At 56.2% G+C, this 57,671-nt stretch carries 46 protein-coding genes (1 of these 46 running past the window's edge); 33 read left to right on the forward strand and 13 right to left on the reverse strand.

What is annotated here, in order from left to right; translation table 11 throughout:
- Window positions 1-108 precede the first annotated feature (108 nt).
- Window positions 109-1,353, forward strand: a complete 1,245-nt coding sequence (locus tag BV390_RS21085) for an aromatic amino acid transport family protein (protein ID WP_085397311.1) — start codon at window positions 109-111, stop codon at window positions 1,351-1,353.
- Between the two features lie 257 nt (window positions 1,354-1,610).
- Window positions 1,611-2,714 carry a branched chain amino acid ABC transporter substrate-binding protein LivJ gene (gene livJ / locus BV390_RS21090; RefSeq protein ID WP_094898160.1) on the forward strand — a complete coding sequence of 368 codons (1,104 nt, stop codon included), beginning with the start codon at window positions 1,611-1,613 and terminating at the stop codon, window positions 2,712-2,714.
- A 410-nt stretch (window positions 2,715-3,124) separates the two neighbouring features.
- Here livJ and panM read toward each other — a convergent pair whose 3' ends face one another.
- A complete protein-coding gene (gene panM / locus BV390_RS21095) occupies window positions 3,125-3,514 on the reverse strand; it encodes an aspartate 1-decarboxylase autocleavage activator PanM (protein ID WP_032690414.1) in 390 nt (129 codons plus the stop codon).
- 422 nt (window positions 3,515-3,936) lie between these two features.
- On the opposite strand from panM, the gene livK reads away from it, so the two are divergent.
- From livK to ugpQ, 10 genes are all read left to right on the forward strand, one after another.
- A complete protein-coding gene (gene livK, locus BV390_RS21100; protein ID WP_032696920.1) occupies window positions 3,937-5,046 on the forward strand; it encodes a high-affinity branched-chain amino acid ABC transporter substrate-binding protein LivK in 1,110 nt (369 codons plus the stop codon).
- A gap of 53 nt (window positions 5,047-5,099) precedes the next feature.
- A complete protein-coding gene (livH, locus tag BV390_RS21105) occupies window positions 5,100-6,026 on the forward strand; it encodes a high-affinity branched-chain amino acid ABC transporter permease LivH (RefSeq protein WP_004868550.1) in 927 nt (308 codons plus the stop codon).
- A complete protein-coding gene (gene livM, locus BV390_RS21110; protein ID WP_032690416.1) occupies window positions 6,023-7,300 on the forward strand; it encodes a branched chain amino acid ABC transporter permease LivM in 1,278 nt (425 codons plus the stop codon). The genes livH and livM overlap by 4 nt, the downstream gene beginning before the upstream one ends.
- Window positions 7,297-8,064, forward strand: a complete 768-nt coding sequence (gene livG / locus BV390_RS21115; protein ID WP_032690417.1) for a high-affinity branched-chain amino acid ABC transporter ATP-binding protein LivG — start codon at window positions 7,297-7,299, stop codon at window positions 8,062-8,064. The genes livM and livG overlap by 4 nt, the downstream gene beginning before the upstream one ends.
- A gap of 2 nt (window positions 8,065-8,066) precedes the next feature.
- Window positions 8,067-8,780, forward strand: a complete 714-nt coding sequence (gene livF / locus BV390_RS21120) for a high-affinity branched-chain amino acid ABC transporter ATP-binding protein LivF (RefSeq protein ID WP_094898159.1) — start codon at window positions 8,067-8,069, stop codon at window positions 8,778-8,780.
- A 285-nt stretch (window positions 8,781-9,065) separates the two neighbouring features.
- Window positions 9,066-10,382: a sn-glycerol-3-phosphate ABC transporter substrate-binding protein UgpB gene (ugpB, locus tag BV390_RS21125; RefSeq protein ID WP_032696918.1), complete on the forward strand. Its 1,317-nt coding sequence runs from the start codon at window positions 9,066-9,068 to the stop codon at window positions 10,380-10,382.
- Between the two features lie 107 nt (window positions 10,383-10,489).
- Entirely contained in the window at window positions 10,490-11,377 is an 888-nt protein-coding gene (gene ugpA, locus BV390_RS21130; RefSeq protein ID WP_032690419.1) for a sn-glycerol-3-phosphate ABC transporter permease UgpA, read from the forward strand.
- On the forward strand, window positions 11,374-12,219 hold the full coding sequence (ugpE, locus tag BV390_RS21135) for a sn-glycerol-3-phosphate ABC transporter permease UgpE (RefSeq protein WP_046853388.1): 846 nt from the start codon (window positions 11,374-11,376) through the stop codon (window positions 12,217-12,219). Before ugpA ends, ugpE begins: the two co-directional genes overlap by 4 nt.
- Before the next feature lies 1 nt (window position 12,220).
- Entirely contained in the window at window positions 12,221-13,291 is a 1,071-nt protein-coding gene (locus BV390_RS21140; RefSeq protein ID WP_032690420.1) for a sn-glycerol-3-phosphate import ATP-binding protein UgpC, read from the forward strand.
- A complete protein-coding gene (gene ugpQ / locus BV390_RS21145; protein WP_032698648.1) occupies window positions 13,288-14,028 on the forward strand; it encodes a glycerophosphodiester phosphodiesterase in 741 nt (246 codons plus the stop codon). Before BV390_RS21140 ends, ugpQ begins: the two co-directional genes overlap by 4 nt.
- Window positions 14,029-14,046: 18 nt before the next feature.
- Here ugpQ and BV390_RS21150 read toward each other — a convergent pair whose 3' ends face one another.
- On the reverse strand, window positions 14,047-14,370 hold the full coding sequence (locus tag BV390_RS21150) for a DUF2756 family protein (RefSeq protein WP_004868539.1): 324 nt from the start codon (window positions 14,368-14,370) through the stop codon (window positions 14,047-14,049).
- 119 nt (window positions 14,371-14,489) lie between these two features.
- On the opposite strand from BV390_RS21150, the gene ggt reads away from it, so the two are divergent.
- Complete coding sequence (gene ggt / locus BV390_RS21155; RefSeq protein WP_085397312.1) at window positions 14,490-16,232, forward strand: gamma-glutamyltransferase; 1,743 nt, start codon at window positions 14,490-14,492, stop codon at window positions 16,230-16,232.
- 236 nt (window positions 16,233-16,468) lie between these two features.
- On the opposite strand, the gene yhhY is transcribed toward ggt, so the two are convergent.
- Window positions 16,469-16,945, reverse strand: a complete 477-nt coding sequence (yhhY, locus tag BV390_RS21160; RefSeq protein WP_162180063.1) for an N-acetyltransferase — start codon at window positions 16,943-16,945, stop codon at window positions 16,469-16,471.
- 356 nt (window positions 16,946-17,301) lie between these two features.
- Between yhhY and BV390_RS21170 the strand changes: the two genes are divergently transcribed.
- The 11 genes from BV390_RS21170 (at window position 17,302) to glgP (ending at window position 33,536) form a co-directional block, all read left to right on the forward strand.
- Window positions 17,302-18,339 carry an oxidoreductase gene (locus tag BV390_RS21170; RefSeq protein ID WP_032690424.1) on the forward strand — a complete coding sequence of 346 codons (1,038 nt, stop codon included), beginning with the start codon at window positions 17,302-17,304 and terminating at the stop codon, window positions 18,337-18,339.
- Window positions 18,340-18,460: 121 nt separating this feature from the next.
- Window positions 18,461-19,156 carry a quercetin 2,3-dioxygenase gene (gene yhhW, locus BV390_RS21175; protein WP_032690425.1) on the forward strand — a complete coding sequence of 232 codons (696 nt, stop codon included), beginning with the start codon at window positions 18,461-18,463 and terminating at the stop codon, window positions 19,154-19,156.
- A 114-nt stretch (window positions 19,157-19,270) separates the two neighbouring features.
- Window positions 19,271-20,266, forward strand: coding sequence for a gluconate operon transcriptional repressor GntR (gene gntR, locus BV390_RS21180; RefSeq protein ID WP_004868533.1), 996 nt, complete (start codon window positions 19,271-19,273; stop codon window positions 20,264-20,266).
- A gap of 186 nt (window positions 20,267-20,452) precedes the next feature.
- On the forward strand, window positions 20,453-20,983 hold the full coding sequence (gene gntK, locus BV390_RS21185; protein ID WP_004868532.1) for a gluconokinase: 531 nt from the start codon (window positions 20,453-20,455) through the stop codon (window positions 20,981-20,983).
- Window positions 20,983-22,323: a gluconate transporter gene (gene gntU, locus BV390_RS21190; RefSeq protein WP_032690426.1), complete on the forward strand. Its 1,341-nt coding sequence runs from the start codon at window positions 20,983-20,985 to the stop codon at window positions 22,321-22,323. The genes gntK and gntU overlap by 1 nt, the downstream gene beginning before the upstream one ends.
- A gap of 426 nt (window positions 22,324-22,749) precedes the next feature.
- A complete protein-coding gene (asd, locus tag BV390_RS21200; protein WP_004868528.1) occupies window positions 22,750-23,856 on the forward strand; it encodes an aspartate-semialdehyde dehydrogenase in 1,107 nt (368 codons plus the stop codon).
- 246 nt (window positions 23,857-24,102) lie between these two features.
- Window positions 24,103-26,289, forward strand: coding sequence for a 1,4-alpha-glucan branching enzyme (gene glgB, locus BV390_RS21205; RefSeq protein WP_032696912.1), 2,187 nt, complete (start codon window positions 24,103-24,105; stop codon window positions 26,287-26,289).
- Window positions 26,286-28,262 carry a glycogen debranching protein GlgX gene (gene glgX, locus BV390_RS21210; RefSeq protein WP_032696910.1) on the forward strand — a complete coding sequence of 659 codons (1,977 nt, stop codon included), beginning with the start codon at window positions 26,286-26,288 and terminating at the stop codon, window positions 28,260-28,262. Before glgB ends, glgX begins: the two co-directional genes overlap by 4 nt.
- An 80-nt stretch (window positions 28,263-28,342) precedes the next feature.
- Window positions 28,343-29,638, forward strand: a complete 1,296-nt coding sequence (gene glgC / locus BV390_RS21215) for a glucose-1-phosphate adenylyltransferase (protein ID WP_032690430.1) — start codon at window positions 28,343-28,345, stop codon at window positions 29,636-29,638.
- A complete protein-coding gene (glgA, locus tag BV390_RS21220) occupies window positions 29,638-31,071 on the forward strand; it encodes a glycogen synthase GlgA (protein ID WP_004868519.1) in 1,434 nt (477 codons plus the stop codon). Before glgC ends, glgA begins: the two co-directional genes overlap by 1 nt.
- A gap of 17 nt (window positions 31,072-31,088) precedes the next feature.
- On the forward strand, window positions 31,089-33,536 hold the full coding sequence (gene glgP / locus BV390_RS21225) for a glycogen phosphorylase (RefSeq protein ID WP_032690431.1): 2,448 nt from the start codon (window positions 31,089-31,091) through the stop codon (window positions 33,534-33,536).
- Window positions 33,537-33,622: 86 nt separating this feature from the next.
- Here the strand turns inward: glgP and glpD are convergent, their stop codons facing one another.
- The gene (gene glpD, locus BV390_RS21230; protein ID WP_032696907.1) at window positions 33,623-35,131 is read right to left on the reverse strand and encodes a glycerol-3-phosphate dehydrogenase; all 1,509 of its coding nucleotides are present in this window, start codon (window positions 35,129-35,131) and stop codon (window positions 33,623-33,625) included.
- A 213-nt stretch (window positions 35,132-35,344) separates the two neighbouring features.
- Here glpD and glpE point away from each other — a divergent pair, with 213 nt between their 5' ends.
- From glpE to BV390_RS21245, 3 genes are all read left to right on the forward strand, one after another.
- Window positions 35,345-35,674 carry a thiosulfate sulfurtransferase GlpE gene (gene glpE / locus BV390_RS21235; protein WP_032690433.1) on the forward strand — a complete coding sequence of 110 codons (330 nt, stop codon included), beginning with the start codon at window positions 35,345-35,347 and terminating at the stop codon, window positions 35,672-35,674.
- Window positions 35,675-35,815: 141 nt separating this feature from the next.
- Window positions 35,816-36,646 (forward strand): rhomboid family intramembrane serine protease GlpG, encoded by an 831-nt coding sequence (glpG, locus tag BV390_RS21240; RefSeq protein WP_032698658.1) that lies wholly within the window; start codon window positions 35,816-35,818, stop codon window positions 36,644-36,646.
- A 68-nt stretch (window positions 36,647-36,714) separates the two neighbouring features.
- Complete coding sequence (locus BV390_RS21245) at window positions 36,715-37,473, forward strand: DeoR/GlpR family transcriptional regulator (RefSeq protein ID WP_004868507.1); 759 nt, start codon at window positions 36,715-36,717, stop codon at window positions 37,471-37,473.
- A gap of 6 nt (window positions 37,474-37,479) precedes the next feature.
- On the opposite strand, the gene malT is transcribed toward BV390_RS21245, so the two are convergent.
- Window positions 37,480-40,185, reverse strand: coding sequence for an HTH-type transcriptional regulator MalT (malT, locus tag BV390_RS21250; RefSeq protein WP_032690435.1), 2,706 nt, complete (start codon window positions 40,183-40,185; stop codon window positions 37,480-37,482).
- A gap of 622 nt (window positions 40,186-40,807) precedes the next feature.
- On the opposite strand from malT, the gene malP reads away from it, so the two are divergent.
- Complete coding sequence (gene malP / locus BV390_RS21255) at window positions 40,808-43,198, forward strand: maltodextrin phosphorylase (protein ID WP_032698660.1); 2,391 nt, start codon at window positions 40,808-40,810, stop codon at window positions 43,196-43,198.
- Window positions 43,199-43,208: 10 nt separating this feature from the next.
- Window positions 43,209-45,296, forward strand: a complete 2,088-nt coding sequence (malQ, locus tag BV390_RS21260; RefSeq protein WP_032696906.1) for a 4-alpha-glucanotransferase — start codon at window positions 43,209-43,211, stop codon at window positions 45,294-45,296.
- Window positions 45,297-45,400: 104 nt separating this feature from the next.
- Here the strand turns inward: malQ and gntT are convergent, their stop codons facing one another.
- The 3 genes from gntT to gntX all read right to left on the reverse strand — a co-directional run bounded on the left by gntT (window position 45,401) and on the right by gntX (window position 48,373).
- Complete coding sequence (gene gntT, locus BV390_RS21265) at window positions 45,401-46,717, reverse strand: gluconate transporter (protein WP_032690438.1); 1,317 nt, start codon at window positions 46,715-46,717, stop codon at window positions 45,401-45,403.
- A gap of 347 nt (window positions 46,718-47,064) precedes the next feature.
- Window positions 47,065-47,640 carry a Fe-S biogenesis protein NfuA gene (nfuA, locus tag BV390_RS21270; protein ID WP_032690439.1) on the reverse strand — a complete coding sequence of 192 codons (576 nt, stop codon included), beginning with the start codon at window positions 47,638-47,640 and terminating at the stop codon, window positions 47,065-47,067.
- A gap of 58 nt (window positions 47,641-47,698) precedes the next feature.
- Window positions 47,699-48,373, reverse strand: coding sequence for a DNA utilization protein GntX (gntX, locus tag BV390_RS21275; RefSeq protein WP_072009551.1), 675 nt, complete (start codon window positions 48,371-48,373; stop codon window positions 47,699-47,701).
- 37 nt (window positions 48,374-48,410) lie between these two features.
- Between gntX and bioH the strand changes: the two genes are divergently transcribed.
- Both bioH and BV390_RS21285 read left to right on the forward strand, forming a co-directional pair.
- A complete protein-coding gene (gene bioH, locus BV390_RS21280) occupies window positions 48,411-49,193 on the forward strand; it encodes a pimeloyl-ACP methyl ester esterase BioH (RefSeq protein WP_032696903.1) in 783 nt (260 codons plus the stop codon).
- Window positions 49,194-49,302: 109 nt separating this feature from the next.
- Window positions 49,303-49,572, forward strand: coding sequence for a YdgH/BhsA/McbA-like domain containing protein (locus tag BV390_RS21285; protein ID WP_004868491.1), 270 nt, complete (start codon window positions 49,303-49,305; stop codon window positions 49,570-49,572).
- 60 nt (window positions 49,573-49,632) lie between these two features.
- Here the strand turns inward: BV390_RS21285 and feoC are convergent, their stop codons facing one another.
- From feoC to greB, 5 genes are all read right to left on the reverse strand, one after another.
- Window positions 49,633-49,869 (reverse strand): [Fe-S]-dependent transcriptional repressor FeoC, encoded by a 237-nt coding sequence (gene feoC, locus BV390_RS21290; protein WP_032690442.1) that lies wholly within the window; start codon window positions 49,867-49,869, stop codon window positions 49,633-49,635.
- 9 nt (window positions 49,870-49,878) lie between these two features.
- Window positions 49,879-52,197, reverse strand: a complete 2,319-nt coding sequence (gene feoB, locus BV390_RS21295; protein WP_032690443.1) for a Fe(2+) transporter permease subunit FeoB — start codon at window positions 52,195-52,197, stop codon at window positions 49,879-49,881.
- Window positions 52,198-52,226: 29 nt separating this feature from the next.
- Window positions 52,227-52,454, reverse strand: coding sequence for a ferrous iron transporter A (gene feoA, locus BV390_RS21300; RefSeq protein WP_004868486.1), 228 nt, complete (start codon window positions 52,452-52,454; stop codon window positions 52,227-52,229).
- 406 nt (window positions 52,455-52,860) lie between these two features.
- Window positions 52,861-55,191 (reverse strand): Tex family protein, encoded by a 2,331-nt coding sequence (locus BV390_RS21305; RefSeq protein WP_032690444.1) that lies wholly within the window; start codon window positions 55,189-55,191, stop codon window positions 52,861-52,863.
- Window positions 55,192-55,292: 101 nt separating this feature from the next.
- Window positions 55,293-55,766 (reverse strand): transcription elongation factor GreB, encoded by a 474-nt coding sequence (gene greB, locus BV390_RS21310; protein WP_032690445.1) that lies wholly within the window; start codon window positions 55,764-55,766, stop codon window positions 55,293-55,295.
- 247 nt (window positions 55,767-56,013) lie between these two features.
- Between greB and ompR the strand changes: the two genes are divergently transcribed.
- Window positions 56,014-56,733, forward strand: coding sequence for an osmolarity response regulator transcription factor OmpR (ompR, locus tag BV390_RS21315; protein ID WP_001157751.1), 720 nt, complete (start codon window positions 56,014-56,016; stop codon window positions 56,731-56,733).
- Window positions 56,730-57,671 carry the 5' portion of a two-component system sensor histidine kinase EnvZ gene (gene envZ / locus BV390_RS21320; protein ID WP_032690446.1) on the forward strand. It continues 420 nt past the right edge of the window, so the window shows 942 of its 1,362 coding nt (coding positions 1-942); it begins with the start codon at window positions 56,730-56,732; the stop codon falls past the right edge of the window. Before ompR ends, envZ begins: the two co-directional genes overlap by 4 nt.

A 57,671-nucleotide genomic window follows, 5' to 3' on the forward strand; every position in this document is an offset into this window, starting at 1 on the left:
CCCAGATCGATACCAATAAGCGCAATGTTTTCCATGATGGTTCTCCGAATGAAAGCCTGTCCTCAGCATAGTACTGGGAAGGAGGGAGTGACCATCTCATTAAATATTATGTCTGAACATTCCACCTTTTCCTCGGTTCTGACGAGCCGGGAGCGTACCGCTGTACCTGCAAAATCCCTTAGTTTCGTCGAAGGGGTCTCAATGATCGTCGGCACCAATATCGGTGCCGGGGTTCTGTCTATCGCCTATGCGTCCAGCAAGGCCGGCTTTTTACCGCTGTTGTTCTGGCTGGTGGTGGTCGGCAGCCTGACGACGGTCACCATGCTGTATGTCGCGGAATCGACGCTGCGCACCCGTAAACATTTACAGCTGAGTGGGCTGTCGCATCGCTATGTCGGGCGCTTCGGGGCGCTGATGATGTTCCTGTCCGTTTGCGTGAACAGCATCGGCGCGTTGACGGCCTATATGACCGGAAGCGGTAAGCTGCTGCATTCGCTGTTCGGTATCTCTCCGGCGCTGGGGAGTGCGCTCTTTTTTATCCCGGCGGCAGGCGTACTTTATCTCGGGCTGAAGGCCATCGGGCGGGGTGAGAAATTCATCAGTATCGGCATGGTGGTCATGATCGCCGTGCTGGTGGCGGCGACGCTGCTCAAAGAGACGGCCCAGGTTCGCTATCTGCTCGACGGCAACTGGCTGTATATGGTGCCGGTGTTCAACGTGGTCGCATTCTGCTTCTCGGCGCAGTATATCGTTCCGGAAATGGCCCGCGGGTTTGCGGATAAGCCGGAGAAATTGCCGAAAGCGATTATGGTGGGAATGGGGCTGACTTTCTGCCTGCTGGCGCTGGTCCCGCTGTCGGTAATCGCCCTGAGCGGTCTGGATAATATTTCCGACGTGGCGACGATTTCCTGGGGCAGAGCGCTCGGTGAGTGGGCCTTTTTCTCGGCTAACCTGTTTGCCCTGTGCGCGATGCTGACCTCTTACTGGGGTCTGGGGGGAAGCTTCCTGACGAATATTTTCGATCAGTTCCGCCTGGGCAACGATGAACAACCGCTCAAGCGCCTGATCGTGCTGACTGTCGTGGCTATCCCGCCATTTATTCTGGCGTACAGCGGCATGGTGTCGTTTGTGAATGCACTCTATTTTGCCGGCGTCTTCAGCGGCGTGATTTTATCCATCATGCCGATTCTGATGCTCAAAGGTGCCCGGCAGCGCGGTGATATCACGCCAGGCTGGACCTGTCCGGCGCTGATAACCCATCCGCTGATCCAGACCTTCATTGTGTTGCTTTACCTTTGTAGCGCCGTTTACGCGATAGCTTCCGCATTGGGCTACCTGCCCGCCGGTTGGTAATCTGGCGCCTGACTCCACCGCGTCCGGTTCATCCTGACGCGGTTTTTTATTTGTCACTTATCTGTTACATAACCCGCAATTTTGTCATTTCAAATTCTCCTGAATGGCGGTATGTTTAGCATAGTGTGCTGCAAAAGCGCAGGCGGCAGACCTCAAAGTAGACGTCATATGCTTTTTTTATGACTTTAATTAGAATAATGCGCTAACAAACAACATCACAACAAATGCAAAAAACCATAATAATGGGGAGCCTCAGGATGAACATGAAGGGTAAAGCGCTGCTGGCAGGATGTATCGCCTTGATTATGAGCAATGCCGCGTTTGCGGAAGATATCAAAATTGCCGTGGTTGGCGCGATGTCTGGCCCGGTGGCCCAGTACGGTGACCAGGAGTTTACCGGTGCTGAGCAGGCGGTTGCCGATATTAACGCGAAGGGTGGGATCAAAGGTAACAAGCTGCAGATCGTTAAATATGATGATGCCTGCGACCCGAAACAGGCGGTGGCCGTCGCCAACAAAGTGATTAACGATGGCATTAAGTACGTTATCGGCCATTTGTGCTCGTCCTCTACCCAGCCGGCGTCCGATATCTATGAAGACGAAGGCGTTCTGATGATTACCCCGGCCGCGACAGCGCCGGAGCTGACCGCACGCGGCTATAAAATGATTCTGCGTACCACCGGTCTCGATTCTGACCAGGGGCCGACGGCGGCGAAATACATTATCGAGAAGGTCAAACCTCAGCGCATCGCTATCGTTCACGACAAACAGCAATATGGTGAAGGTCTGGCGCGTGCGGTGCAGGATGGTCTGAAGAAGGGCGGTGCCAACGTGGTGTTCTTTGACGGCATCACCGCCGGGGAGAAAGATTTCTCTACCCTGGTTGCGCGCCTGAAGAAAGAAAATATCGACTTCGTCTATTACGGCGGCTACCACCCGGAAATGGGGCAGATTCTGCGTCAGTCCCGCGCGGCAGGTCTGAAAACGCAGTTTATGGGACCGGAGGGCGTCGCCAACGTCTCCCTGTCTAACATTGCCGGTCAGTCTGCGGAAGGCATGCTGGTCACGAAACCGAAGAACTACGACCAGGTCCCGGCGAACAAACCGATTGTGGACGCGATTAAGGCGAAGAAACAGGATCCGAGCGGCGCCTTCGTCTGGACAACCTACGCGGCAATTCAGTCGCTGCAGGCTGGCCTGAATCAGTCCGAAGACCCGGCGGCGATCGCGAAATACCTGAAGGCCAACTCTGTAGATACCGTTATGGGGCCGCTCTCCTGGGATCAGAAAGGCGACCTGAAAGGCTTCGAGTTCGGCGTGTTTACCTGGCATGCTGATGGTACGGCAACCGACGCCAAATAATTTAACCTTCGCCTCTCGCGCCGCAGGTTCGTTGGCGGCGTTCTTCAACCCCGGTCAGTTACTGATGTCAGCTCCCGGGGATTTCCCCGGTGGCGCTCCGCTTACCGGGGCTACGGTTAGAGGTCGTCGGGGAAGGCGTTGATGTCGTAACCCGGGGATTTCCCCGGTGGCGCTCCGCTTACCGGGGCTACGGTTAGAGGTCGCCGGGGGAGGCGTTGATGTCGTAACCCGGTGATTTCCCCGGTGGCGCTCCGCTTACCGGGGCTACGGTTAGAGGTCGCCGGGGGAGGCGTTTACGCCGCAACCCGGAATTTCCCCGGTGGCGCACCGCTTACCGGGGAAACGGTTAGAGGTAGCCCGGATAAGGCGTTTACGCCGTAATCCGGGATTTTCCTCTGGCGATGCGGCGTTTACCGGAGCGCTCTTTCCCAACCACTCTGCTGCGCACTAAAACCCAGCGCCTGCATAAAGGCGGACATCACCGCGTTATCTTCCACCCCCGCATTACTGACCCGCCAGCGCTCGATCTGCGGATTGTCCTGCAGCACCTCTTCGACTAAATATTGCCCGACGCCGCGCCGACGGGTGACTTCGCGTACGCACAGCGCGCTGAGCTCGCCTTCATTGCCGCGTAGCGTGACGCGCACGGCGCCCAGCAGACGTTCGTTAAAGCGGGCGGCGTAAATTCGGTGACGATCGTCCAGAGGGATATCGTCGGGATCCTGCGACGGCCAGATTTTCCCTAAGTCGATGCGATCCTGATCGCTGAAAAGCGGTAATCGAATAATGGTCAGTTTCATGCGCGACAAGTCCAGTCAAAACGGATGGGGCAGTGTACCCAAATTTGCTGTCGGAAGGGGCGCTGTTTTTTATCCATTCATTAGGGGATTCGTTCTTTTGATGAGCGCAGAGTAGAGCAATCCGTCATGGATCGAAAAATAAGCAGAATTTTAACCTAATGTGCAGCGTTTTATTCCGCCTTATGTATCGTTATTTTATGCTGTGAAGAGGACTTTTTTTTGTTTATCTTCGCTTTAATACAGAATATTATCTTTGCTTAATCGCCTGAAAAATAGAGATTTTAATCTCAATTCAGGCAAAAAACATCGCTAAACCATTAAAGATAATGGTAAAAGTAGCGTTGTTTAATAAAAGCACAGAATGCTTTTTAACCATAAAAATACAAAATATTTACACCACATCACGAACGGGGTTCTGAAGCATGAAAAGGAACGCAAAAACCATTATTGCGGGATTCGTTGCACTGACGATGTCTCACGCGGTCATGGCTAAGGATATTAAAGTCGCCGTCGTCGGCGCGATGTCCGGTCCGGTAGCTCAGTGGGGCGACATGGAGTTCAACGGCGCGCGGCAGGCCATTAAAGACATTAACGCGCAGGGCGGAATTAAAGGCGATAAGCTGGTTGGCGTTGAGTTCGACGATGCCTGCGACCCGAAACAGGCCGTTGCGGTAGCGAACAAAATTGTTAATGAAGGCATCAAGTACGTCATCGGCCATCTGTGCTCCTCTTCTACCCAGCCTGCCTCCGATATCTATGAAGATGAAGGCATTCTGATGATCTCTCCGGGCGCGACGAACCCGGAACTGACCCAGCGCGGCTATCAGTACATCATGCGTACGGCTGGCCTGGACTCCGCACAGGGGCCGACCGCCGCCAAATACATCCTGGAAAAAGTGAAACCGCAGCGTATCGCCATCATCCATGACAAACAGCAGTACGGCGAAGGTCTGGCGAGATCCGTCCAGGAGAGCCTGAAGAAAGGCAACGCCAATATCGTCTTCTTTGATGGCATCACCGCGGGGGAGAAAGATTTCTCCGCGCTGCTGGCACGCCTGAAAAAAGAAAATATCGACTTCGTTTATTATGGCGGCTACTACCCTGAAATGGGGCAGATGCTGCGTCAGGCTCGCTCCGTGGGGCTGAAAACTGTCTTTATGGGACCTGAGGGTGTTGGCAACGCGTCGCTGTCAAATATTGCCGGCGCAGCAGCGGAAGGCATGCTGGTAACAATGCCGAAACGCTATGACCAGGATCCGGCGAACAGCGCTATCGTTGAGGCGCTGAAAACAGAGAAGAAAGATCCGAGCGGTCCGTATGTCTGGATCACCTACGCCGCCGTGCAGTCATTGGCGCAGGCGATGGACAGAAGCAGCAGCCAGGAGCCGCTGGACTTAATCAAAGATCTGAAAGCTCACGGAGCGAAAACCGTGATTGGGCCGCTGAATTGGGACGAAAAAGGCGATTTGAAGGGATTTGAGTTTGGTGTCTTCCAGTGGCATGCGGATGGATCATCCTCTGTCGCAAAATAAGATGCGTTATCCCACCGCCCGCGTGAAGCGGGCGGCATGAAAAAGGTTACCTTATGTCCGAGCAGTTTCTCTACTTTCTGCAGCAGATGTTTAACGGCGTCACGCTGGGCAGTACCTATGCGCTGATCGCCATCGGCTATACGATGGTGTACGGCATTATCGGCATGATTAACTTCGCCCATGGCGAGGTATACATGATTGGCAGCTACGTCTCCTTCATGATCATCGCCGCCCTCATGATGATGGGGATTGATACCAGCTGGCTGCTGGTGGCCGCCGGGTTTATCGGGGCGATTATTATCGCCAGCGCCTACGGCTGGAGCATTGAACGCGTGGCCTACCGGCCGGTGCGCAGCTCCAAGCGTCTGATTGCGCTGATTTCCGCCATCGGGATGTCCATTTTCCTGCAAAACTACGTCAGCCTGACGGAAGGTTCGCGCGATATCGCGCTGCCGAGTCTGTTTAACGGCCAGTGGATTATCGGCAGCAGCGAAAACTTCGCCGCGACCGTCACCACGATGCAGCTGGTGATTTGGGTCGTGACTTTTGTGGCGATGCTGGCACTGACGCTGTTTATCCGCTATTCACGCATGGGCCGCGCCTGCCGCGCCTGCGCAGAAGACCTCAAAATGGCGAGCCTGCTCGGTATCAATACCGACCGGGTGATTGCCCTGACGTTTGTTATCGGCGCGGCAATGGCGGCGGTAGCAGGTGTACTGCTGGGCCAGTTCTACGGCGTTATTAACCCGTATATCGGCTTTATGGCCGGGATGAAAGCCTTTACCGCTGCGGTACTGGGTGGGATCGGCAGTATCCCGGGGGCGATGATCGGCGGTCTGATCCTCGGTATTGCCGAAGCGCTTTCGTCTGCCTATCTCAGCACGGAATATAAAGACGTCGTCTCCTTTGCCCTGTTGATTCTGGTGCTGTTGGTGATGCCTACCGGCATTCTGGGTCGCCCGGAGGTCGAGAAAGTATGAAACCGATGCATATTGCTATGTCGCTGCTGTCTGCGGCGATGTTCTTTGTCCTGGCTGGCGTGTTTATGGGCGTACAGCTGGAGCTGGATGGCACCAAACTGGTTGTGGATACCGCCGCCGATATCCGCTGGCAGTGGATCTTCATCGGCACCGCGGTGGTCTTCTTCTTCCAGTTGATGCGTCCGCTGTTCCAGAAAACCCTGAAAAACGTCTCCGGGCCGAAGTTTGTTATGCCGGCTATCGACGGTTCGACGGTCAAGCAGAAGCTGTTCCTGATAGCGCTGCTGGTTATCGCCGTGGCGTGGCCGTTTATGGTGTCGCGCGGGACGGTGGACATCGCCACCCTGACCATGATCTATATCATTCTCGGTCTTGGGCTGAACGTGGTGGTGGGGCTGTCCGGTCTGCTGGTGCTGGGCTATGGCGGCTTCTACGCCATCGGCGCTTACACCTTTGCGCTGCTGAACCACTATTACGGTCTTGGCTTCTGGACCTGTCTGCCGTTGGCAGGGCTGGTGTCCGCCGCCGCGGGCTTCCTGCTGGGGTTCCCGGTGCTGCGTCTGCGCGGCGACTATCTGGCGATCGTCACGCTTGGCTTCGGCGAAATCGTGCGTATTTTGCTGCTTAATAACACCGAAATCACCGGTGGTCCCAACGGCATCAGCCAGATTCCAAAACCGACGCTGTTTGGCCTTGAGTTTAGCCGCAGCGCCCGTGAAGGCGGCTGGGATACTTTCAGTAACTTCTTCGGCCTGAAGTACGACCCGGGCGATCGGGTGATTTTCCTTTATCTGGTGGCGCTGCTGCTGGTGGTGCTGTCGCTGTTTGTGATTAACCGCCTGCTGCGTATGCCGCTGGGCCGCGCGTGGGAAGCGCTGCGTGAAGACGAAATTGCCTGCCGCTCGTTGGGCCTTAGCCCGACGCGCATCAAGCTGACCGCCTTTACCATCAGCGCCGCGTTTGCCGGTTTTGCCGGTACGCTGTTCGCCGCGCGCCAGGGCTTTGTCAGCCCGGAATCCTTCACCTTTGCCGAGTCGGCTTTCGTGCTGGCGATTGTGGTTCTGGGTGGGATGGGCTCGCAGTTTGCGGTCATTCTCGCCGCGGTGCTGCTGGTGGTATCGCGCGAGCTGATGCGTGATTTCAACGAATACAGCATGCTGATGCTGGGTGGTTTGATGGTGCTGATGATGATCTGGCGTCCGCAGGGTCTGCTGCCGATGACGCGTCCGCAGCTGAAGCTGAAAAAAGGTCAGGCGAAAGGAGAGCAGGCATGAGTCAGCCATTATTATCCGTCAGCGGCCTGATGATGCGCTTTGGCGGCCTGCTGGCGGTCAACAACGTGTCGCTGGAGCTGCGCCCGCAGGAGATCGTGTCGCTGATTGGCCCTAACGGCGCCGGGAAAACCACGGTCTTCAACTGCCTGACCGGTTTTTATAAGCCGACCGGCGGGACCATCATGCTGCGCGATCAGCACCTGGAAGGGCTGCCGGGACAGCAGATCGCCCGGATGGGCGTGGTCCGTACCTTCCAGCACGTGCGTCTGTTCCGCGAAATGACGGTGATTGAAAACCTGCTGGTGGCGCAACATCAGCAGCTGAAAACCGGGGTCTTCTCCGGCTTGCTGAAAACCCCGTCCTTCCGCCGCGCGCAGAGCGAAGCGCTGGATCGCGCCGCGACCTGGCTGGAGCGTATTGGCCTGCTGGAGCATGCTAACCGCCAGGCCAGTAACCTGGCCTATGGCGACCAACGGCGTCTGGAGATTGCCCGCTGTATGGTGACCCAGCCGGAAATCCTGATGCTGGATGAACCCGCTGCGGGTCTGAACCCGAAAGAGACCAAAGAGCTGGACGAGCTGATCGCCGAGCTGCGCAGTCATCACAACACCACCATCCTGCTGATTGAGCACGATATGAAGCTGGTGATGGGCATTTCCGATCGTATTTATGTGGTCAATCAGGGTACGCCGCTGGCTAACGGTACGCCGGAAGAGATCCGCAATAACCCGGACGTGATCCGCGCATACCTTGGTGAGGCATAAGTATGGAAAAAGTGATGTTATCTTTTGACAACGTAAGCGCCCACTACGGCAAGATTCAGGCGCTACATAACGTCAGTCTGCATATTAATCAGGGGGAAATCGTGACCCTGATCGGTGCCAACGGCGCGGGGAAAACCACGCTGCTGGGTACCCTGTGCGGCGATCCGCGGGCTTCCAGCGGAAAAGTGGTCTTTGATGGGAAAGATATTACCGACTGGCAGACCGCAAAAATCATGCGTGAAGCGGTGGCGATTGTCCCGGAAGGGCGGCGCGTCTTTTCGCGTATGACCGTTGAAGAAAACCTGGCGATGGGCGGTTTTTTTGCCGATCGAGACCAGTTCCAGAGCCGTATTAAGTGGGTTTACGAACTGTTCCCGCGTCTGCTTGAACGCCGTATTCAACGTGCGGGCACCATGTCCGGCGGCGAGCAGCAGATGCTGGCGATTGGTCGGGCGCTGATGAGCCAGCCGCGCCTGCTGCTGCTTGACGAACCCTCGCTGGGACTGGCGCCGATCATCATCCAGCAGATTTTCAACACCATCGAACAGCTGCGCGAACAGGGGATGACTATCTTCCTTGTCGAGCAGAACGCCAACCAGGCGCTGAAGCTGGCTGACCGCGGCTATGTGCTGGAAAACGGTCACGTCGTGCTGGAAGACACCGGCGAGCGGCTTCTGGCTAACGAGGCGGTGCGTAGCGCCTATCTGGGCGGCTAATTCGTTATTTTCCCCGGCGGCGCCTGGTCTGGCCGGGCGACAAACTGCACTCATCACCCGGGCGAGGCGCCTGCGCCGACCCCGGGAACCGTTCCACCCCCTATACGTGCCTCAGCTCCCACTTTCCTGTCTCCAATCCTTCATCGTCTTGCCATCTCTCTGACGCGTTACTATCTTTTTTTTGTAATAAAAAAGTTATTTTTCTGTAATTCGAGCATGTCATGTTACCCCCGCGAACATAAAACGCGTGAAATCGCGCATCTGGAACAACAAGAGAGATAACCGATGATATCGTTACGACATACAGCTTTAGGACTGGCGCTCAGCCTGGCATGTGCCGGTCAGGCGTTGGCAGTGACCAATATTCCGTTCTGGCATTCCATGGAAGGGGAGTTGGGTAAAGAAGTTGATTCTCTGGCGCAACGTTTCAACGCGGCCAATCCGGATTATAAAATTACGCCGGTGTACAAAGGTAACTATGAACAGAGCCTGAGTGCCGGCATTGCGGCATTCCGTACCGGCAATGCGCCGGCGATCCTTCAGGTTTATGAAGTGGGTACCGCGACAATGATGGCTTCGAAAGCCATTAAGCCGGTGTATCAGGTGTTCAGCGATGCGGGTATCAAGTTTGATGAATCGCAGTTCGTCCCGACGGTTTCCGGTTACTACACCGATTCCAAAAGTGGTCATCTGCTCTCCCAGCCGTTTAACAGCTCCACGCCGGTGCTGTACTACAACAAAGATGCCTTCAAAAAAGCCGGTTTAGACCCGGATCAGCCGCCGAAAACCTGGCAAGAGCTGGCGGCCTATACCGATAAGCTGAAAGCTGCCGGGATGAAGTGCGGTTATGCCAGCGGCTGGCAGGGCTGGATTCAGATTGAAAACTTCAGCGCCTGGCATGGCCTGCCGGTGGCGACCAAAAACAACGGCTTCGACGGGACTGATGCGGTTCTGGAGTTCAACAAGCCGGAGCAGGTCAAGCATATCGCCATGCTGGAAGCGATGAACAAGAAGGGTGATTTCAGCTACTTCGGGCGTAAAGATGAGTCTACCGAGAAGTTCTATAACGGGGACTGCGCGATAACCACCGCCTCTTCCGGTTCGCTGGCCGATATCCGCCAGTACGCGAAGTTCAACTACGGCGTGGGGATGATGCCGTACGACGCCGACGTGAAGGGTGCGCCGCAGAACGCCATTATCGGCGGGGCCAGCCTGTGGGTGATGCAGGGTAAAGATAAAGAGACTTACACCGGGGTGGCGAAATTCCTGGAATTCCTCGCTAAACCGGAAATCGCAGCGGAATGGCATCAGAAAACCGGCTACCTGCCGATTACCACCGCCGCTTATGACCTGACCCGCCAGCAGGGCTTCTATGATAAGAATCCCGGCGCCGATATTGCCACTCGTCAGATGTTGAACAAGCCGCCGTTGCCGTTCACCAAAGGGCTGCGTCTGGGCAACATGCCGCAGATCCGCACCATTGTGGATGAGGAGCTGGAAAGCGTGTGGACCGGGAAGAAGACGCCACAACAGGCGCTGGATTCAGCGGTAGAACGTGGTAACCAACTGCTGCGCCGCTTCGAGCAATCAACTAAATCGTAATAGTTGAAATGCCCGGTGGCGCTATGTTCACCGGGCCGACGACGTGCCATGTGTAGGCCGGGTAAGGCGAAGCTGCCACCCGGCGATTTCTGGAAAAGAGTCCATCTATGTCATCATCCCGTCCGGTATTCCGCTCGCGCTGGCTGCCTTATGTGCTGGTCGCGCCGCAGCTGATTATCACCATTATTTTCTTTATCTGGCCCGCGGGCGAAGCGCTGTGGTACTCACTACAGAGCGTCGATCCGTTTGGTCTTTCCAGCCAGTTCGTTGGCCTGGACAACTTCGTGACCCTGTTCCACGACCCGTACTATCTGGACTCGTTCTGGACCACCATCAAGTTCAGTAGCCTGGTGACTTTCAGCGGGCTGATGATTTCTCTGTTCTTTGCTGCGCTGGTGGATTATGTCGTGCGCGGCAGTCGCTTTTATCAAACCCTGATGCTGCTGCCCTATGCCGTAGCACCAGCGGTGGCGGCGGTACTGTGGATTTTCCTCTTTAACCCCGGTCGTGGGCTGATAACCCATTTCCTTGGCGAGATGGGCTACGACTGGAACCATGCGCAGAACAGCGGCCAGGCGATGTTCCTGGTGGTCTTTGCCTCGGTGTGGAAGCAGATCAGCTATAACTTTTTGTTTTTCTTCGCTGCGTTGCAGTCGATCCCGCGCTCGCTGGTTGAGGCTGCCGCCATTGACGGCGCCGGGCCGATTCGCCGCTTCTTTAAACTGGCGCTGCCGTTGATTGCGCCGGTCAGCTTTTTCCTGCTGGTGGTCAACCTGGTCTACGCCTTCTTCGATACCTTCCCGGTGATCGATGCCGCCACCGCCGGCGGCCCGGTACAGGCAACCACTACGTTGATTTATAAGATCTATCGCGAAGGTTTCGCCGGGCTCGACCTGTCGGCGTCCGCCGCCCAGTCGGTGGTTCTGATGTTGCTGGTGATTGTGCTGACGGTCGTTCAGTTCCGCTACGTTGAAAGTAAGGTGCGCTACCAATGATTGAGAACCGTCGCGGGCTGACGCTTTTCAGCCACACCATGCTGATTGCGGGGATCGCCGTGATCCTGTTCCCGCTGTATGTCGCGTTTGTTGCCGCGACGCTGGATAACAAAGCCGTTTTTGAGACGCCGATGACGCTGATTCCCGGCGGACATCTGCTGGAAAATATGGCGACCATCTGGACCCAGGGCGTTGGCGTGAACAGCGCGCCATTCTGGCTGATGATGCTCAACAGTTTCATCATGGCCTTTGGCATCACGGTGGGCAAAATCGTGGTGTCGATGCTCTCCGCATTCGCCATCGTCTGGTTCCGCTTTCCGCTGCGTAACCTCTTCTTCTGGATGATTTTTATTACCCTGATGCTACCGGTTGAGGTACGTATCTTTCCCACCGTGGAAGTGATCGCCAATCTGAAGATGCTCGACAGCTATGCCGGATTGACGCTACCGCTGATGGCCTCGGCGACCGCCACCTTCCTGTTCCGCCAGTTCTTTATGACCCTGCCGGACGAGCTGATTGAAGCGGCGCGTATCGATGGCGCCTCACCGATGCGCTTTTTCCGCGACATCGTGCTGCCGCTGTCGAAAACCAATCTCGCGGCCCTGTTTGTTATCACCTTTATCTACGGCTGGAACCAATATCTGTGGCCGCTGTTGATTATTCAGGATGTCAATCTTGGCACCGCAGTGGCGGGTATCAAAGGCATGATCGCCACCGGAGAAGGCACCACGCAGTGGAATCAGGTGATGGCCGCGATGCTGCTGACGCTGATTCCCCCGGTCGTTATCGTTTTAGCCATGCAGCGGGCGTTTGTGCGTGGTTTAGTGGACAGTGAGAAATAAAATGGCAGGTTTAAAACTACAGGCTGTAACCAAAAGCTGGGATGGCAAAACCCAGGTGATTCAACCGCTGACGCTGGACGTCGCGGATGGGGAATTTATCGTCATGGTCGGACCGTCCGGCTGCGGGAAATCAACGCTGCTGCGCATGGTCGCCGGGCTTGAACGCGTGACCAGCGGCGATATCTGGATTAACCGCCAGCGTGTGACCGAGATGGAACCGAAGGATCGCGGGATCGCGATGGTGTTTCAGAACTACGCGCTTTACCCGCACATGAGCGTGGAAGAGAACATGGCCTGGGGGCTAAAAATACGCGGTATGGGCAAAGGCCTGATCGCCGAACGGGTGCAGGAAGCGGCGCGCATTCTGGAGCTGGACGGGCTACTCAAGCGCCGCCCGCGCGAGCTCTCCGGCGGTCAGCGCCAGCGTGTGGCGATGGGCCGCGCCATCGTGCGCGACCCGGCGGTATTTCTGTTTGATGAACCGCTATCGAACCTCGATGCCAAGCTGCGCGTCCAGATGCGTCTTGAACTTCAGCAGCTGCATCGTCGTCTGAAAACCACCTCGTTGTACGTCACGCATGACCAGGTGGAAGCGATGACGCTTGCCCAGCGGGTGATGGTCATGAATAAAGGTATTGCCGAACAAATTGGCACCCCCGTCGAGGTGTACGAGAAACCGGCCAGCCGCTTTGTGGCGAGCTTTATTGGCAGTCCGGCGATGAACCTGCTGGACGGGCGCATCAGCGAAGATGGTCGTCGTTTTGAACTGGAAGGCGGCCTGCGTTTACCGATGAATGGCGAGCATCGCCGCCATGCCGGGCGTAAGATGACGTTAGGTATCCGCCCGGAGCATTTTGCATTAAGCTCCCAGGCGGAAGGTGGCGTACCGCTGGTGATGGATACGCTGGAAATTTTAGGTGCCGATAACCTTGCCCACGGTCGCTGGGGCGAGCAGAAACTGGTGGTCAGGCTGCCGCATCAGCAGCGTCCGTCAGCAGGCAGCACGCTGTGGCTGCATCTGCCCGAGGATCATCTGCACCTCTTTGATGGTGAAACAGGACAACGCGCATGAGTCACTGGCCTTATCCTCACATCGTCGCCCATCGTGGCGGCGGGAAACTGGCTCCGGAAAACACCCTGGCGGCCATCGACGTCGGCGCCCGTTTCGGGCATACGATGATCGAGTTTGACGCCAAGCTATCGAAAGACGGACAGATTTTTTTGCTGCACGATGACCATCTCGAGCGCACCAGCAACGGCTGGGGCGTCGCCGGCGAGCTGGCCTGGAGCGAACTGCTGAAAGCCGATGCCGGAAGCTGGTATAGCCATGAATTCAAAGGCGAGCCGCTGCCGCTGCTGGCCGAGGTTGCCGAACGCTGTCGTCAGCACGGCATGATGGCGAATATCGAGATTAAACCAACGACCGGCACCGGGCCGCTCACCGGGAAAGCGGTGGCGCTGGCGGCCCGTGAGCTGTGGCAGGGGATGACGCCGCCGCTGCTCTCATCGTTTGAAATTGACGCGCTGGAGGCGGCGCAGCAGGCGGTGCCTGAGCTGCCGCGCGGGCTGCTGCTGGATGAGTGGCGCGAGGACTGGCGCGAGCTGACCACGCGCCTGGAGTGCGTTTCGATCCACCTTAACCATAAACTGCTGGATGAGTCGCGAGTGGCAAGCCTGAAGGCCGCGGGTCTGCACATCCTCGTCTATACCGTCAACAAGCCCCAGCGGGCGGCTGAGCTGTTGCGCTGGGGCGTGGACTGCATTTGTACCGATGCCATTGATGTCATCGGTCCTGACTTCCAGGCCTGATCCACCGGCAGACGGCCGTTATGGCGTCGTCTGCCGTTGCAACATCCCTCCGTTGTTATTCGGCAACATCTGCTGCGACGAATTCAAATTACCGCTCTGAATGACCCGCTGCTGGTTGTTGTTGAGCTGCGTCTGGAGATGCTGTTGCTGGGCGCGTGTCTGGCTCTGCATATCCTGCTTCAGCATGCTTTGGTGCTGCTGCTGTTGCACCTGCATCTGATTTTGCATCCGCTGCTGGCTGGGGATGACGTACCCCGGCTGGTTGGGATTATTGGTGGTGTTGAGTGGCTGTGCCAGGACGCTTAGTGGCAGCAGCGCCGCCAGAAATAATAGTGCTTTCATGGTTCTCTCCTCCCGTGCGTGGGATCACTTAAGTGTACCTCCTTTTCGGCATAACAATGATTTTTTAGGACTTATCAACCAGGCTTAAGCGGGGAAAAAAACACTTCAGGAGTAAGACAATGATAAACACGCGTTCCTGGCGTCAGGTGGTCATCGCTGCTTTGCTGGCCGGCGGAAGTTTTACCGTCGCCGCAAATCCCACCCCGCCGCCCGTTTCTTATGGTGTAGAAGAAGATGTCTTTCACCCGGTTCGTGCCCGGGAGGGGATGGTTGCCTCGGTGGATGCGATGGCAACCCGCGTCGGGGTGGATATTCTGCGTCAGGGCGGTAACGCCGTCGATGCCGCGGTGGCGGTGGGCTATGCGCTGGCGGTCACGCATCCACAGGCCGGTAATATTGGCGGCGGCGGATTTATGATGCTGCGGACCAAAGACGGTAAAACGACGGCGATTGATTTTCGCGAAATGGCGCCTGAGCAGGCCACCCGGGATATATTCCTTGACGATCAGGGCAACCCGGATAGCAAAAAATCGCTCACTTCGCATCTGGCTTCCGGTACGCCGGGTACCGTGGCGGGCTTCTCATTAGCGTTGGAAAAATACGGCACCATGCCGCTGAACAAGGTGATCCGCCCGGCGATTAAGTTGGCGGAAGAGGGCTTCACGGTGAACGATGCGTTGGCCGACGATCTGAAGACCTACGGGAGTGAAGTCATCCCCAGTCACCCGAACAGTAAAGCCATCTTCTGGAAAAACGGTGAGCCGCTGAAGAAAGGTGACAAGCTGGTGCAAAAACAGCTGGGCAAAAGCCTTGAGCTGATCGCGGAGCATGGCCCGGATGCCTTTTATAAAGGGACGATTGCCGATCAGATTGCCGACGAAATGCACAAAAACGGCGGCCTGATCACCAAAGCCGACCTTGCCGGCTACAAGGCGGTCGAGCGTACGCCGATAAGCGGCGAGTATCGCGGTTATCAGGTGTTTTCGATGCCACCGCCTTCATCCGGGGGGATCCACATCGTACAGATCCTCAATATCCTCGAAAACTTCGACATGCATAAATATGGCTTCGGCAGTGCAGACGCCATGCAGGTCATGGCGGAAGCTGAAAAGCATGCCTATGCCGACCGCTCGGAGTATCTCGGCGATCCGGACTTTGTCAAAGTACCGTGGCAAGCGCTCACCAACAAAGCCTACGCCAAATCGATTGCTGAACAGATTGATATCAACAAAGCCAAACCTTCGAGCCAGATTCGTCCGGGCAAACTGGCGCCGTATGAAAGTAACCAGACCACCCATTTCTCGGTGGTGGATAAAGAGGGTAACGCGGTGGCGGTCACCTATACGCTCAATACCACCTTCGGGACCGGTATTGTGGCGGGTAGCTCCGGGATACTGATGAACAACCAGATGGATGACTTCTCGGCGAAACCTGGCGTGCCGAATGTCTACGGGCTGGTGGGCGGCGATGCCAACGCCGTCGGGCCGAAAAAACGTCCGCTGTCGTCGATGTCGCCGACTATCGTGGTGAAAGAGGGGAAAACCTGGCTGGTGACCGGTAGTCCGGGCGGCAGTCGCATTATTACCACCGTACTGCAGATGGTGGTCAACACCATTGATTTCGGTATGAACGTGGCGGAAGCCACCAATGCGCCGCGCTTCCATCATCAGTGGCTGCCGGATGAGCTGCGGGTGGAGAAGGGGTTTAGCCCGGATACGCTGAAGCTGCTGGAGCAGAAAGGGCAGAAAGTGGCGCTGAAAGAGGCGATGGGCAGTACCCAGAGCATTATGGTGGGCCCGGACGGGACGCTGTATGGCGCGTCCGATCCGCGCTCGCCCGGTGATTTGACGGCGGGCTACTGATTGATTTGCCAGGGGCAAGCCACAGGCCCGGTAAGCCTTGCGCCGCCGGGCAAATCCCCGATTGTCCATAATGGGGGGATTTACCGTCTCCCAGGTTCATCGCCTGGCCGGTAGCGCGGAGATTTTGGGGAACTGCGGATAACACGCCGGGCGACGGCTGACGCCTTACCCGGCCTACAGAATGATGCACAATCACGGGCCCGGTAGGCATAGCGCCGCCGGGCAATGCTGAGTGGTTACTTGAGGCGCGCCATGAAATGCGCATCCACATACTTGCCGTTGCGCAGGGCAAATTTCCTGCCGGTTCCTTCAATTTCAAAACCGAACTTCCGGTATAGCGCCAGCGCGGATGAATTATCGGCAAATACCGTTAGCTCGATACGTTCGATGCGCAGCCAGTTATCACACAGGTTGATCATCTCGCGCATCAGCGCGCTGCCCACTCCACGTCCGTGGAACGCTGCGTCAACGCTCATTCCGAAGGTGGCAACGTGGCTCCGGCGAGGCCGCGGTTCGACGCTGAGCATCAGGTGACCGACGACGCTATGATCAAGAGTGGCGACCAGATGGTGGCTGTGAGGCCTGGGCTGTAGACGTTCTTGCCACATTTCCATCGAGGGGTGAGGAAGCTGTAGTGTGTCGTGATAGACCTCCGGGTGGGCCGTCAGCTGGCGTAAAGGTTCTGCATCGCGCGGTTCGGCGTGGCGTATCACTATGTCACTCATTCCTCTTCTCCTGTGCCGCGGCATCGCGGTCTTCATCCACTTTATTGGCCTTTTAAACATCCCTGAGTTTAAAAAATGCGTCAACGCCTAATTTTTGCAAAAAGAGGTAGACAAGTGCGAATGAGAATGATTATTATTGTCCTGCATTCAGGGAGACCCTTGCGGAAAGCCTGAAAGCACGACATTGCTCACATTGCTTCCAGTATTACTTTAGCCAGCCAGGTGCTGGCTTTTTTTTTGGCTTTTTTGCCGGTCATTTCCACCATCTTGAATGGGTTAAGAGTTAAGTTCGTCGCCGGGGTGCGCTATGGTGAGCAGCAGAAACCTCAACAAAGGACGGCTGTATGACTCTGCACTGCGCATTTATTGGGTTTGGCAAAAGCACGACCCGCTACCATCTTCCTTATGTTCTGCACCGCAAAGACCGCTGGCGCGTCGCGCATATCTATCGTCGCAGCGCGAAGCCGCAGGAGCAGGCGCCGCAGTATTCTCATATTCATTTCACCAGCGACCTCGACGAAGTGCTCAACGACCCGCAGGTAAAACTGGTGATCGTCTGTACCCATGCGGACAGCCATTTCGAATATGCAAAGCGGGCGCTGGAAGCAGGTAAAAATGTGCTGGTAGAAAAACCGTTTACCTCCACGCTAGCAGAGGCAAAGGCGCTCTTTGCACTGGCGAAGAGTCGGGGACTGACGGTGACGCCATACCAGAACCGCCGCTTTGATTCCTGTTTCCTGACGATGAAAAAGGTGATTGAGAGCGGCAAACTGGGTGAGATCGTGGAAGTTGAGAGCCATTTTGACCTCTATCGCCCGGTCGCAGAAACCCAGCCCGGAGTCCCGCAGGATGGCACATTTTACGGTCTTGGCGTGCATACGCTGGATCAGCTCATCTCGCTGTTTGGCCGCCCGGACCACGTGGCTTATGACATCCGCAGCCTGCGCAACAAAGCCAACCCGGATGACACGTTTGAAGCCCAGCTGTTCTACGGCGACCTGAAGGCCATTGTTAAAACCAGCCACCTGGTGAAGCTGGCGTACCCGAGGTTTATCGTTCACGGCCATCAAGGTTCGTTTATCAAATATGGTATCGATCGGCAGGAAACCAGCCTGAAAGCCAATATTATGCCGGGTGAGCCAGGATTCGGCGCGGACGATACGTTTGGCCTGCTGGAGTACGTCAATGAAGCGGGTGAAACCGTGCGGGAAGAGATCCCGATTGAAACCGGCGACTATGGGCGGGTCTATGATGCGCTGTATGAAACCCTCGTTAACGGTCAGCCAAATTACGTCAAGGAATCTGACGTTCTCACGAATATGGAGATCCTCGGACGCGGGTTTGAACAGCCCTCTCCGGCCACGATAACCTTAGATAAATAAGCCTTCCTGGCTCCTCTGTAATTATTCATATTTTTTGAACAGAGGAGTCAATTTTCACCCTCTATGATCGTGAACAGATTGAGTCCACACTGACTCCATCGAAAACATACGGGGGTGCAACATGATCTACTTACGCAAAGCTAACGAACGCGGCCACGCTAACCACGGCTGGCTGGATTCCTGGCATACTTTCTCTTTCGCTAACTATTATGACCCGAATTTCATGGGCTTCTCGGCACTGCGGGTTATCAATGATGACGTGATTGATGCCGGCCAGGGCTTCGGTACCCATCCGCACAAAGATATGGAAATCCTGACCTACGTGCTGGAAGGGGCGGTTGAGCATCAGGACAGCATGGGTAACAAAGAGCAGGTTCCGGCGGGCGAGTTCCAGATCATGAGCGCAGGTACCGGGATCCGTCACTCCGAGTACAACCCAAGCGAGACAGAAAAACTGCATCTGTACCAGATCTGGATTATGCCAGAAGAAAACGGCATCACTCCGCGCTACGAACAGCGTCGCTTTGATGCTCTGCAGGGCAAACAGCTGGTTCTGTCGCCTGATGCTCGTGACGGTTCACTGAAAGTGCACCAGGATATGGAACTGTACCGCTGGGCGCTGCTGAAAGATGAACAGTCGGTACATCAGATTGCCGCGGAACGCCGCGTGTGGATCCAGGTGGTGAAAGGCGAAGTGACGATTAACGGTACCAAAGCGACCACCAGCGATGGCCTGGCGATTTGGGACGAGCAGGCGATTTCCGTACACGCCGACAGTGATAGCGAGATCCTGCTGTTCGATCTGCCGCCGGTCTGATTCCGTTGTGCAGATGGGTAAATAAATTGCGCAGCCTTCCCGGATGTTTGGGAAGGTTGCGCTTTGTCCGTGATAAACTGGGAAAATGTCTCCCCCGTTATCACAGTCAGGACGATGAAAAAGAAAAGACCCGTACTGCAGGATGTAGCCGATCTTGTCGGCGTGACCAAAATGACGGTCAGTCGCTTTTTACGTAACCCGGAACAGGTTTCCGAGGCCCTGCGTGGCAAGATTGCCGCTGCACTCGATGAACTGGGTTACATTCCCAATCGTGCGCCTGATATCCTCTCTAATGCCACCAGTCGCGCCATTGGTGTGCTGCTGCCCTCGTTGACCAACCAGGTCTTCTCGGAAGTGCTGCGTGGAATTGAAAGCGTCACCGATGCCTTCGGCTACCAGACGATGCTCGCGCACTACGGCTATAAGCCGGAAATGGAAGAAAAGCGTCTCGAATCCATGCTCTCATGGAACATTGATGGCCTGATTCTCACCGAACGTACCCATACCCCTCGCACGCTGAAAATGATCGAAGTTGCCGGTATCCCGGTGGTTGAACTGATGGACAGCCAGTCGCCGTGCCTCGATATCGCCGTCGGTTTTGATAACTTTGATGCCGCACGCCAGATGACCGCAGCGATTATTGCCCGCGGCCATCGCCACGTGGCGTATCTGGGGGCGCGTCTTGATGAACGTACTATCATCAAGCAAAAGGGATATGAACAGGCGATGCGCGATGCCGGCATGACGCCGTATAGCGTGATGGTTGAACAATCTTCGTCCTATTCGTCAGGGATCGAGCTGATGCGCCAGGCGCGTCGCGAATATCCGCAGCTCGATGGGATCTTCTGTACCAACGATGACCTTGCGGTCGGTGCCGCTTTTGAGTGTCAGCGCCTGGGATTGAAAATTCCGGACGATATGGCGATCGCCGGTTTCCACGGCCATGATATTGGGCAGGTGATGGAACCGCGGCTGGCCAGCGTGCTGACCCCGCGCGAGCGAATGGGACGCATTGGAGCCGAACGGCTGCTGGCCCGCATTCGGGGTGAAGTCGTGACGCCGAAGATGTTAGATTTAGGTTTCACATTGTCACCGGGCGGATCAATTTAGACTGACAAGTTTGAAGTAGATCACACATATTCATTTCTGGCACGAATGGTGATTGCTTATCCCTGAGTCCGGCATGACAATGTTACCGATAACAGTTACCCGTAACAATCAATCTGTATACGAGTCTTTCACGCTGTATTCTTGCAGCCAGTAAGGCTTGGTATATGTGTCCAGTGGGAGGAAGCTTTGAGCACGACTAACCATGATCACCACGTCTATGTCCTGATGGGCGTTTCCGGCAGTGGTAAATCCGCTGTCGCCAGCGAAGTGGCGCATCAGCTGCATGCCGCGTTTCTCGATGGTGACTTTCTGCACCCGCGTAGCAACATCAACAAGATGGCCTCCGGCGAACCGTTAAACGACGATGATCGTACACCGTGGCTGCAGGCGCTGAACGACGCCGCTTTTGCCATGCAGCGTACAAATAAAGTCTCGCTGATCGTCTGTTCCGCTCTGAAAAAGAGCTATCGCGATATTCTTCGTAAGGGCAACCCGAATCTCTCTTTCGTCTACCTGAAAGGTGATTTCGACCTGATTGAAAGCCGTCTGAAAGCGCGTAAAGGCCATTTCTTTAAAACCCAGATGCTGGTGACCCAGTTTGAAACGCTGCAGGAACCTGGCGCAGACGAAGGCGATGTTTTAATCGTCGATATTGATCAATCGCTGGAAGGCGTGGTCGCGAGCACCATTGAGGTGATCAACAAAGGCAGTAACTAGTGAGTACATTAACGCTTGTTTTAACAGCAGTGGGCTCCGTTTTGCTGCTGCTGTTTTTAGTCATGAAGGCGCGTATGCATGCTTTCGTGGCTTTGATGGTGGTTTCTATTGGTGCCGGTCTCTTTTCCGGAATGCCGCTGGATAAAATTGCGGCGACGATGGAAAAAGGGATGGGCGGGACGCTGGGCTTCCTGGCGATCGTCGTGGCACTCGGGGCGATGTTTGGCAAGATTCTTCATGAAACCGGCGCTGTCGATCAGATTGCCGTCAAGATGTTGAAATCTTTCGGCCACAGCCGCGCTCATTACGCGATTGGCCTCGCCGGTCTTATCTGCGCGCTGCCGCTGTTTTTTGAAGTGGCGATCGTGCTGCTGATCAGCGTGGCCTTCTCCATGGCGCGCCATACCGGTACCAACCTGGTGAAACTGGTTATCCCGCTGTTTGCGGGCGTGGCGGCCGCGGCGGCGTTCCTGCTGCCCGGGCCGGCGCCGATGCTGCTGGCATCGCAAATGCATGCTGACTTTGGCTGGATGATCCTGATTGGTCTGTGTGCGGCGATTCCGGGAATGATTATCGCCGGGCCGCTGTGGGGCAACTTCATCAGCCGCTACGTTGAGCTGCATATTCCTGACGATATTAGCGAACCAAGCCTGGGTGAAGGCAAGATGCCGTCTTTTGCCTTTAGCCTGTCGCTGATTCTCCTGCCGCTGGTGCTGGTGGGGCTGAAAACCATCGCCGCGCGCTTTGTGCCGGTTGGCTCCAGCGCTTACGAATGGTTTGAGTTTATCGGCCATCCGTTCACCGCGATTCTGGTCGCATGTCTGGTGGCTATCTATGGTCTGGCGATACGTCAGGGGATGGCGAAAGATCGGGTGATGGAGATCTGCGGTCATGCGCTGCAGCCTGCGGGGATTATCCTGCTGGTTATCGGCGCCGGCGGCGTCTTCAAACAGGTGCTGGTTGACTCCGGCGTAGGACCGGCGCTCGGTGAAGCGCTGACGGGCATGGGATTACCTATCGCCATTACCTGCTTCGTGCTGGCGGCGGCGGTGCGTATTATCCAGGGTTCTGCGACCGTTGCCTGCTTAACGGCCGTGGGGCTGGTCATGCCGGTCATCGAGCAGCTGAACTACAGCGGTGCGCAGATGGCGGCGCTCTCCATCTGTATCGCGGGCGGTTCCATCGTAGTGAGCCACGTGAACGACGCCGGTTTCTGGCTGTTCGGGAAATTTACCGGCGCCACCGAAGCGCAGACGCTGAAAACCTGGACGATGATGGAAACTATCCTCGGCACCACCGGTGCCATCGTCGGTATGATCGCGTTTACGTTGTTAAGCTAAACGCCGCTGAGATTGTCCGGCCGAGCGACGCGAGGCCGGGCAAATCGCCCCTCCAATAGCGTAAAAAAAACGTCTCTGCTGAGCGATGAGACGAAAGGATTAATCCTCATAAGGCCGTATCAGGCCTGGTTTTCTCCGCTTTCTCCACCGGCGCGATATCGCTAAATTTCTGCGCAGATCCATAATCCAGATCAATAAAAAAGCGGCGGAAAATATTCCCTTCCCACGACCATTTCCCCGATAATCTTTGCGGTTTTTCTGGGTACCGATGTCGGCAGAAACTGCGTTCAATAAGTTGCTTTTCTGATTGCCGCGCAATCATTGATTAATTTCACTTGCGACTTTAGCAGCATTTTGTAATGTGAGGGATGATCCAGCAGGAAACTGGCTAGGCACAAACAGCACACATCTCCCAGGAAATACGTTATGAAAAATGTTGGTTTTATCGGCTGGCGCGGAATGGTCGGCTCTGTACTCATGCAACGCATGGTTGAAGAGCGCGACTTCGACGCCATTCGCCCTGTTTTTTTCTCCACCTCTCAGCTGGGGCAGCCGGCTCCCTCTTTTGGTGGCAGCACCGGCGGTACGCTGCAGGACGCGTTTGATCTGGACGCGCTGAAGGCACTGGACATTATTGTGACCTGCCAGGGCGGGGATTATACCAACGACGTGTATCCGAAGCTGCGTGAAAGCGGCTGGCAGGGTTACTGGATTGACGCCGCCTCTTCGCTGCGCATGAAAGACGACGCCATCATTATTCTTGATCCGGTAAACCAGGATGTGATTACCGCCGGTCTGAATAATGGCGTGAAAACGTTTGTTGGCGGCAACTGTACCGTCAGCCTGATGCTGATGTCCCTCGGCGGCCTGTTTGCCCAGGATCTCGTGGAGTGGGTGAGCGTGGCCACTTACCAGGCGGCATCCGGCGGCGGGGCGCGCCACATGCGTGAGCTGCTGACCCAGATGGGCCAGCTGCATAGCCACGTGGCGACAGAGCTGGCGAACCCGGCGTCCGCCATTCTGGATATCGAACGCAAAGTGACGGCGCTGACCCGCAGCGGCGACCTGGCGGTGGATAACTTTGGCGTGCCGCTGGCAGGCAGTCTGATCCCATGGATCGACAAGCAGCTGGATAACGGCCAGAGCCGCGAAGAGTGGAAAGGTCAGGCTGAGACAAACAAAATTCTCGCCACCTCGTCAGTCATTCCGGTCGATGGCCTGTGTGTACGCGTTGGCGCGCTGCGCTGCCACAGCCAGGCGTTTACTATCAAACTGAAAAAAGATGTCTCTATCCCGACCGTGGAAGAACTGCTGGCCGCACACAACCCGTGGGCCAAAGTCGTACCGAACGATCGTGATATTACGATGCGTGAGCTGACCCCGGCCGCCGTCACCGGCACCCTGACCACGCCAGTGGGTCGTCTGCGTAAGCTGAATATGGGGCCGGAATACCTGTCGGCTTTCACCGTTGGTGACCAGCTCTTGTGGGGCGCCGCCGAGCCACTGCGACGCATGTTGCGCCAGCTGGCTTGATAACTGGATGAACAAAAAGGGGGTGTTTTACACCTCCTTTTTTTTGCGTAATACAAGGAGTACACGCGGATGTCAGATTTTTCCAACGGAGGTAAGACAGCCTTGGCTATGCTTTAAGTAAGGAACGACAACGTTGCCTTACCTGAAGGTGGGACGGAGCAGGAGGATGCACAGTGTGCTGCACCGTTCAGGTCAAAAAAAGTCGCCAGATACAGGAAAGGGCGACACTTACAACAGGATGAAACCATGTCTAATCGTATCGATAGAGACGTGATTAATGCGCTTATTTCCGGCCATTTTGCGGATCCCTTTTCCGTACTTGGCATGCATCAAACCGATGCCGGGCTGGAAGTACGCGCATTATTACCCGATGCCACCGATGTATGGGTTATTGAACCGAAAACCGGGCGCAAAGTCGGCAAGCTCGAATGCCTCGACTCACGCGGATTCTTTAGCGGCGTTCTGCCGCGGCGAAAAAATCCTTTTCGTTACCAGCTGGCGGTCACCTGGCATGGCCAGCAAAATCTGATTGACGACCCTTATCGCTTTGGTCCGCTGCTGCAGGATCTTGATGTCTGGCTGCTGTCAGAAGGGACCCATCTGCGGCCTTATGAAACATTGGGGGCGCACGCCGACACGATGGACGGCGTCACCGGCACGCGCTTTTCCGTCTGGGCGCCGAACGCCCGTCGGGTTTCCGTTGTCGGGCAGTTCAACTACTGGGATGGCCGCCGCCATCCGATGCGCCTGCGCAAAGAGTCCGGCATCTGGGAGCTGTTTGTGCCCGGGGCGCATAATGGCCAGCTGTATAAATTTGAACTGATTGACGCCCACGGCCATCTGCGCGTGAAGTCTGACCCTTATGCTTTTGAAGCGCAGATGCGCCCGGAAAGCGCCTCGCTTATCTGCGGTCTGCCGGAAAAGATCGAACAGCCGCAGTCCCGCAAACAGGCCAATCAGTTTGATGCACCGATTTCGATTTATGAAGTCCATCTGGGATCCTGGCGTCGCCATACCGATAACAACTTCTGGCTGAGCTACCGCGAACTGGCCGATCAACTGGTGCCCTACGCGAAGTGGATGGGCTTCACCCATCTGGAGCTGCTGCCGGTAAACGAACATCCGTTCGACGGCAGCTGGGGCTATCAGCCGACCGGGCTGTACGCGCCGACCCGCCGCTTTGGCACCCGTGAAGACTTCCGCTACTTCCTGAATGCCGCCCATGCCGCGGGTCTGAACGTCATTCTCGACTGGGTGCCGGGCCACTTCCCGTCGGATGACTTTGCGCTGGCATCGTTCGATGGTACCGCGCTGTATGAACACAGCGACCCGCGTGAAGGTTATCACCAGGACTGGAATACGCTGATCTACAACTACGGTCGCCGGGAAGTCAGCAACTTCCTGGTCGGTAACGCGCTGTACTGGATTGAACGCTTCGGGATCGATGCCCTGCGCGTGGATGCGGTAGCGTCAATGATCTACCGCGACTACAGCCGCAAAGAGGGTGAGTGGGTGCCCAACGAGTACGGCGGCCGGGAAAACCTCGAAGCGATTGAGTTCCTGCGCAATACCAACCGCGTGCTCGGCGAACAGACGCCGGGAGCGGTCACGATGGCGGAGGAGTCCACCGACTTCGCCGGGGTTTCACGACCGTCTTCGACGGGCGGTCTTGGCTTCTGGTTCAAATGGAACCTCGGCTGGATGCATGACACCCTCGACTACATGAAGCTCGATCCCATCTATCGTCGTCATCATCACGACAAGATGACCTTCGGGATGCTCTACAACTACACCGAAAACTTCGTCCTGCCGCTGTCACACGATGAAGTGGTTCACGGCAAAAAATCGATTCTTGACCGGATGCCCGGCGATGCCTGGCAGAAGTTTGCCAACCTGCGCGCCTACTACGGCTGGATGTTTGCTTTCCCGGGGAAAAAACTGCTGTTTATGGGCAATGAATTTGCCCAGGGGCGGGAATGGAACCACGACGGTAGCCTGGACTGGCATCTGCTGGAAGGCGGCGATAACTGGCATCACGGCGTCCAGCGCCTGGTACGCGATCTGAACCATACCTATCGTCACCATAAAGCGCTGCACGAGCTGGATTTTGATCCCTATGGCTTTGAATGGCTGGTGGTGGACGATCATGAGCGCTCGGTATTTGTCTTCGTCCGTCGCGATAAGGCCGGCAATGAGATTATCGTTGCCAGCAACTTCACGCCGGTGCCGCGTCACGGCTATCGGTTCGGGATTAACCAGCCAGGGCGCTGGCGTGAAGAGCTGAACACCGACTCGATGCATTACCACGGTAGCAACACCGGTAACGGCGGCATCGTGGAAAGTGAGGCCATCGCCAGTCACGGGCGTGAGCATTCTCTCTCGATTACGCTACCGCCGCTGGCGACCGTCTGGCTGGTACGGGAGGCAGAATGACGACACTGGCGGCCGGAAAACCCTCGCCGTTGGGGGCAAGCTATGACGGAAAGGGGGTGAATTTCACGCTCTTTTCCGCCCATGCCGAGCGAGTGGAGCTCTGCGTGTTTGATGCACAAGGCAATGAGCAGCGGTTCGATTTACCCGCGCGCACGGGCAATATCTGGCACGGCTGGCTTCCTGCCGCCGGGCCGGGTCTGCTCTACGGCTACCGTGTGCATGGGCCGTGGGATCCGGCGCAGGGGCACCGCTTTAATCCGGCCAAACTGCTGCTCGACCCGTGCTGTCACCGGGTTGAGGGCGTACTGCCCGATGATGAGCGTCTCCACGGAGGCGATCTTTTTCCCGATCATCGTGACAGCGCGGCGATTGCGCCAAAGTCGCAGGTTGTGGATCTGCGTTACAACTGGCAGAACGATGCGCCGCCGGGGACCCCCTGGGGCCAGACGGTTATCTATGAGGCCCATGTTAAAGGGCTGACCTGGCTGCATCCCGGGCTGCCGGAGTCGATTCGCGGCACCTATAAAGCGCTGGGTCACCCGGTGATGATCGATTACTTCAGGACCCTTGGTATTACGGCGCTGGAGCTGATGCCGGTGGCGCAGTTTGCCAGCGAACCGCGCCTGCAGAGAATGGGGTTAAGCAACTACTGGGGCTATAACCCAATGGCGATGTACGCGCTCGATCCGCGCTATGCCAGCGAGCCTGCGCGTGCGCTGGATGAGTTTCGCGATGCGGTAAAGGCGCTGCACGCGGCGGGTATTGAAGTGATCCTCGACGTAGTGCTGAACCACAGTGCTGAAATTGATCTTGAAGGGCCGACCTTCTCTTTGCGCGGAATCGATAACCGTAACTATTATTGGATCAGAGAAGACGGGGATTACTACAACTGGACCGGCTGCGGAAATACGCTCAATCTCAGCCAGCCGGACGTGGTGGAGTATGCCCGCCAGTGTCTGCGGTTTTGGGTCGATGAGTGCCACGTCGATGGTTTTCGCTTTGATTTGGCCTCGGTGATGGGACGCACGCCGGAATTTCGCCAGGATGCGCCGCTGTTTGAAGCGATCCGTAACGATCCGCAGCTGGCGGCCGTGAAGCTGATTGCCGAACCCTGGGATATTGGCGCCGGTGGCTATCAGGTGGGGAACTTCCCACCGCTGTTTGCCGAATGGAATGACCATTTTCGCGATGTCGCCAGGCGCTTCTGGTTACAACAAAGCGTCTCATTGGGCGAGTTTGCCCGGCGTTTTGCTGCGTCCAGCGATCTCTTTTCGCGTAACGGTCGCCAGCCCGCTGCGGCGGTGAACCTGATCACCGCCCACGATGGCTTCACCCTGCGCGACTGCGTTTGTTTCAATCAGAAACATAATGAGGCGAATGGTGAAGAGAATCGCGATGGGACTAACAATAACTACAGCAGCAATCATGGTATAGAGGGAACAGGGGGGAGTCTTGATGTGCTTGAGCGGCGTCGGGACAGCGTTCATGCCCTGCTCTCGACGCTGCTGCTGGCGCAGGGCACGCCGATGCTGCTGGCGGGTGACGAGCATGGTCATAGCCAGCACGGCAACAATAACGCCTATTGTCAGGACAACGCATTGACCTGGCTTGACTGGAACCAGGCAAATAGCGGGCTGACGGCATTTACCGCCGCGCTCATTCATCTGCGTCGATGCATACCGGCATTAACCAGTAACCACTGGTGGCAGGAAGGGGACGGCAACGTTGTTTGGCTAAACCAGTATGCGCAACCGTTAACTGCCGATGAATGGCAGCACGGCACCGCGCGTCTGCAAATTTTGCTGTCTGGCCGTTGGTTAATGACGGTGAATGCCACCCCAGAGGTGGCTCATATGGAATTACCTGAGGGGGAGTGGCACGCCGTTCCTCCTTTCGCCGGAGAGGATAATCCGGTCGTCATGGCTGTCTGGCATGGGCCCGCGCACGGAGTGTGCGTATTTCAAAGGTCGTAAGCCCTGAAGCTTCCGGTTGCACTCGCGGCCGCTGCGCGGTGAGAGGGACAGGAAGGCTGGGATGTCAAAAGGAGTTAATCATGGTTAGGCTAGAAAAGAACGATCCGTTGATGCTGGCGCGTCAGCTCCCCATCAAAACCGTTGCGTTGATTCTTGCGGGTGGACGCGGTACCCGGCTTAAGGACTTAACTATTAAGCGTGCAAAACCGGCTGTCCATTTCGGCGGTAAGTTTCGCATAATTGATTTCGCATTATCTAACTGCATTAACTCAGGTATTCGCCGCATCGGCGTCATCACCCAGTATCAATCGCACACTCTGGTGCAACATATCCAACGCGGCTGGTCGTTTTTCAGCGAAGAAATGAACGAGTTCGTCGATTTACTGCCAGCGCAACAGCGGGTGCATGGCGAAAACTGGTATCGCGGCACGGCGGATGCGGTGACGCAGAACCTCGATATCATTCGTCGCTACAAAGCGGAATATGTGGTGATCCTCGCCGGCGATCATATTTACAAGCAAGACTACTCGCGCATGTTGATCGATCACGTCGAAAAAGGGGCTCGCTGCACCGTGGCCTGTATGCCGGTGCCCATCGAAGAGGCATCCGCCTTTGGCGTTATGGCGGTGGATGAAAGCGATAAAATTATCGAATTCGTCGAAAAACCGGCGACGCCGCCGGCGATGCCGAGCGATGAGACCAAATCGCTGGCCAGCATGGGGATCTATGTCTTTGATGCGGATTATCTTTATGAACTGCTGACTGAAGATGATAACGACGAAAACTCCAGCCACGATTTCGGCAAAGATATTATTCCGAAGATAACCGAAGCTGGCATGGCTTATGCACATCCATTCCCGCTCTCCTGCGTGCAGTCTGACCCGGATGCGGAACCGTACTGGCGCGATGTGGGTACGCTTGAAGCCTACTGGAAAGCGAACCTGGACCTGGCTTCGGTGACGCCGGAGCTGGACATGTATGATCAGAACTGGCCGATTCGCACCCATATGGAGTCTCTGCCGCCCGCGAAGTTCGTTCAGGACCGCTCGGGGAGTCACGGTATGACGTTGAACTCGCTGGTTTCCGGCGGCTGTATTATCTCCGGCTCCGTGGTGGTGCAATCGGTGCTGTTCCCGCGCGTGCGCGTGAATTCATTCTGTAATATTGATTCGGCAGTCTTATTGCCAGAAGTGTGGGTGGGGCGCTCATGCCGCCTGCGCCGCTGCGTAATCGATCGTGCCTGCGTGATTCCTGAGGGCATGGTGATCGGCGAACACGCGGAAGAGGATGCGCGTCGGTTCTACCGTTCAGAGGAAGGCATCGTGCTGGTTACGCGTGATATGTTGCGGAAGTTGGGGCATAAACAGGAGCGATAATGCAGGTCTTACATGTATGTTCAGAGATGTTCCCGCTGTTAAAAACCGGCGGTCTGGCGGATGTGATCGGCGCGCTACCTGCGGCGCAAATCGCTGAAGGTATTGATACGCGCGTGCTGCTGCCGGCGTTCCCGGACATTCGCCGTGGCGTCACCGATGCGCAGGTGGTGACGCGGCGGGATACTTTTGCCGGACGCATGACGCTGCTGTTTGGTCACTATAACGGCGTGGGGATCTATTTGATTGATGCCCCGCATCTCTACGACCGCCCAGGGAGCCCTTACCACGATACCAACCAACATGCTTACACCGACAACGTGCTGCGTTTTGCGCTGCTGGGTTGGGTAGGTAGCGAGATGGCCTGCGGGCTGGATCCTTTCTGGCGTCCTGATGTCGTGCATGCTCACGACTGGCATGCGGGTCTGACTCCAGCCTATCTGGCCGCGCGTGGACGACCGGCGAAATCGGTCTTTACGGTACACAATCTGGCCTATCAGGGGATGTTCTACTCCTGGCACATGAATGAGATCGAACTGCCGTGGTCGTTCTATAACATGCATGGCCTGGAGTTCAACGGCCAGATCTCGTTCCTCAAGTCCGGGCTCTATTACGCCGATCATATTACGGCGGTCAGTCCGACCTACGCGCGGGAAATAACCGAACCGCAATTTGCCTACGGCATGGAAGGGCTGCTGCGTCAGCGCCAGCACGAGGGGCGGCTATCGGGGATCCTGAACGGCGTGGATGCGGGCATCTGGAACCCGGAGAGTGACCTGCTGTTGGCATCGCGTTATGACCGCGATCGCCTTGAGGACAAAGCGGAGAACAAGCGCCAGCTGCAAATCGCGATGGGGCTGAAAGTAGACGACAAAGCCCCGCTGTTCGCCGTGGTCAGCCGTTTGACCAGCCAGAAAGGGCTGGATTTAGTTCTCGAAGCGCTGCCGGGCCTGCTTGAGCAGGGGGGGCAACTGGCGCTGCTTGGCGCAGGGGACCCGGTACTCCAGGAAGGTTTCCTCGCTGCGGCCGCCGAGCATCCGGGCAAGGTTGGCGTGCAGATTGGTTATCACGAGGCCTTCTCACACCGCATCATGGGGGGCGCCGACGTGATTCTGGTTCCCAGCCGTTTTGAGCCCTGTGGCTTAACACAGCTGTATGGCCTGAAGTATGGCACGCTGCCGCTGGTGCGGCGTACCGGTGGTCTGGCGGATACCGTGACCGACAGTTCGCTGGAAAATCTGGCCGATGGCGTGGCCAGCGGTTTTGTCTTTGAGGACAGCAATGCACTATCGCTGCTGCGGGCAATTCGGCGCGCGTTCGTGCTGTGGTCGCGCCCGTCGCTCTGGCGTTACGTTCAGCGTCAGGCGATGAATATGGATTTTAGCTGGCAGGTCGCGGCGCACTCTTATCGCGAACTTTATCAACGCTTGCTGTAACCACAGGAGTCATTGCGATGAATGTACCCTTTAGCTATGCATCACCCACGCTGAGCGTTGAGGCGTTAAAGCACTCTATTGCCTATAAGCTGATGTTTATCATTGGTAAAGATCCGGCCATCGCCAATAAGCATGAGTGGCTCAACGCCACGCTGTTTGCCGTCCGCGACCGTATGGTGGAGCGCTGGCTGCGCTCGAATCGCGCTCAGCTTTCTCAGGAAGTACGCCAGGTTTATTACCTGTCGATGGAATTTCTGATTGGCCGTACGCTTTCGAACGCCTTGCTGTCGTTGGGCATCTACGAAGATGTGAACAGCGCGCTGGAAGAGATGGGGCTGAACCTTGAAGAGCTGATTGACGAAGAGAATGACCCGGGGCTGGGCAATGGCGGTCTTGGGCGCCTGGCCGCCTGTTTCCTCGACTCGTTGGCGGCGCTGGGCCTGCCTGGCCGTGGTTACGGTATCCGCTATGACTACGGGATGTTTAAGCAAAACATCGTTGACGGGCGGCAGAAAGAGTCCCCGGATTACTGGCTCGAATACGGCAACCCGTGGGAATTTGAACGGCATAATACGCGTTACAAAGTGCGCTTTGGCGGACGCATTCAGCAGGAAGGTAAACAGGCGCGCTGGGTTGAAACCGAAGAGATCCTGGCGGAAGCCTACGATCAGATTATCCCGGGCTTTGATACCGACGCGACCAACACGCTGCGTCTGTGGAGCGCCCAGGCCAGCAGCGAGATTAACCTCGGTAAATTTAATCAGGGTGATTACTTCGCGGCGGTAGAAGATAAAAACCATTCCGAAAACGTCTCCCGGGTACTGTATCCGGACGACTCGACCTACTCCGGGCGCGAGCTGCGTCTGCGGCAGGAATATTTCCTCGTCTCCGCGACGGTGCAGGATATTCTCAACCGCCATTATCAGCTGCATAAAACCTTTGCTAACCTGGCAGACAAAATTGCGATTCACCTCAACGACACCCATCCGGTGCTGTCGATTCCGGAGCTGATGCGCCTGCTGATTGACGAGCATAAGTTCGGCTGGGATGAGGCGTTTGAAGTCACCTGCCAGGTCTTCTCCTACACCAACCATACGTTGATGAGTGAAGCGCTCGAGACCTGGCCTGTCGATATGCTGGGGAAAATTCTGCCGCGCCATTTGCAGATTATTTTCGAGATCAATGACTACTTCCTGAAGACGCTGCAGGAGCAGTATCCCAATGATACCGCGCTGCTGAGTCGCACGTCGATTATCGACGAATCCAACGGCCGTCGCGTGCGCATGGCATGGCTGGCGGTGGTGATTAGTCATAAGGTGAACGGCGTTTCCGAACTGCACTCCAGGCTGATGGTGGAGTCGTTGTTTGCCGACTTCGCGACGATTTTCCCGATGCGCTTTATTAACGTCACTAACGGCGTGACGCCGCGCCGCTGGCTGGCGCTGGCGAATCCGCCGTTGTCGAAGGTGCTGGACGAGAACATCGGACGTACCTGGCGTACCGATCTGAGCCAGCTCAAGGAGCTGGAGCAGCATATTGACTATCCGACGGTGAATCAGGCCGTACGTCAGGCGAAGCTGGAGAACAAGCAGCGGCTGGCAAACGTGATTGCCCATCAGCTGAATGTGGTGGTGAACCCGAAAGCGCTGTTTGACGTGCAAATCAAACGTATCCACGAATACAAACGTCAGCTGATGAACGTCCTGCACGTCATTACCCGCTACAACCGTATTAAGGCCGATCCTGACGCCGAATGGGTGCCGCGCGTGAATATCTTTGCGGGTAAAGCCGCCTCCGCTTATTACATGGCCAAGCACATTATTCACCTCATTAACGATGTGGCGGCGGTGGTGAACAACGATCCGCAGATTGGCGATAAGCTAAAAGTGGTGTTTGTCCCGAACTACAGCGTTAGCCTTGCGCAGCTGATTATCCCGGCGGCGGATCTTTCAGAGCAGATCTCGCTGGCGGGTACGGAAGCTTCCGGAACCAGTAATATGAAATTTGCGCTTAACGGCGCCTTGACCATCGGTACCCTGGACGGCGCGAACGTCGAGATGCTGGAGCACGTGGGCGAGGATAATATTTTTATCTTCGGCAATACCGCGGAACAGGTGGAGGCGTTGCGTCGTAACGGCTACAAGCCGCGGGAATTTTACGAACAGGATCCGGAACTGCATCAGGCGCTGACGCAAATCGGTACCGGACTATTCAGCCCGTCGGAGCCGGGTCGCTATCGCGATCTGCTGGATTCGCTGATCAACTTCGGTGACCATTATCAGGTGCTGGCTGATTACCGTAGCTATGTGGATTGCCAGGATAAGGTGGATGAGCTGTATCGTCATCCGGAAGAGTGGGCGATGAAAGCGATGCATAATATCGCCAACATGGGCTATTTCTCTTCTGACCGTACGATTCAGGAATACGCCGACCATATCTGGCATATCGACCCGGTAAGGCTGTAGCCGGTTACGCAGTGAAAACGGGGCCACTGGCCCCGTTTTTTATGCATTCTATGCGTAAACTCCCCGCAGGCGCAGGTTGTGGTGGCTTACGACGCCAGCGAAAGCTCAGACTTTCCCGCGTGCTGCGCCAGCCATTCGCCGATCCGCGCCTGCTGCTGGTCATTCAGCCACATGCCCTGTTTCGTCCGGCGCCAGATGGCATCCTCAAGAGTGCGTACCCACTCATGCTCCACCAGGTATTTCAGCTCGGCTTCATAGAACTCATGGCCAAAATCTTCACCCAAATCCGCTATCGATGCCGCCTCTGCGAGGATCAGCTCGCTGTTGCTGCCGTAGGTGCGGGCATAGTGACGCGCCATCGATTCGCTGATAAATGAGAACCGGCGGCGCAGTTTGGCCGCGTAATCGTCGCGGTCACCGTCGATATCCCCGCCGGGCAGCACCGCGGTTTTGGTCCAGGCCGGACCGATGCCTTTGTAGTAGGGCGTCAGTTTTTCCAGCGCGTGCTCGGCCAGCTTGCGATAAGTCGTCAGCTTGCCGCCAAATACCGACAGCAGCGGCGCCTGGCCCTGTTCGTCATGGATATCCAGGGTGTAATCGCGGGTAATCGCCTGCGGCGAATCCGATTCATCGTCGCACAGCGGACGGACGCCGGAGTAGGTCCAGACGATATCGTCACGGGACAGCGTCTTTTTGAAGTGTGCGTTATAGGCGTTCAGCAGATAGTTGATCTCGTTGTCATCGATCGCCACTTTCTGCGGATCGCCGTTGTACTCAACGTCGGTGGTGCCGATTATCGAGAACTCATCCATCCATGGGATCACGAACACAATGCGTTTGTCTTCGTTTTGCAGAATGTAGGCCTGTTTCTGGGTGTGCACGCGCGGCACCACAATATGGCTGCCCTTAATCAAGCGAATGCCGTACGGTGAGCGCAGGTGCATCCCTTCGTCAAAGAAGTGTTTGACCCACGGGCCGGTCGCATTGACCAGGCCACGGGCCTGCCAGGTGAATTTCTCGCCGGTATCGATATCCTCCGCCTCGACAATCCACAGGCCGTTTTCACGTTTCGCCGAAATTGCCCGGGTACGGGTCCGGACCTCGCCACCTTTGCGTACCACCATCTGCGCGTTAGCCAGTACCAGACGCGCATCGTCGACCCAGCAGTCGGAATATTCGAAACCGCGCACGATTTCAGGTTTTAATACCGATTCTGCGCCAAATCGCAAGCCGGTTGAGCCGGGTAAGCTGGTACGTTTCCCCAGGTGATCGTACATAAACAGACCAATACGGATCATCCATGCCGGACGCAGGTGCGGGCGATGCGGCAGACGAAAGCGCATCGGAAAGGCGAGATGCGGCGCCATTTTTAACAGCACTTCACGTTCGGCCAGCGCTTCGCTGACGAGGCGGAATTCGTAGTGTTCGAGGTAGCGCAGCCCGCCGTGAATCAGCTTCGAACTGGCGCTGGAAGTGGCGCAGGCGAGATCGCGTGCTTCCAGCATCAGTACGGATAAACCACGCCCGGCGGCGTCTGCCGCGATACCGGCACCGTTGATGCCTCCCCCTATCACAATCAGATCTTTGGTTTCCACGTTCGCTACCTCTGGCACTTTCGTTTAAGTTCACAAATGTTCGTTATCGCTCAATATAGCAAACAAACGCGCCATTGGTAACATCAAAAAAACATTTCAGAGTGATGCGTGTAACATATTGGCGTTTATTTCCCGTCTGACGGTAAACTAGGCAGTAGAATCATGGCCGGTAACGGGTCAGCAATATCATTCCGCTATATAGAGAAAGAGCACATGGACCACTTTGAATGTATCAATGTTGAAGAAGCGCACCAGAAACTGCATCAGGCAATGGCGGTGCTGGTGGATATCCGCGATCCGCAGAGTTTTGCGATGGGACATACGCCGGGTGCGTTTCATCTGACCAACGATACGCTGGGCGCGTTCATGCGCGATAACGACGTTGACACCGCGGTGATGGTGATGTGTTACCACGGCAATAGCAGTAAAGGCGCCGCGCAGTATCTGCTACAGCAGGGCTATGACAAGGTTTACAGCGTGGATGGCGGGTTCGATGCGTGGCATCGTCATTTCCCGGCGGAAGTGGAACATGGCGCGCTTTAAACGTTAGCACGTCATACCGTTATTCCCGTCTTGTTTCAGATGGCATGGCTGCGGATGTGTTGTTCAAGGACGTCCCGGGCGCGCCACTCCTGCAAACTCGTATATACTAGCCCCCTTTGTGTGGAATAAGCGATCCGCTGTATGTTAATGATTACCTCTTTTGCTAACCCGCGTGTGGCCCAGGCGTTTGTCGACTACATGGCGACACAGGGCGTTATCCTGACCATTCAGCAGCATGATCAGAGTGATGTCTGGCTGGCCGATGAGAGTCAGGCCGGGCGGGTGCAGGCTGAACTGGCTCGCTTCCTGGAAAACCCTGCCGATCCGCGTTATCTGGCGGCCAGCTGGCAATCCGGGCACACCAATAGCGGGCTGCGCTACCAGCGCTTTCCCTTTTTTGCCACCCTGCGCCACAACGCCGGGCCGTTTACATGGGCGATTCTGCTCGTCTGCATTGCGGTCTTTGCGTTGCAAAATATCCTCGGCGACCAGCCGGTAATGTTGCTGCTGGCCTGGCCGTATGACCCGTCGCTGAAATTTGAAGTCTGGCGCTACTTTAGCCATGCTTTCATGCACTTCTCGCTGATGCATATCCTGTTTAACCTGCTATGGTGGTGGTACCTTGGCGGGGCGGTGGAGAAACGCATCGGCAGCGGCAAGCTGGTGGTCATTACCGTCATTAGCGCCTTGTTAAGCGGGTTTATTCAGCACCAGTTTAGCGGCCCCTGGTTTGGTGGGTTATCCGGCGTCGTGTATGCGCTGATGGGCTATGTCTGGCTGCGTGGAGAACGGGATCCGCAAAGCGGCGTCTATTTGCAGCGTGGCTTGATACTCTTCTCTTTAGTGTGGTTAATTGCTGGATGGTTTGATGTTTTTGGCATGTCGATTGCGAACGGTGCGCATGTGGCGGGTCTCCTGACCGGGCTGGCGATGGCGTTTGTCGATACGCAACATGTGCGAAAGCGAACATAGGGCCGTCTTACCCGGCTCTCTGCAACGACAGCGCCTTTATGCGAGTCTTATAATCCCAGGGATATTTCATGAAACAAACACAACGTCATGACGCCATTATCGAGCTGGTAAAAAAACAGGGATATGTCAGTACGGAAGAGCTGGTTGAGCAGTTTGCCGTCAGCCCACAGACCATTCGTCGTGACCTGAATGACCTCGCCGAACAGAAGATGATCCTGCGCCACCACGGCGGAGCCGCGCTGCCTTCCAGTTCGGTAAATACCTCCTGGCACGACAGGAAGGCCACCCAGACGCAGGAAAAAGAGCGTATTGCCCGCAAGGTGGCCAGCCAGATCCCCGATGGCGCGACACTGTTTATCGATATCGGCACCACGCCGGAAGCGGTTGCACATGCGCTGCTGGAGCATAACGATCTGCGTATCGTCACCAACAACCTGAACGTGGCCACCACGCTGATGGTGAAAGAGGATTTCCGCATTATTCTGGCGGGCGGCGAGCTGCGCAGTCGGGATGGCGGCATTATCGGCGAGGCGACGCTGGACTTTATCTCCCAGTTTCGCCTTGATTTCGGCATTCTCGGTATCAGCGGCGTAGACAGCGACGGTTCGCTGCTGGAGTTTGATTACCACGAAGTTCGCACCAAACGCGCGATTATTGAAAACTCGCGCCACGTGATGCTGGTAGTGGATCACTCGAAATTTGGCCGCAATGCGATGGTGAATATGGGCAGCATCAGCATGGTCGATGCGGTCTACACCGATGTGATGCCGCCGGCAGGCGTACTGAAGGTGATTACGGACAACAACCTTCAGCTGGAACTGTGCTAAACGGCGTTAAACGCCGTATCCCATCATTTTAAGCAGCCGCTGGGCGTGCTGTACCGCATCCTGGCGGTGGGCGACTCCCAGCTTCTGATACAGATTACGAATGTGGGTTTTAATGGTCGTGGCCGCCACGTCCAGCTCACCGGCAATCTGTTCGTTGCTGTAGCCGGAATAGATCAGCCCCAGTACCTGCCATTCACGCTGGGTCAGCGGGCTGGTGCGAATCAGTTCCGGGACTTCCGGATGACTCAGTAGCCGTTCGACAAAGCCCTCATCAAAGTGGGCAAACTTGTGGCGATGGTGCTGGTTGATATCGCGCAGGATGCGCTGGGCGCGATGCTGTTCCAGCTCCGGCAGCGTATTAAGCTGAATCAGCTGGCGCAGCTGCTGCGCCATGGCTTCGCCTTCAATCACAAAGTGGTTGATAAACCCGGTGCGGTTGGCGAGTGCAAGCGCCTCCAGCAGGACTTTTTGCGCTTCGCTTTTCCGTCCCGCCTGCCAGTAAAGCTGGTTGAGCAGCAGCAGGTTGCGGTTAATATCGCTCATCAAACGCAAAGAGCGGGCATTGTCGTTCAACTCTTCCAGCACCATTTCCGCCGAGTCAAAATCACCCAGCAGAATTTGCGCCCGGGCAATGTTGCGCCACTGACTTTGCAGGAAGTGGTTATTGGCGAATTCCGGTTTCGGCGTCTGGCGCAGCCAGTTGGCGGCCGCGGCTTTATCACCGACCATCTGCCAGTAGATCACCCGGACTTTATCGGCGTTTGATACCCAGTCGCTATGATAGTGACCATTGCCGAGCAGGTTCTCCAGGCGGTTGAGGTGGCTGCGGGCGTTATCCAAATCGCCGCGGGCCAGCGAGCACTGCACCATCAGGGCCAGACACTGCAGCTGCTGCTGCGGCTGATAGCTTGACAGGACATCCATGCCATTACGTGCGGACGCTTCCGCTTCATCCAGCCGCGCCCAGGCCCACAGCAGCTGTGAGCGAATACGTAGCAGGAATTCATGCATCGGCAGCTGCTCGAGATGCTGTTCGCGGATAAGCTGGAAAGCTTTCTCCTGCACTTCCCAGGCGGCCTGCAGGAAGCCCTGGGCAAAGAGAATCTCGCTTTGCTGGATCATGCTCCACAGCGCGTAGTGCCAGATATCGTGGCGGCGGGCCATCTGTTCCGTCTGTTGCATGACCGCCAGAGATTTACTTAACTGGCCTTTACAATGCAGCACTTCACCGTGGACCGATGTCGCAACAATTCGGCTGTAGTAGCTGGCCAACGGCAGCTCTTCTAACGCGACCATGGCCAGACGCTCGGCCTCTTCCTGATCGCCCGCATTAATGGCCACCTGTGCACGCAGGGCGTTGAAATCGCCATGCATCGCGGTATCCATTTTCATGTCCATCTCCTGCTCGGCGCGCGCCAGCAGGGTGTTGACTTCGCTGTAACGGTGCTGGCTTTGCATCAGCCAGGCCTGCAGCAGGAGCAGACGCGGATTTTCCAGCAGGTTTGACCACGGCAGCGCCGCCAGCGATTGTTCGAGCAGTCCCAGTTCGCTGTGGTTAAACATGCCCCAGGCATGATTCAGTAAAATATCGCGCAGCATTTTCGCATCGCCGGCCGCCAGCGCATGATGAATGGCTTCACTCGGGAAGCCCAGCGCCATCCAGCCTTCGGCGGCAGAGCGGTGAATTTCAGGTAATTCGGTTGCCAGCTCCCACTGGCAGCGCTGGCGCAGGAAATTGCCAAACAGGGGGTGATAGCGGAACCATTCACCGGAATCGTCCATCCGCTGCATGAACAGGCCCTGACGTTCAATCTCTTCCAGCTGCATTTGCCCGTTTTCTTCCCCGGTCACGCGAACGATGAGCGCATCGTTCATTGAACGCAGCAGCGAGCTTTTCAGCAAGACGTTACGCGTCCGCGCGTCGACATTATCCAGGACCTCATCCACCAGATAATCGGAGAGATGGCTGGCATTAATACCGGCAAGACGACGGGCTGAGTGGTGGGCGGAGGAGTTATTCTGACGGGCGGACAGAGCAATAAGCTGAAGCGCCGTGGCCCAGCCGGCGACGTCGTCACACAGCCTGCTGCTGTCTTCAGCTTCAATCGGCGAAGCCAGACGACAGTCGAAAAAGAGTTTTGCTTCCTGATGGGTAAATGCCAGCTGCTGGCTGCCGATTTCCAGCAGCTGATCGCGCACGCGCAGGTTGGCAATGCCGAGCTGCGGCAGGTTACGCGAGAGCACCACCAGGGTCATATTCTCCGGTTGATGACGGAGGAAGAAGCGCATCGCATCGTGAATCACCGGATTGTTGATCAGATGATAATCATCAATCACCAGATACAGCGGGCGCTGCCAGTCGGCAAGCTCAATAAACAGCTGCGCGAAAAGCGAGGGCAGGCTGGCATACTGGCGTTTCTGCACCATGGTTTCGCTGGCCACGCAGTGGCCGCCGGTAGCCTGCTGAACAGAGGCGATCAGATAACTGGCAAAACGCTCCTGTTGGTTATCGCCTTCATCCAGCGAAAACCAGCCAAGTTCATTTTTCCCCGCCGCCCACTGAGAGATGAGCGTTGTCTTGCCGTACCCAGCGGGGCTGGTGACCAACACGAGACGGTAATTGTTCGCGCCGGAAAGTTTAGCCAGCAATCGCTCGCGAACCACGGTGTGTTCAAGGCGGACTGGGCGACTTAATTTAGACGGAATCAACATAGTTAATCATTTCGCTGTGCAAGAGAGGATTTGCGATTTTTTTTTGCGCTTCGTAATTAATGACTATTAAGGTCGGCGATAATGAAAATTATTGCAAGTTATGTCCGAATTTTATGCTCTTGAATTTGCACCAGGTCACAAATTCCCAATTAAAGTCCTTTCGTTGTAAAACCGGTACCAGCGTGCGTGGTTACTGGGTTTTCCCCGCGCCCGGCACAAGTAAAATGGCATTCACTCCATTTTTTCGTAGTTGTATGTTTTTATTAAGTTAATTTAAGGGAAATCTTATAAATAATCGTTTTGGCGTATTTGTGTCATCAGGCAGGATTATTTTTACACAATGCTTATTTTTATTTCGTGATAATTGCGGAATGGTGTTTTATCCAACGCTTTGTCTCGGCCTGTAACAAATATTCTTCTGATGGTGAAGAGCAACATAGTGTTTCTGTGTGGTGAATTTTTCAGCATGTTTCTGACGGAGAGCTACCGTTATAGTGGCCACGATCACACTTTTCGCTCATCCCTGCTGCTCCTCCCTGCCTAATCCCCATCGGGATGAGGACGTTGCTTCAGGAGGTCGGCACACTAACGCCAACGTTTTAGTAAAGGACCCGGATTTCTTATGTCACAGACTTCTTTTAATAAAGATCAGTTTCAGGCTGCACTGACCCGTCAGTGGCAGCATTTTGGCTTACAGTCCGCTTCTGAGATGACTCAGCGTCAGTGGTGGCACGCCGTAAGCGGCGCGCTTGCCGAGCTGTTGGCCGCTCAACCGGTGGCGAAACCGGCCAAAGGGCAGCGTCACGTCAACTACATCTCTATGGAGTTTTTGATCGGTCGCCTGACCGGCAACAACCTGTTGAACCTGGGTTGGTATCAAGGGGTGAGCGATGAGCTGAAGGCTCATGACATTCACCTGACCGATCTGCTGGAAGAAGAGATCGATCCGGGCCTCGGCAACGGTGGTCTGGGCCGTCTGGCAGCATGTTTCCTCGACTCCATGGCGACCGTTGGCCAGTCGGCAACCGGCTATGGCCTGAATTATCAGTATGGTCTGTTCCGCCAGTCTTTCGAAGATGGCCAGCAGGTTGAAGCGCCGGATGACTGGGGGCGTAGCCGCTACCCGTGGTTCCGTCATAACGAACAGCTGGATGTGCAGGTTGGGATCGGCGGTAAGGTCAGCAAAAGCGGCGCCTGGGAACCGGCGTTCGTGATTACCGGCCAGGCCTGGGATCTGCCGGTGCTGGGGTACCGCAATAACGTGGCGCAGCCGCTGCGTCTGTGGCAGGCGACCCATGCGCATCCATTTAACCTGACCAAATTTAACGATGGCGATTTCCTGCGCGCAGAGCAGCAGGGTATCGACGCGGAAAAACTGACTAAAGTGCTTTACCCGAACGATAACCATCAGGCAGGGAAAAAGCTGCGCTTAATGCAGCAATACTTCCAGTGCGCCTGTTCGGTTGCCGATATTTTGCGTCGCCACCATCTTGCGGGTCGTAAGCTGGCAGAGCTGGCGGATTACGAAGTAATCCAGCTCAACGATACCCACCCGACCATCGCCATTCCTGAACTGCTGCGCGTGCTGATCGATGAGCACCAGCTGAGCTGGGATGATGCCTGGGCCATCACCAGCAAAACTTTCGCCTATACCAACCACACGCTGATGCCTGAAGCGCTGGAGTGCTGGGACGAGAAGCTGGTAAAAGCCCTGCTGCCGCGTCATATGCAGATCATTAAAGAGATTAATGACAGATTTAAGAAGCTGGTCGAGAAAACCTGGCCTGGCGATAAGCAGGTGTGGGCGAAACTGGCGGTGGTGCATGACAAGCAGGTTCGCATGGCGAACATGTGCGTGGTCAGCGGATTTGCGGTCAACGGCGTTGCCGCGCTGCACTCCGACCTGGTGGTGAAAGATCTGTTCCCGGAATATCACCAGCTGTGGCCGAATAAGTTCCACAACGTGACCAACGGCATTACGCCGCGCCGCTGGATTAAACAGTGCAACCCGGAACTGGCCGCGCTGCTGGATAAGACGCTGAAGAAAGAGTGGGCTAACGACCTCGATCAGCTGATCCATCTGGAGAAATATGCTGACGATGCTGCGTTCCGCCAGACCTACCGTGAGATTAAGCTGGCTAACAAAGTTCGCCTGGCTGAGTTTGTTAAGACGCGTACCGGCATCGAGATCAACCCGCAGGCGATTTTCGATATCCAGATTAAGCGTCTGCACGAGTACAAGCGTCAGCATCTCAATCTGCTGAACATTCTGGCGCAGTACAAAGAGATTCGTGAAAACCCGCAGGCGGACCGCGTGCCACGCGTGTTCCTGTTCGGGGCAAAAGCCGCACCGGGCTACTACCTGGCGAAAAATATTATTTTTGCTATCAACAAGGTGGCGCAGGCGGTGAATAACGATCCGCTGGTGGGCGACAAGCTGAAAGTGGTCTTCCTGCCGGATTACTGCGTCTCTGCGGCGGAAATGCTGATTCCAGCGGCGGATGTCTCAGAACAGATCTCCACGGCGGGGAAAGAAGCCTCCGGTACCGGCAACATGAAGCTGGCGCTGAACGGCGCGCTGACCGTCGGGACTCTTGATGGTGCGAACGTTGAAATCGCCGAACAGGTCGGCGAAGAGAATATCTTTATCTTTGGTAACACCGTTGAAGAAGTTAAGGCGCTGAAAGCGAAAGGTTATGACCCGCTGAAATGGCGTAAAAAGGACAAGCTGCTGGATGCGGTCCTGAAAGAGCTGGAAAGCGGCAAGTATAGCGATGGCGACAAGCATGCTTTCGACCAGATGCTGCACAGCCTGCTGAAAGGCGGCGACCCGTACCTGGTGCTGGCGGACTTCGAAGCGTATGTTGCCGCGCAGAAACAGGTGGATGAGTTATACCGTGACCAGGAAGCCTGGACTCGCGCGACGATTCTGAATACCGCGCGCTGCGGCATGTTCAGCTCCGACCGCTCAATTCGCGACTATCAACAACGTATCTGGCAGGCAAAACGCTAAGGACAGGCCTATGGAGACTAAACGCCTTGATAACGCCGCGCTGGCGGCGGGAATAAGTCCTGACTACATCAATGCGCACGGTAAGCCGCAGTCAATTGCTGCGGCGACTAAACAACGTCTGCTGGATGCGATGCATCGTACAACAACCGCCACGAAAGTGGCGGTTGACCCGCTGCCGCCGGTGCAGGTTTTCACACACGGCAAGAAAATGTCGCTGCCGGTCGCCGGTCGTGGGGAATTCCAGTGGATCCTCACCACCGAAGAGGGGAAACAGTATCAAGGCAAAGTGCGTGGAGGGGAGACCCTCCCGCTGCCGGCCAAACTGCCGGAAGGCTATCATTCGCTGACCCTGACTCAGGATGGCGAACGCTGGCATTGTCGGGCGATTGTGACGCCGGTGCGTTGCTATGAACCACAGGCCCTGAAAGAGGGGCAAAAACTGTGGGGCGCCTGCGTACAGCTTTATACGCTGCGCTCGGAGAAAAACTGGGGAATCGGCGATTTTGGCGATTTACGCACGATGCTGCCGGAGATTTCCCGGCGCGGCGGCGCGTTTATCGGCCTTAACCCGATTCATGCGCTCTACCCGGCCAACCCGGAGAGCGCCAGTCCCTACAGCCCATCCTCACGCCGCTGGCTGAACGTTATCTATATTGACGTTAACGCGGTCGATGATTTTCGCCTGAGCAAAGAGGCGCAGGCCTGGTGGCAATCGCCGGAGACGCAGCGGGCATTACAGGCCGCGCGTCAAACCGATGATGTGGATTATACCGCCGTGACCGCGTTGAAAATGACCGCGCTGCGCATGGCCTGGAAGCGATTTTCCGCCCGTCACGATGAGGCGATGACGGAGTTCCGCCAGTTCGTGCTTCGTGAAGGCGAAAGCCTGTACTGGCAGGCGGCGTATGACGCCCTGCACGCCTGGCAGGTACAGCAAGATCCGCTGCGCTGGGGCTGGCCTGCCTGGCCAAAAGCGTATCAGGATATCAACAGCCCGGAAGTGAAAGCGTTCTGCACCGAGCAGGCCGACGAGGTGAGTTTCTACCTCTGGCTGCAGTGGCTGGCGTATTGCCAGTTCGCCGAATGCTGGCACACCAGCCAGCACGACGCGATGCCGATTGGCCTGTACCGCGATCTGGCGGTGGGCGTGGCGGAAGGCGGTTCGGAAACCTGGTGCGACCGCGAACTGTATTGTCTGAAAGCCTCCGTCGGGGCGCCGCCGGACATTCTTGGCCCGCTGGGACAAAACTGGGGTCTGCCGCCGATGGATCCGCATATCATCGTCGCCCGTGCCTATGAGCCGTTTATTGAGCTGCTGCGCGCCAACATGCAAAACTGCGGTGCCTTGCGCATCGACCACGTGATGTCGGTTCTGCGTCTGTGGTGGATTCCGTATGGTGAAACCGCTGACCACGGTGCCTATGTGCAGTATCCGGTCGATGATCTGTTGTCGATTATGGCGCTGGAAAGTCAGCGTCATCGCTGTATGGTGATTGGCGAAGATCTGGGTACCGTACCGGTGGAGATTGTCGGCAAGCTGCGTAAGAGCGGCGTCTATTCCTACAAAGTGCTCTATTTCGAAAATGACCATGAGAAGACGTTCCGCGCGCCGCAGACGTATCCGGAACAATCAATGGCGGTGGCGACAACGCATGACCTGCCAACGCTGCGCGGTTACTGGGAAAGCGGAGACCTGACGCTGGGTAAATCGTTAGGTCTGTATCCGGATGAAGGGGTTCTGCGTGGCCTGTATCAGGATCGTGAACTGGCGAAGCAGGGGCTGCTGGATGCGCTGCATCAATATGGCTGCCTGCCTAAACGCGCCGGGCATAATGCCTCGCTGATGGCGATGACCTCGACCCTCAATCGCGGTATGCAGCGTTACATTGCGGACAGCAACAGCGCATTGTTGGGGCTACAGCCGGAAGACTGGCTGGAAATGGCCACCCCGGTCAATATCCCGGGAACCAGCAGCGAATATCCGAACTGGCGGCGTAAGCTCTCCACGACCCTTGAGCAGATGTTTGCCGATGAGCGGGTGAATAAGCTGATTAAGGATCTGGATAAGCGGCGCAAAGCGGTCGCTAAGAAGAAATAGTGCCGCCGTTTCTCCGGTGACACCGGGGAAACGGTGTGAGAAAGGGCCAACAAAAAGGCCGGGTCGCGTATGCGGACCCGGCCTTTTTTATGCTGACGTCTGGCTTACACCACCATCCCCAGCAGCAGACAGCCAACCAGGCCGCAGACTGAGATAATGGTTTCCAGCACCGACCACGACCGGATGGTTTCGCCGATGGTCAGGTTGAAGTATTCCTTAAACAGCCAGAAGCCCGGATCGTTCACGTGAGAGAAGATAACGCTGCCGGAACCAACCGCAATAACCATCAGTTCCGGGCTGACGCCGGTGGTGGCAATCAGCGGTGCGGCAATCCCGCCGGCGGTGATGGCGGCAACGGTCGCAGAACCGAGCGCAATACGCAGTACCGCCGCGATAGACCAGGCCATAAACAGCGGTGACATGTTGGATTCATGCATGATAGAGGCGATGTATTTATCCATGCCGCTATCCACCAGCACCTGTTTGAAGGCGCCGCCGCCGCCGATGATCAACAGCATCATGGCGATAATTTTGATCGAAGAGGTCAGCGTGTCGTTGATCTGCTCCATGGAACGCCCACGGTTCAGGCCGAAGGTGAACAGGGCGATGAGAACCGCAATCAGGGTCGCCATTACCGGGTCGCCGAAGAACTCGGCAACCGGCAGGAAGGCGTGGCCTTTCGGCAGGATCATCTCGGCAACGGCACGCATCGCCATCAGGATCACCGGTACCAGTGAAGTCCAGACGCTGACGCCAAAGCCCGGCATCTCTTCTTCGCTGAAGGTTTTCGGGTTGTGCAGCCCTTCCGGAATCGGCTTATCAATGCCTTTCAGGAAGCGAGCGAAAACCGGACCGGCAAGGATAACCGTCGGGATAGCCAGAATCGTACCGTACAGCAGGGTCTTACCCATATCAGCGTGGAAGATAGTGGCAATCGCCGTTGGGCCCGGGTGCGGAGGCAGGAAACCGTGAGTCACGGAGAGCGCGGCCGCCATTGGAACGCCGACGTACAGCAGCGGAATGCGGGCAGACGCGGCAATGGTGAACACCAGCGGCAGCATCAGCACAAAGCCCACTTCGTAGAACAGCGCGAAGCCGACGGTAAAACCGGTCAGCACGACTGCCCACTGGATGTGCTTTTTCCCGAACTTAGCGATTAAGGTTGTGGCAATTCGCTGAGCGCCGCCGCAATCCGCCAGCAGCTTACCGAGCATAGCGCCAAAGCCCATGATCAGCGCGAGACTGCCGAGGGTTCCCCCAACGCCGTTTTTAATGGATACGATGACTTTATCCAGAGGCATACCTTGCATAAGTCCGACGGCGAGTGCCACCAGAACCAGAGCGATGAAGCCGTTCATCTTGAAACGGATCATCAGCAGCAACAGCAGGGCAACCCCGATAGCAACGATGACTAATGGCATAATTTACCTGGCCTTACATTTGTTATGGGTAACGTCAAATTTCAATCTTTTTCGTTTGCTCTGCCTGAGCCGGCAAACGGTGTGGCGCCATAAAATCGACTATCACTCCTGTAGGAAAGGATAGCTGGCTATTTTTATAGCAGCGGTGCCTGAAAGAGATGATACGGGTAACATATGCAGGTTGAGAATCACCCGTCGGGGTAAAATTTTAAATATGAGACTTAAGTCATACTCTTTCCCGGGTTTTTGCCGGGTGGTTCAGGGGGAAATGTTGTGCGGTAACATCGGCAGGGGCGGCCCGGCTGGGCAAATGCCGCCGGGCTTAACATCGGGAAGAGGGGGGGGACTTAGTAGTAAGAGTGCTCGCCGCGCTGGTGTTCGGTCAGATCGCGCACGCCTTTCAGCTCAGGGAATTCGTTGAGCAGCTGTTTCTCGATCCCTTCTTTCAGGGTCACATCGACCATTGAACAGCCGTTACAACCGCCGCCGAACTGCAGGATGGCCAGACCGTCTTCGGTGATTTCCATCAGCGTAACGCGTCCGCCGTGGCCGGCCAGCTGCGGGTTAATCTGTGATTGCAGCAGGTATTCAACGCGTTCCATCAGCGGAGCATCGTCGGAAACTTTGCGCATCTTGGCGTTCGGTGCTTTCAGCGTCAGCTGAGAGCCAAGCTGATCGGTAACGAAGTCAATTTCAGCGTCTTCCAGATACGGCGCGCTGAGTTCGTCGACATACGCAGTCAGTTGCTCAAACTTCAGCGCCGTGTCGGTGTCTTCCACCGCATCCGGTGGGCAATAGGATACGCCGCACTCAGCGTTTGGGGTGCCGGGATTAATCACAAATACGCGAATTTGTGTCCCTTCTTCCTGATTTACCAGCAATTTGGCAAAGTGCGCTTGTGCAGCATCGGAAATACGGATCATAGCGTTGGCCTAATAGTTGACTATTTTACTTGGTTATAATACGCCCATCAGCAGGGGTCTACAAGGTACGGCATATACACCATACCTGAACCGTCGCGGCGCCGTTTCGCAAAAGCAGGCGGGATATTTCAGCGACGGTGCTTCCGGTTGTGACGACATCATCCACAATGGCGATATGGAGGCCGCGCACCGATATTTCAAGCTGAAAGGCATTTTTCAGGTTCTGTTTACGCAAGCGTGCAGAGAGGTGGTGCTGGGTCGCAGTGCGTCGCTGGCGACGTACAGCGTCATGGTGCCAGGCGCACTGCAGCCAGTAAGCCAACGGTCGGCATAGCAGGTCGCTTTGATTGAAGCCTCGTCGCCATTGACGTCGCTGCCATAGCGGGACGCTGACGAGCCGGTCTGGTCGAGGGAATCCTTCCCTCTGGCGAACGCGTAATAGCAGCAGTCGTGCCAGCGCTGACGCCAGTTCCGGGCGACGGGAAAACTTAAGCTGATGGATCAAACCGCTCAGCGGTGGCCGGTAATCATTGACCGTCACCAGCCGTTGCCACGGCGGCGGATTCCGCAGGCAGCGGCCGCAGGGGACTCTGCTGACCGCTGCAGGCAGGCCGCACCGTGGGCAAAGCGAATGGGTAAGCGCCAGCGAGGTCGCGCAGCAGGAGCAGATTCCCCAGCTGGCGATCGCCACCGGCATTTGGCATAGCCAGCATAAGCTGTGTGCTGTTAGCATATTTCACCTCGTAATGGTGGAAAGAGAACAGTAACTGATGAACGACATCTGGTGGCAAACCGTGGGGGAAGGAAATTGTCATCTTGTGCTCCTGCACGGATGGGGGCTGAATGCCAGGGTATGGGATTGCGTGACGCCGGAACTGGCCTCGCACTTTACGCTGCATCTGGTTGACCTGCCGGGATATGGTCGTAGCAGCGGCTTTGGCGCTCTGTCGCTGGAAGAGATGGCACAGCAGGTACTGAGCCAGGCCCCGGAGCAGGCTATCTGGCTGGGCTGGAGCCTCGGCGGGTTGGTGGCCAGTCAGATTGCCTTGCAACACCCCGGACGCGTACAGGCGCTGGTCACCGTGGCGTCCTCACCCTGTTTTGGCGCCGATGGCGACTGGCCCGGGATCAAAGCGGAGGTGCTAAGTGGCTTTCAGCAGCAGTTGAGCGAAGATTTCCAGCGTACCGTGGAGCGGTTTCTGGCGCTGCAAACGCTGGGGACGGAAAGCGCTCGCCAGGATGCCCGGGCGTTGAAAAGTACCGTGTTGTCGTTGCCGATGCCGTCCGCAGAAGTGTTGAACGGCGGACTGGAGATCCTTAAAACGGCCGATTTACGCCAGCCGCTGGCCGCAATCACCCTGCCATTCCTGCGGCTGTATGGCCGACTGGATGGCCTGGTACCGCGCAAAATTGTGCCGGTTCTGGATGCATTATGGCCGCAGAGTGAATCTATGGTCTTTGAAAAAGCGGCCCATGCGCCGTTCATCTCGCACCCGCAGGCGTTCTGTGAGCCGCTGGTGGCGTTGAAAAATCGCCTGCGCAATTATTTTTAGCCGGCTGTGGCAAAAATCCCGACCATAGCAATACTTAGGTTGTCACGGGGAGCATGCGTTTCTGTCGCCGCCGTGGCCTATAAAAACAACCTTATGGAGAGTTCAGGCTATGAAACTTATTACGGGTATTGTCGCATCTCTGGTGATTGGGTCCCTGTCTTTTGGCGCGTTTGCAGCGAAAGAGATTCAAAAAGATGAAGTGGCGTCAATGAAGCTGACGAAAATCGGCAGCATTACGACCTCAAAAACAACGTCACCGATGGATGCAAAGCGCGATCTGTCGAAGAAGGCGGATGAGCTGGGCGGCAAGTACTTTGTGGTGATTGCCGGTTCGAAAAACGAGAAAACCGTTCACGCTAACGCCGACGTCTACAAATAAGCAAAAGCGGGTCTCAGGACCCGCTTTGGTTTTATTGCTCAGAGGCTTATTGCTCAACGATCAGCGTAGCGCCCACCACTCTTGCAAGCAGGCTTTTCCCTCAGGGCAACTTTTGCAGCTGCCGGACAAACAGCCGTCCGCGTCTTCCGTTATACGCACGGCTTTCCCCATGGCTTCCAGACGACTCAGCATGGCCTCGACCAGCGGCTGCGGAGCATGCAGGTGAGCGCTGAGTTGTGTCGCCTGCATACGCCCCTGCAGGGCCAGCATATCGCGTACTTCAATCAACGACGCCATGATGACTCCTTAGTGACAATCGCCTGCCGGACTCTGACAGCAGGATGACGGCGTTTTACGCGTGGCCAGCAGAGAGATATCAACCCGGCTGCGTGCCCGGCGTAACAGAGCAAAGACCAGGATGTTAAACAGCACCACCGCCAGGATACACACCAGGCTGTAGCGCGGATGCTGGCTGAAACTCACGGTCTGGTAGTACAGCGTCGAGAGCGAGTAGGCGATGTTCAGTCCCCACAGGATGGAGAATGACATCCAGCCACGGCTGGATTCGCGAGCGATAGCCCCCATCACCGAGATGCACGGAATATAGAGCAGAACGAAAATCAGGTAGCTGTAGGCGGCGGCCGCACTGCCGAATTTGCTGCCCATGACGCCCATGGCGCCGGTTTCCATTTCACCATCGCCTTTGCTGGCTTCGATAGGGTTAGCCAGGACGCTCAGGCTGAAGGTATCTTTCAGGCTCTGCCAGGTTTCGTCCAGCGCGGCCAGCAGTTCGTCGCCGAGGTGGAATTCCTGCGGATTAAACGCTTCGTTCTGAATGTCTTCGGCGGTGTAGAGCGTGTTCAGCGTGCCGACGACCACTTCTTTCGCCATTGCGCCGGTAAACAGCCCGACGGTAGCCTGCCAGTTGTCTTCATGCACGCCGATCGGTTTAAAAATCGGCGTGATAATACGACTGACGGAGGCCAGCGCCGAATCGTTAATGTTATCCACCAGCTTTCCGTTGAGCGAGAAGCTGTTCAGGGCGCTAAGGAAGATACTGACGATGACGATAACTTTACCCGCGCGCAGCACAAAGCCTTTCAGCCGCTGCCAGGTCTGGATGACCAGGCTTTTGACATGCGGGACGTGGTAGACCGGCAGCTCCATCACAAACGGCGATGCTTCGCCGCGCATAATGGTGTGTTTGAGCATCAGACCGGTCAGGATAGCCATCACGATGCCGAGCAGATACAGCGAGAAGACCGCCAGCGCGCCATTCTGACCAAAGAACGCGGCGGCGAACACGGCGAAGATCGCCAGGCGCGCGCCGCAGGACATAAACGGCGCCATCATGATGGTCATCAGGCGTTCGCGAGGCGCATCCAGCGTGCGCGCGCCCATGACCGACGGCACGTTGCAGCCGAAGCCGACAATCAGCGGAACGAAGGATTTCCCCGGTAGCCCCAGCGCCTGCATCAAGCGGTCCATGACGAATGCCGCTCGCGCCATATAGCCGGAATCTTCAAGGAAGGAGAGGAACAGATACATCATGCCGATTTGCGGGACCAGCGGCAGCACGGTATTGATACCGCCACCCAGCCCCTGGGCAAGGAAAACGGTTAGCCAGTCCGGTAAATGCAGGGTATAGCCCAGCCACTGAATACCGTGAATAAAGATAGCCACGGACCCGGCGTCAAAGATGGGCTGTAATGCGCCGCCGATGTTGATCGCCAGCAGGAACATCAGGTACATGACAAATAAGAAGATGGGCAGCCCCAGCACGCGGCTGAGGATGATTTTGTCCATCGCGGTGGTGAAGCGGCTTGGCTCAGCGGTGAGCGTGTTGCTGACGGCATCGCATATGGCGGCAATGCTCTGATAGCGGGCATCCGCGATATGCAGCGCCGGATCGTCAATTTCCGCGCTCAGATTTGCCAGGGCATCGTCGAGCTTATGCGCAGCGTTTCCGGCGTACTCGCGGCTGTAAATATCGCCCTCCAGCATCTGCAGACCCAGCCAGCAACGCTGACGCTGCGGGATCTCCCGCGCCATCTCCTGAGCCAGCTTTTCGGCTTCACGCAGCAGCGGCTGCGGGTAGTGCACCAGTTCAAGCGACGTATTTTGCTGGTGGCGGTCGACGGCCATTTTTAAGGCTTCGATACCGCGCCCGCGCGTCGAGACCAGCGGAATCACCGGGCAACCCAGGCGGGCGGCCAGCGCGTCAACGTCGATGCGGATTTTTTGCTTCTCGGCAATATCCAGCATATTCAACGCAACGATACAGGGGATGCCCAGCTCCAGTAGCTGCAGCGTCAGATAGAGGTTGCGTTCCAGATTTGAGGCGTCAACCACGTTAATCAGCATGTCGGCATCGCCGCTGAGGATATAGTGACAGGCGATCTGCTCATCTAAAGAGGTCTGTGAAGAGATCGTCGTCAGCGAATAGGTGCCGGGCAGGTCCACCAGCGTGACCTGGTGGTCAGTGGTGGTAAAGGCTCCTTCTTTGCGCTCGACGGTGACCCCGGCCCAGTTGCCGACGCGCTGACGGGCGCCGGTAAGCTGATTAAATAATGTTGTCTTGCCGGAGTTCGGATTACCAATTAAACCAAGAGTTAACTTTTTCATATTTCAGACTCTGCGTACCGGGTCAGGTGTTATTGTGCAACCGCTTCCAGTTCTATTAAATCGAGATCTTTTTTGCGTAATACCAGGCTTACACGCCGGGTTTCGATATGCACGGGATCGCCGAGCGGCGCGACGCGGACCACATTAAAAGAGGATCCTGGCAGCATTCCAAGGGACAACAGTTTCTGACGATAAGCCGGACTAATATCGCGAGAGAAACCCGTGATTTTCCACGCACTATCAGGAGTGAATTGCATAGGGCCTACCTGTAATCGCTAACTGAACGAGAGTTTACCGTGTGCGGTCATCGCGCAGCACCGGGGAGCATAGTCAACGGAGAAGAAGATATATTTACTATGAATGATGATAATGATAATGGTTTTTATCATCAATACATAAATGGTTTAATAATCGACATTTGCCGGAAATATACTGTTTTTTTGATATGACGCAAGGTCTGCACTGTAGCGATAAATAAGGGTAATATTTATTTTGTCATTTAATGTGTAATTAAGGTTTCATTGGTTAACAAAATGAAATCTTAATAAATAACTTATTTACTCGCCTGTATTAACCGGAGCTAATCGGTTTCCGGAGTATACCAACACGGGGTCAGAGAATAAGGGCGGGAAATGGCCCCTGCAATGAGGGGCCGGGAAAAGATTAGCGTTTTTTACCCATGGCCGCTGCCAGCGCGTCCATCATGGCGCTGTTGCCAGCTGACTGCGCCTCACGGCCGCGCGGTTTAGCCGTCTTCGCCGCCGGGCGGTTGCCCTGCGCACGATCGCTCCCGCCGCCGCGCCGGGCGTTACTCTCGCCTGGCTGCTCGTCCAGACGCATGGTCAGTGCGATGCGTTTACGCTGCAGGTCGACCTCCATCACTTTAACCTGCACGATGTCGCCAGCTTTGACGACGGTATGCGGATCGTCGACGAATTTATTCGACAGCGACGAAATATGCACCAGACCATCCTGGTGTACGCCGATATCGACAAAGGCGCCAAAGTTAGTGACGTTGGTGACCGCACCTTCAAGTACCATGCCCGGCAGCAGGTCGTTCATGGTTTCCACACCATCGGCGAACTTCGCGGTTTTAAACTCCGGACGCGGGTCGCGACCAGGTTTTTCCAGCTCTTTGATGATGTCGGTGACGGTTGGCACACCGAATTTGTCATCGGTGAAGTCGGCCGCTTTCAGATTGCGTAACTCGCTGCTGTTGCCCATCAGATCGTTTAACGCCTGCCGGGTGGCGGCCAGAATGCGCTCGACGATAGGGTATGCTTCCGGGTGAACGGTGGAGGCGTCCAGCGGGTTGTCGCCGTGGTTGATGCGCAGGAACCCGGCGCACTGCTCGAAGGCTTTGGGACCCAGTCGGCTGACTTTCAGCAGCTGCTGACGGTTCTGGAACTGGCCGTTTTCATCACGCCAGGCGACGATGTTCTGCGCCATCATCCGCGTCAGGCCCGCTACGCGGGTGAGCAGTGGCACGGATGCGGTATTCAGATCCACGCCGACGGCGTTAACACAGTCTTCGACCACCGCATCCAGCTTGCGCGCCAGCTGTGACTGGCTGACGTCGTGCTGGTACTGGCCCACGCCGATGGACTTCGGATCGATTTTAACCAGCTCGGCCAGCGGATCTTGCAGACGGCGGGCGATTGAAACAGCGCCGCGCAGAGAAACATCGAGGTCCGGGAACTCCAGGGCCGCCAGCTCGGAAGCCGAGTAGACGGAGGCCCCGGCTTCGCTGACGATCACTTTCTGCGCGGTGACTTTCGGGAACTGTTGCTGCACATCGAGGAAGAAGCGCTCGGTTTCGCGGGAGGCGGTGCCGTTGCCGATAGCAACCAGCTCAACGTTGTGTTTTTCACACAGCGCTGCGACGACAACCGCCGCTTTGGCAGCCTGTCCGGTGTGCGGATAGATGGTGTCTGTGGCAACCAGTTTACCGGTGCCATCTACCACGGCGACTTTCACGCCGGTACGCAGACCCGGGTCGAGGCCCATCGTGGCGCGCAACCCGGCGGGGGCGGCCATCAGCAGATCGTGCAGGTTACGGGCAAACACGTTGATGGCTTCATCTTCCGCGCGTTCACGCACGGTGCCCATCAGCTCGGTCTCCAGGTGCATCAGTACCTTGATGCGCCATGTCCAGCTGACAACCCCTTTGCGCCAGCTGTCGGCTGCGGCGTGGTTCAACCGTAAACCGAGATGGTCGATAATAATCTGTTCGCAGTGGCTCTCTTTCGGCGGCTCGTCAAACTGCGGGTCGGCATTCAGGGCCAGCTGCAGGATGCCTTCGTTACGGCCGCGGAACATGGCCAGCGCGCGGTGCGAAGGGACGGTAGCGATAGGCTCGTGGTGATCGAAGTAGTCGCGGAATTTTGCCCCTTCCTCTTCTTTGCCGCTCACCACCGTGGCTACCAGGTGCGCATTCTTCCACAGGTAGTCACGCACCTTCGCCAGCAGCGCGGCATCTTCAGCAAAACGCTCCATCAGGATATAACGCGCGCCATCCAGCGCGGCTTTGGTATCGGCGACGCCTTTATCGGCATCGACAAACTTCGCGGCTTCTGTTTCCGGATCGTGGGACGGTTCGTTCCATAGCAGGTCCGCCAGCGGCTCCAGTCCGGCTTCAATGGCGATTTGCCCGCGGGTACGGCGTTTCGGTTTATAGGGCAGGTAAAGGTCTTCGAGCTCGGTTTTGCTCAGCGTGGTGGTAATCGCCTTTTCCAGCGCATCGGTCAGCTTGCCCTGTTCGCCGATCGATTTGAGGATGGATTGACGACGGTCTTCCAGTTCACGCAGATAACCAAGGCGGGTTTCCAGATTACGCAGCTGCGTGTCATCCAGACCGCCGGTGACTTCTTTACGATAGCGTGCGATAAACGGCACGGTGTTCCCTTCATCAAGCAGGCGAACGGCAGCTTCTACCTGTTCAGACCTGGCCTGAAGTTCACCCGCAATAATGCGGCAGAGCGAATCATTCATCATGTCTATTTCATCTTGTGGATCGAAAATCAGGGGATAGTTATACGGACTGGCACGGCAAAATGCCAGTCGTGACACGAGGCTCTCAGATTGTTCCGGACGCGCTATTTCACATATTCGATATTGTTGACGTACCAGCTGGCTTCGCCGGCGGGCGTGTTGACAACCGCCAGGTCGCCGACCTCTTTTTTCAGCAGCGCGCGGGCCATCGGCGAGTCGATAGAGATGTAGTCTTTACGTCCGAAAATTTCATCGTAACCGACGATGCGAAAGCGTCTGGTGTCGCCATCATCGTTTTCGATTTCAACCCACGCGCCGAAAAACACTTTGCCCTCCTGCTGCGGGGAGTAATCGACGATTTTCAGATTTTCCAGACATTTGGTGAGATAGCGTACCCGGCGGTCGATTTCACGCAGACGTTTTTTGTTGTACTGGTAATCAGCATTTTCGCTACGGTCGCCAAGGCTGGCCGCCCAGGTCACTTTTTTGGTGACCTCGGGACGCTCTTCACGCCACAAATAATCCATTTCTTTTTTAAGGTTTTCATACCCTTCACGGGTGATCAGCGGCGTTTTCATTTATCGTTCTACCTTCTGATTGTCGGACACGGTACGCGGCGATGTGCGGTTGCGCACAATTCGTAGTGCGTAATAATACCGACAGGATAAATAATGTGTCTTATGATTAAATGTATACTTAAGCTGCTGTTAAATATGCTTTGTAACAATTTAGCCTGGAATATATACCAGATTTAGCTGGTCGGCGACCCGGGCTTTTTTGAGAATACGCACTGACAATTGCAGTGAACCTTTGGGAGTATAAACAATGCAAGAGAATTATAAGATTCTGGTTGTCGACGACGACATGCGCCTGCGTGCGCTGCTCGAACGTTATCTGACCGAGCAAGGCTTCCAGGTTCGAAGCGTCGCCAACGCTGAACAAATGGATCGTCTGTTGACTCGTGAGTCCTTCCACCTGATGGTACTGGATTTGATGCTGCCGGGCGAAGATGGCCTCTCCATTTGTCGTCGTCTGCGTAGCCAAAGCAACCCGATGCCGATCATTATGGTCACGGCGAAAGGGGAAGAGGTTGACCGTATTGTGGGCCTCGAAATCGGTGCGGATGACTATATTCCAAAACCGTTCAACCCGCGTGAACTGCTGGCCCGTATCCGCGCCGTGCTGCGTCGCCAGGCCAATGAGCTGCCGGGTGCGCCGTCGCAGGAAGAGGCGGTCATCGCCTTTGGTAAATTCAAGCTGAATCTCGGCACCCGCGAGATGTTCCGCGAAGATGAACCGATGCCGCTCACCAGCGGTGAATTTGCGGTACTGAAAGCGCTGGTGAGCCATCCGCGCGAGCCGCTTTCCCGCGATAAACTGATGAACCTCGCTCGCGGTCGTGAATATTCCGCAATGGAGCGTTCCATCGATGTACAAATCTCCCGCCTGCGCCGCATGGTCGAAGAGGACCCGGCACATCCGCGTTACATCCAGACCGTGTGGGGGCTAGGCTACGTCTTCGTACCGGACGGCTCTAAGGCATGAAACGCGTGCGCTTTTCGCCGCGAAGCTCGTTTGCTCGCACCCTGTTATTGATTGTCACCTTGCTGTTTGTCAGCCTGGTGACGACCTATCTGGTGGTGCTGAATTTTGCGATTCTACCGAGCCTCCAGCAGTTTAATAAGGTGCTGGCATACGAAGTGCGTATGCTGATGACCGATAAACTGCAGCTGGAGGATGGTACCCAGCTGGTGGTGCCGCCGGCGTTTCGCCGCGAAATTTATCGCGAGCTGGGCATTTCGCTCTATTCCAATGAAGCGGCGGAAGACGCAGGCCTGCGCTGGGCGCAGCATTATGAGTTTTTAAGTCAGCAGATGGCGCACCAGCTCGGTGGGCCAACCGAAGTGCGGGTCGAGGTTAACAAAAGCTCCCCCGTGGTGTGGTTGAAAACCTGGCTGTCGCCCAATATTTGGGTACGCGTACCGCTGACGGAAATCCACCAGGGCGACTTCTCGCCGCTGTTCCGCTATACCCTGGCGATTATGCTGCTGGCGATCGGCGGCGCCTGGCTGTTTATCCGTATTCAGAACCGGCCGCTGGTCGATCTTGAACATGCGGCGTTGCAGGTCGGGCGAGGCATCATTCCGCCGCCGCTGCGGGAGTACGGTGCATCCGAAGTGCGTTCGGTCACCCGGGCCTTTAACCACATGGCCGCAGGCGTAAAACAGCTGGCAGACGATCGTACGCTGTTAATGGCCGGCGTCAGCCACGATCTGCGTACGCCGCTGACGCGTATTCGTCTGGCGACGGAGATGATGGGGGAAGAGGACGGTTACCTTGCCGAGTCGATCAATAAAGATATCGAAGAGTGTAACGCCATCATCGAGCAGTTTATTGATTACCTGCGCACGGGCCAGGAGATGCCGATGGAGCTGGCGGACCTTAACTCCGTGCTGGGTGAGGTTATCGCGGCAGAAAGCGGT

This window comes from Klebsiella sp. YJ, from assembly GCF_002108615.1.
GTDB lineage: Bacteria > Pseudomonadota > Gammaproteobacteria > Enterobacterales > Enterobacteriaceae > Klebsiella > Klebsiella planticola.

Coding starts and splice junctions, on each gene's coding strand:
- ugpQ (WP_032698648.1), top strand. CDS start 13,288: ATGAGTCACTGGCCTTATCCTCACATCGTCGCCCATCGTGGCGGCGGG.
- glpG (WP_032698658.1), top strand. CDS start 35,816: ATGTTAATGATTACCTCTTTTGCTAACCCGCGTGTGGCCCAGGCGTTT.
- gntR (WP_004868533.1), top strand. CDS start 19,271: ATGAAAAAGAAAAGACCCGTACTGCAGGATGTAGCCGATCTTGTCGGC.
- feoA (WP_004868486.1), bottom strand. CDS start 52,454: ATGCAATTCACTCCTGATAGTGCGTGGAAAATCACGGGTTTCTCTCGC.
- BV390_RS21085 (WP_085397311.1), top strand. CDS start 109: ATGTCTGAACATTCCACCTTTTCCTCGGTTCTGACGAGCCGGGAGCGT.
- glpE (WP_032690433.1), top strand. CDS start 35,345: ATGGACCACTTTGAATGTATCAATGTTGAAGAAGCGCACCAGAAACTG.
- greB (WP_032690445.1), bottom strand. CDS start 55,766: ATGAAAACGCCGCTGATCACCCGTGAAGGGTATGAAAACCTTAAAAAA.
- feoC (WP_032690442.1), bottom strand. CDS start 49,869: ATGGCGTCGTTGATTGAAGTACGCGATATGCTGGCCCTGCAGGGGCGT.
- livJ (WP_094898160.1), top strand. CDS start 1,611: ATGAACATGAAGGGTAAAGCGCTGCTGGCAGGATGTATCGCCTTGATT.
- BV390_RS21170 (WP_032690424.1), top strand. CDS start 17,302: ATGACTCTGCACTGCGCATTTATTGGGTTTGGCAAAAGCACGACCCGC.
- asd (WP_004868528.1), top strand. CDS start 22,750: ATGAAAAATGTTGGTTTTATCGGCTGGCGCGGAATGGTCGGCTCTGTA.
- gntX (WP_072009551.1), bottom strand. CDS start 48,373: ATGCTAACAGCACACAGCTTATGCTGGCTATGCCAAATGCCGGTGGCG.
- gntT (WP_032690438.1), bottom strand. CDS start 46,717: ATGCCATTAGTCATCGTTGCTATCGGGGTTGCCCTGCTGTTGCTGCTG.
- malT (WP_032690435.1), bottom strand. CDS start 40,185: ATGTTGATTCCGTCTAAATTAAGTCGCCCAGTCCGCCTTGAACACACC.
- livK (WP_032696920.1), top strand. CDS start 3,937: ATGAAAAGGAACGCAAAAACCATTATTGCGGGATTCGTTGCACTGACG.
- malQ (WP_032696906.1), top strand. CDS start 43,209: ATGGAGACTAAACGCCTTGATAACGCCGCGCTGGCGGCGGGAATAAGT.
- malP (WP_032698660.1), top strand. CDS start 40,808: ATGTCACAGACTTCTTTTAATAAAGATCAGTTTCAGGCTGCACTGACC.
- panM (WP_032690414.1), bottom strand. CDS start 3,514: ATGAAACTGACCATTATTCGATTACCGCTTTTCAGCGATCAGGATCGC.
- feoB (WP_032690443.1), bottom strand. CDS start 52,197: ATGAAAAAGTTAACTCTTGGTTTAATTGGTAATCCGAACTCCGGCAAG.
- glgB (WP_032696912.1), top strand. CDS start 24,103: ATGTCTAATCGTATCGATAGAGACGTGATTAATGCGCTTATTTCCGGC.
- glgA (WP_004868519.1), top strand. CDS start 29,638: ATGCAGGTCTTACATGTATGTTCAGAGATGTTCCCGCTGTTAAAAACC.
- ompR (WP_001157751.1), top strand. CDS start 56,014: ATGCAAGAGAATTATAAGATTCTGGTTGTCGACGACGACATGCGCCTG.
- nfuA (WP_032690439.1), bottom strand. CDS start 47,640: ATGATCCGTATTTCCGATGCTGCACAAGCGCACTTTGCCAAATTGCTG.
- BV390_RS21150 (WP_004868539.1), bottom strand. CDS start 14,370: ATGAAAGCACTATTATTTCTGGCGGCGCTGCTGCCACTAAGCGTCCTG.
- ugpB (WP_032696918.1), top strand. CDS start 9,066: ATGATATCGTTACGACATACAGCTTTAGGACTGGCGCTCAGCCTGGCA.
- BV390_RS21285 (WP_004868491.1), top strand. CDS start 49,303: ATGAAACTTATTACGGGTATTGTCGCATCTCTGGTGATTGGGTCCCTG.
- livM (WP_032690416.1), top strand. CDS start 6,023: ATGAAACCGATGCATATTGCTATGTCGCTGCTGTCTGCGGCGATGTTC.
- BV390_RS21245 (WP_004868507.1), top strand. CDS start 36,715: ATGAAACAAACACAACGTCATGACGCCATTATCGAGCTGGTAAAAAAA.
- livF (WP_094898159.1), top strand. CDS start 8,067: ATGGAAAAAGTGATGTTATCTTTTGACAACGTAAGCGCCCACTACGGC.
- livH (WP_004868550.1), top strand. CDS start 5,100: ATGTCCGAGCAGTTTCTCTACTTTCTGCAGCAGATGTTTAACGGCGTC.
- bioH (WP_032696903.1), top strand. CDS start 48,411: ATGAACGACATCTGGTGGCAAACCGTGGGGGAAGGAAATTGTCATCTT.
- glgP (WP_032690431.1), top strand. CDS start 31,089: ATGAATGTACCCTTTAGCTATGCATCACCCACGCTGAGCGTTGAGGCG.
- BV390_RS21305 (WP_032690444.1), bottom strand. CDS start 55,191: ATGATGAATGATTCGCTCTGCCGCATTATTGCGGGTGAACTTCAGGCC.
- yhhW (WP_032690425.1), top strand. CDS start 18,461: ATGATCTACTTACGCAAAGCTAACGAACGCGGCCACGCTAACCACGGC.
- BV390_RS21140 (WP_032690420.1), top strand. CDS start 12,221: ATGGCAGGTTTAAAACTACAGGCTGTAACCAAAAGCTGGGATGGCAAA.
- livG (WP_032690417.1), top strand. CDS start 7,297: ATGAGTCAGCCATTATTATCCGTCAGCGGCCTGATGATGCGCTTTGGC.
- ugpE (WP_046853388.1), top strand. CDS start 11,374: ATGATTGAGAACCGTCGCGGGCTGACGCTTTTCAGCCACACCATGCTG.
- glgX (WP_032696910.1), top strand. CDS start 26,286: ATGACGACACTGGCGGCCGGAAAACCCTCGCCGTTGGGGGCAAGCTAT.
- ggt (WP_085397312.1), top strand. CDS start 14,490: ATGATAAACACGCGTTCCTGGCGTCAGGTGGTCATCGCTGCTTTGCTG.
- glgC (WP_032690430.1), top strand. CDS start 28,343: ATGGTTAGGCTAGAAAAGAACGATCCGTTGATGCTGGCGCGTCAGCTC.
- ugpA (WP_032690419.1), top strand. CDS start 10,490: ATGTCATCATCCCGTCCGGTATTCCGCTCGCGCTGGCTGCCTTATGTG.